Source organism: Phocaeicola sp. HCN-6420, assembly GCF_037890145.1.
Classification (GTDB): Bacteria; Bacteroidota; Bacteroidia; order Bacteroidales; family Bacteroidaceae; genus Phocaeicola.
The window spans coordinates 1-57,671 of record NZ_JBBKBJ010000008.1; the positions used below are offsets into that span (position 1 = coordinate 1).

47 protein-coding genes, 3 tRNA genes and 1 pseudogene (1 of these 51 running past the window's edge) are annotated in these 57,671 nt (G+C 42.9%); 23 read left to right on the forward strand and 28 right to left on the reverse strand.

Annotated elements, in window-relative coordinates:
- Positions 1 to 32: 32 nt before the first annotated feature.
- The 3 genes from WKT12_RS06485 to WKT12_RS06495 all read right to left on the reverse strand — a co-directional run bounded on the left by WKT12_RS06485 (position 33) and on the right by WKT12_RS06495 (position 2,488).
- Positions 33 to 230, reverse strand: a complete 198-nt coding sequence (locus WKT12_RS06485; RefSeq protein ID WP_340319194.1) for a hypothetical protein — start codon at positions 228 to 230, stop codon at positions 33 to 35.
- Positions 231 to 248: 18 nt separating this feature from the next.
- Complete coding sequence (locus WKT12_RS06490; RefSeq protein WP_340319195.1) at positions 249 to 1,106, reverse strand: AbaSI family restriction endonuclease; 858 nt, start codon at positions 1,104 to 1,106, stop codon at positions 249 to 251.
- Positions 1,107 to 1,555: 449 nt separating this feature from the next.
- Positions 1,556 to 2,488: an IS1595 family transposase gene (locus tag WKT12_RS06495; protein WP_340319196.1), complete on the reverse strand. Its 933-nt coding sequence runs from the start codon at positions 2,486 to 2,488 to the stop codon at positions 1,556 to 1,558.
- A 168-nt stretch (positions 2,489 to 2,656) separates the two neighbouring features.
- On the opposite strand from WKT12_RS06495, the gene WKT12_RS06500 reads away from it, so the two are divergent.
- Together WKT12_RS06500 and WKT12_RS06505 are read left to right on the forward strand one after the other, a co-directional pair.
- The gene (locus tag WKT12_RS06500) at positions 2,657 to 3,349 is read left to right on the forward strand and encodes a hypothetical protein (RefSeq protein WP_340319197.1); all 693 of its coding nucleotides are present in this window, start codon (positions 2,657 to 2,659) and stop codon (positions 3,347 to 3,349) included.
- Between the two features lie 59 nt (positions 3,350 to 3,408).
- On the forward strand, positions 3,409 to 3,753 hold the full coding sequence (locus tag WKT12_RS06505) for a hypothetical protein (RefSeq protein WP_340319198.1): 345 nt from the start codon (positions 3,409 to 3,411) through the stop codon (positions 3,751 to 3,753).
- Positions 3,754 to 4,020: 267 nt separating this feature from the next.
- Here WKT12_RS06505 and WKT12_RS06510 read toward each other — a convergent pair.
- Positions 4,021 to 4,092, reverse strand: a tRNA-Arg gene (locus WKT12_RS06510).
- Between the two features lie 231 nt (positions 4,093 to 4,323).
- On the opposite strand from WKT12_RS06510, the gene asnA reads away from it, so the two are divergent.
- Both asnA and WKT12_RS06520 read left to right on the forward strand, forming a co-directional pair.
- Positions 4,324 to 5,364 carry an aspartate--ammonia ligase gene (asnA, locus tag WKT12_RS06515; protein WP_021971057.1) on the forward strand — a complete coding sequence of 347 codons (1,041 nt, stop codon included), beginning with the start codon at positions 4,324 to 4,326 and terminating at the stop codon, positions 5,362 to 5,364.
- Positions 5,365 to 5,946: 582 nt separating this feature from the next.
- Positions 5,947 to 6,609, forward strand: coding sequence for a uracil-DNA glycosylase (locus WKT12_RS06520; protein ID WP_340319199.1), 663 nt, complete (start codon positions 5,947 to 5,949; stop codon positions 6,607 to 6,609).
- 78 nt (positions 6,610 to 6,687) lie between these two features.
- On the opposite strand, the gene WKT12_RS06525 is transcribed toward WKT12_RS06520, so the two are convergent.
- Positions 6,688 to 9,456, reverse strand: a complete 2,769-nt coding sequence (locus WKT12_RS06525) for a putative LPS assembly protein LptD (protein ID WP_445323123.1) — start codon at positions 9,454 to 9,456, stop codon at positions 6,688 to 6,690.
- An 89-nt stretch (positions 9,457 to 9,545) separates the two neighbouring features.
- The gene (locus WKT12_RS06530) at positions 9,546 to 10,082 is read right to left on the reverse strand and encodes an HD domain-containing protein (RefSeq protein WP_021971053.1); all 537 of its coding nucleotides are present in this window, start codon (positions 10,080 to 10,082) and stop codon (positions 9,546 to 9,548) included.
- A 63-nt stretch (positions 10,083 to 10,145) separates the two neighbouring features.
- On the opposite strand from WKT12_RS06530, the gene WKT12_RS06535 reads away from it, so the two are divergent.
- Positions 10,146 to 11,327: an exo-beta-N-acetylmuramidase NamZ family protein gene (locus WKT12_RS06535; protein ID WP_340319200.1), complete on the forward strand. Its 1,182-nt coding sequence runs from the start codon at positions 10,146 to 10,148 to the stop codon at positions 11,325 to 11,327.
- 70 nt (positions 11,328 to 11,397) lie between these two features.
- Here WKT12_RS06535 and WKT12_RS06540 read toward each other — a convergent pair whose 3' ends face one another.
- Positions 11,398 to 13,143 carry a phospho-sugar mutase gene (locus WKT12_RS06540; RefSeq protein ID WP_021971051.1) on the reverse strand — a complete coding sequence of 582 codons (1,746 nt, stop codon included), beginning with the start codon at positions 13,141 to 13,143 and terminating at the stop codon, positions 11,398 to 11,400.
- A gap of 443 nt (positions 13,144 to 13,586) precedes the next feature.
- On the opposite strand from WKT12_RS06540, the gene WKT12_RS06545 reads away from it, so the two are divergent.
- Positions 13,587 to 14,228: a DNA-binding response regulator gene (locus WKT12_RS06545; protein ID WP_021971050.1), complete on the forward strand. Its 642-nt coding sequence runs from the start codon at positions 13,587 to 13,589 to the stop codon at positions 14,226 to 14,228.
- Entirely contained in the window at positions 14,225 to 16,291 is a 2,067-nt protein-coding gene (locus tag WKT12_RS06550) for a tetratricopeptide repeat-containing sensor histidine kinase (protein WP_340319201.1), read from the forward strand. Before WKT12_RS06545 ends, WKT12_RS06550 begins: the two co-directional genes overlap by 4 nt.
- A 383-nt stretch (positions 16,292 to 16,674) precedes the next feature.
- Here the strand turns inward: WKT12_RS06550 and WKT12_RS06555 are convergent, their stop codons facing one another.
- Positions 16,675 to 18,312 carry a C69 family dipeptidase gene (locus WKT12_RS06555; RefSeq protein WP_021971048.1) on the reverse strand — a complete coding sequence of 546 codons (1,638 nt, stop codon included), beginning with the start codon at positions 18,310 to 18,312 and terminating at the stop codon, positions 16,675 to 16,677.
- A 6-nt stretch (positions 18,313 to 18,318) separates the two neighbouring features.
- Positions 18,319 to 19,980: a M23 family metallopeptidase gene (locus tag WKT12_RS06560; protein ID WP_340319202.1), complete on the reverse strand. Its 1,662-nt coding sequence runs from the start codon at positions 19,978 to 19,980 to the stop codon at positions 18,319 to 18,321.
- Between the two features lie 726 nt (positions 19,981 to 20,706).
- On the opposite strand from WKT12_RS06560, the gene WKT12_RS06565 reads away from it, so the two are divergent.
- The 3 genes from WKT12_RS06565 to WKT12_RS06575 all read left to right on the forward strand — a co-directional run bounded on the left by WKT12_RS06565 (position 20,707) and on the right by WKT12_RS06575 (position 23,038).
- On the forward strand, positions 20,707 to 20,985 hold the full coding sequence (locus WKT12_RS06565; RefSeq protein ID WP_021971046.1) for a LysO family transporter: 279 nt from the start codon (positions 20,707 to 20,709) through the stop codon (positions 20,983 to 20,985).
- Entirely contained in the window at positions 20,982 to 21,608 is a 627-nt protein-coding gene (locus WKT12_RS06570; protein ID WP_021971045.1) for a lysine exporter LysO family protein, read from the forward strand. The genes WKT12_RS06565 and WKT12_RS06570 overlap by 4 nt, the downstream gene beginning before the upstream one ends.
- 353 nt (positions 21,609 to 21,961) lie before the next feature.
- Positions 21,962 to 23,038 (forward strand): YeiH family protein, encoded by a 1,077-nt coding sequence (locus tag WKT12_RS06575; RefSeq protein WP_021971044.1) that lies wholly within the window; start codon positions 21,962 to 21,964, stop codon positions 23,036 to 23,038.
- Positions 23,039 to 23,134: 96 nt separating this feature from the next.
- Here the strand turns inward: WKT12_RS06575 and WKT12_RS06580 are convergent, their stop codons facing one another.
- Positions 23,135 to 24,073 (reverse strand): LysR family transcriptional regulator, encoded by a 939-nt coding sequence (locus tag WKT12_RS06580; RefSeq protein WP_021971043.1) that lies wholly within the window; start codon positions 24,071 to 24,073, stop codon positions 23,135 to 23,137.
- Positions 24,074 to 24,655: a DUF6621 family protein gene (locus tag WKT12_RS06585; RefSeq protein ID WP_021971042.1), complete on the reverse strand. Its 582-nt coding sequence runs from the start codon at positions 24,653 to 24,655 to the stop codon at positions 24,074 to 24,076.
- Between the two features lie 196 nt (positions 24,656 to 24,851).
- Here WKT12_RS06585 and clpB point away from each other — a divergent pair, with 196 nt between their 5' ends.
- On the forward strand, positions 24,852 to 27,440 hold the full coding sequence (gene clpB / locus WKT12_RS06590; RefSeq protein WP_340319203.1) for an ATP-dependent chaperone ClpB: 2,589 nt from the start codon (positions 24,852 to 24,854) through the stop codon (positions 27,438 to 27,440).
- Between the two features lie 120 nt (positions 27,441 to 27,560).
- The gene (mltG, locus tag WKT12_RS06595; protein WP_340319204.1) at positions 27,561 to 28,586 is read left to right on the forward strand and encodes an endolytic transglycosylase MltG; all 1,026 of its coding nucleotides are present in this window, start codon (positions 27,561 to 27,563) and stop codon (positions 28,584 to 28,586) included.
- A gap of 26 nt (positions 28,587 to 28,612) precedes the next feature.
- Here the strand turns inward: mltG and WKT12_RS06600 are convergent, their stop codons facing one another.
- Together WKT12_RS06600 and WKT12_RS06605 are read right to left on the reverse strand one after the other, a co-directional pair.
- Positions 28,613 to 29,302 (reverse strand): potassium channel family protein, encoded by a 690-nt coding sequence (locus WKT12_RS06600; protein WP_021971039.1) that lies wholly within the window; start codon positions 29,300 to 29,302, stop codon positions 28,613 to 28,615.
- Between the two features lie 7 nt (positions 29,303 to 29,309).
- Positions 29,310 to 31,142, reverse strand: coding sequence for a TrkH family potassium uptake protein (locus WKT12_RS06605; protein WP_340319205.1), 1,833 nt, complete (start codon positions 31,140 to 31,142; stop codon positions 29,310 to 29,312).
- Between the two features lie 247 nt (positions 31,143 to 31,389).
- Between WKT12_RS06605 and WKT12_RS06610 the strand changes: the two genes are divergently transcribed.
- The 6 genes from WKT12_RS06610 to WKT12_RS06635 all read left to right on the forward strand — a co-directional run bounded on the left by WKT12_RS06610 (position 31,390) and on the right by WKT12_RS06635 (position 36,795).
- On the forward strand, positions 31,390 to 32,760 hold the full coding sequence (locus WKT12_RS06610) for a TrpB-like pyridoxal phosphate-dependent enzyme (RefSeq protein WP_021971037.1): 1,371 nt from the start codon (positions 31,390 to 31,392) through the stop codon (positions 32,758 to 32,760).
- A gap of 21 nt (positions 32,761 to 32,781) precedes the next feature.
- Positions 32,782 to 34,146, forward strand: a complete 1,365-nt coding sequence (locus WKT12_RS06615; RefSeq protein WP_021971036.1) for an alanine/glycine:cation symporter family protein — start codon at positions 32,782 to 32,784, stop codon at positions 34,144 to 34,146.
- Positions 34,147 to 34,321: 175 nt separating this feature from the next.
- Positions 34,322 to 34,396 (forward strand) — tRNA-Glu (locus WKT12_RS06620).
- A 35-nt stretch (positions 34,397 to 34,431) separates the two neighbouring features.
- Positions 34,432 to 34,506: transfer RNA gene (locus WKT12_RS06625), tRNA-Glu, on the forward strand.
- 110 nt (positions 34,507 to 34,616) lie between these two features.
- Positions 34,617 to 36,044 carry a RapZ C-terminal domain-containing protein gene (locus WKT12_RS06630; protein ID WP_340319206.1) on the forward strand — a complete coding sequence of 476 codons (1,428 nt, stop codon included), beginning with the start codon at positions 34,617 to 34,619 and terminating at the stop codon, positions 36,042 to 36,044.
- A gap of 4 nt (positions 36,045 to 36,048) precedes the next feature.
- On the forward strand, positions 36,049 to 36,795 hold the full coding sequence (locus tag WKT12_RS06635; RefSeq protein ID WP_340319207.1) for a nucleotidyltransferase family protein: 747 nt from the start codon (positions 36,049 to 36,051) through the stop codon (positions 36,793 to 36,795).
- A gap of 323 nt (positions 36,796 to 37,118) precedes the next feature.
- On the opposite strand, the gene WKT12_RS06640 is transcribed toward WKT12_RS06635, so the two are convergent.
- The 10 genes from WKT12_RS06640 to WKT12_RS06685 form a co-directional block, all read right to left on the reverse strand.
- A complete protein-coding gene (locus tag WKT12_RS06640) occupies positions 37,119 to 38,000 on the reverse strand; it encodes a helix-turn-helix domain-containing protein (RefSeq protein WP_340319208.1) in 882 nt (293 codons plus the stop codon).
- 171 nt (positions 38,001 to 38,171) lie between these two features.
- Positions 38,172 to 39,842 carry an MFS transporter gene (locus WKT12_RS06645; RefSeq protein ID WP_340319209.1) on the reverse strand — a complete coding sequence of 557 codons (1,671 nt, stop codon included), beginning with the start codon at positions 39,840 to 39,842 and terminating at the stop codon, positions 38,172 to 38,174.
- 42 nt (positions 39,843 to 39,884) lie between these two features.
- Entirely contained in the window at positions 39,885 to 40,961 is a 1,077-nt protein-coding gene (locus WKT12_RS06650) for an HlyD family secretion protein (protein WP_021971031.1), read from the reverse strand.
- 25 nt (positions 40,962 to 40,986) lie between these two features.
- Positions 40,987 to 42,324, reverse strand: coding sequence for a TolC family protein (locus WKT12_RS06655; RefSeq protein ID WP_021971030.1), 1,338 nt, complete (start codon positions 42,322 to 42,324; stop codon positions 40,987 to 40,989).
- Positions 42,325 to 42,559: 235 nt separating this feature from the next.
- Positions 42,560 to 43,402 carry a hypothetical protein gene (locus tag WKT12_RS06660; protein ID WP_340319210.1) on the reverse strand — a complete coding sequence of 281 codons (843 nt, stop codon included), beginning with the start codon at positions 43,400 to 43,402 and terminating at the stop codon, positions 42,560 to 42,562.
- Between the two features lie 475 nt (positions 43,403 to 43,877).
- A complete protein-coding gene (gene metH / locus WKT12_RS06665) occupies positions 43,878 to 46,622 on the reverse strand; it encodes a methionine synthase (protein WP_340319211.1) in 2,745 nt (914 codons plus the stop codon).
- A gap of 68 nt (positions 46,623 to 46,690) precedes the next feature.
- A complete protein-coding gene (gene smpB, locus WKT12_RS06670; protein WP_021971027.1) occupies positions 46,691 to 47,149 on the reverse strand; it encodes an SsrA-binding protein in 459 nt (152 codons plus the stop codon).
- Entirely contained in the window at positions 47,149 to 47,718 is a 570-nt protein-coding gene (locus WKT12_RS06675) for a Yip1 family protein (protein ID WP_021971026.1), read from the reverse strand. Before WKT12_RS06675 ends, smpB begins: the two co-directional genes overlap by 1 nt.
- Positions 47,719 to 47,910: 192 nt before the next feature.
- Positions 47,911 to 48,765 (reverse strand): hypothetical protein, encoded by an 855-nt coding sequence (locus tag WKT12_RS06680; protein ID WP_340319212.1) that lies wholly within the window; start codon positions 48,763 to 48,765, stop codon positions 47,911 to 47,913.
- A gap of 210 nt (positions 48,766 to 48,975) precedes the next feature.
- Positions 48,976 to 49,488 carry a DMP19 family protein gene (locus WKT12_RS06685; RefSeq protein WP_021971024.1) on the reverse strand — a complete coding sequence of 171 codons (513 nt, stop codon included), beginning with the start codon at positions 49,486 to 49,488 and terminating at the stop codon, positions 48,976 to 48,978.
- A 280-nt stretch (positions 49,489 to 49,768) separates the two neighbouring features.
- On the opposite strand from WKT12_RS06685, the gene WKT12_RS06690 reads away from it, so the two are divergent.
- Both WKT12_RS06690 and WKT12_RS06695 read left to right on the forward strand, forming a co-directional pair.
- Positions 49,769 to 50,470, forward strand: a complete 702-nt coding sequence (locus tag WKT12_RS06690; protein ID WP_021971023.1) for an iron-sulfur cluster assembly scaffold protein — start codon at positions 49,769 to 49,771, stop codon at positions 50,468 to 50,470.
- 17 nt (positions 50,471 to 50,487) lie between these two features.
- Positions 50,488 to 51,498, forward strand: a complete 1,011-nt coding sequence (locus tag WKT12_RS06695) for a GGGtGRT protein (protein ID WP_021971022.1) — start codon at positions 50,488 to 50,490, stop codon at positions 51,496 to 51,498.
- A 323-nt stretch (positions 51,499 to 51,821) separates the two neighbouring features.
- Here the strand turns inward: WKT12_RS06695 and WKT12_RS06700 are convergent, their stop codons facing one another.
- Together WKT12_RS06700 and WKT12_RS06705 are read right to left on the reverse strand one after the other, a co-directional pair.
- On the reverse strand, positions 51,822 to 52,634 hold the full coding sequence (locus WKT12_RS06700; RefSeq protein WP_021971176.1) for a M48 family metallopeptidase: 813 nt from the start codon (positions 52,632 to 52,634) through the stop codon (positions 51,822 to 51,824).
- Between the two features lie 6 nt (positions 52,635 to 52,640).
- Positions 52,641 to 53,093, reverse strand: coding sequence for a DUF3592 domain-containing protein (locus tag WKT12_RS06705; protein WP_021971177.1), 453 nt, complete (start codon positions 53,091 to 53,093; stop codon positions 52,641 to 52,643).
- A 313-nt stretch (positions 53,094 to 53,406) separates the two neighbouring features.
- Between WKT12_RS06705 and queD the strand changes: the two genes are divergently transcribed.
- On the forward strand, positions 53,407 to 53,739 hold the full coding sequence (gene queD / locus WKT12_RS06710) for a 6-carboxytetrahydropterin synthase QueD (protein WP_021971178.1): 333 nt from the start codon (positions 53,407 to 53,409) through the stop codon (positions 53,737 to 53,739).
- On the forward strand, positions 53,726 to 54,271 hold the full coding sequence (locus tag WKT12_RS06715; RefSeq protein ID WP_340319213.1) for a 7-carboxy-7-deazaguanine synthase QueE: 546 nt from the start codon (positions 53,726 to 53,728) through the stop codon (positions 54,269 to 54,271). Before queD ends, WKT12_RS06715 begins: the two co-directional genes overlap by 14 nt.
- Before the next feature lie 270 nt (positions 54,272 to 54,541).
- Here WKT12_RS06715 and WKT12_RS06720 read toward each other — a convergent pair.
- The 3 genes and pseudogenes from WKT12_RS06720 to WKT12_RS06730 all read right to left on the reverse strand — a co-directional run.
- A pseudogene (locus tag WKT12_RS06720) lies at positions 54,542 to 55,217 on the reverse strand (glycoside hydrolase family 3 protein); the annotation flags it as partial.
- Between the two features lie 250 nt (positions 55,218 to 55,467).
- Positions 55,468 to 56,358: a hypothetical protein gene (locus WKT12_RS06725; RefSeq protein ID WP_340319214.1), complete on the reverse strand. Its 891-nt coding sequence runs from the start codon at positions 56,356 to 56,358 to the stop codon at positions 55,468 to 55,470.
- A complete protein-coding gene (locus tag WKT12_RS06730) occupies positions 56,294 to 57,556 on the reverse strand; it encodes an MFS transporter (RefSeq protein ID WP_340319215.1) in 1,263 nt (420 codons plus the stop codon). The genes WKT12_RS06725 and WKT12_RS06730 overlap by 65 nt, the downstream gene beginning before the upstream one ends.
- Before the next feature lie 112 nt (positions 57,557 to 57,668).
- Here WKT12_RS06730 and WKT12_RS06735 point away from each other — a divergent pair, with 112 nt between their 5' ends.
- Positions 57,669 to 57,671, forward strand: the 5' end (the start) of a protein-coding gene (locus WKT12_RS06735; RefSeq protein WP_021971183.1) for a LysR substrate-binding domain-containing protein. 882 nt of this gene lie beyond the right edge of the window; 3 of the gene's 885 nt are visible here — the first part of the coding sequence; the start codon lies at positions 57,669 to 57,671; its stop codon lies beyond the right edge, outside the window.

Genomic DNA, 57,671 nt, shown 5'->3' on the forward strand with positions numbered 1-57,671 from the left:
TTCTTTTTTGATGAATACTCCCTCTTATTATACTATTTAAGTTTCTCTATTGTAAAGTATGAAGTGGATACTGAGACACCTTTAATTTCAATGCCTAATTGAGTCTTAAAAGCCTCCATAATAGTTTTAATTTGTGGTGAATTAGTGTTCTTCTCAACAACTTGTACACTCATTCCTTTGGCAATCTTTCCACCAATACTTTGTTTGGCTGTCACTTTAAATGCATACATAATACTAATAATTTTAGATTAAACATTAAGTTGATAAGTATTTGAGATGCGTTCCCAAACACATTTATTTCCTTTTATTGATTTTTCTTTATTGAGTTTGAATACACCTACAAAGCGATAGAAACAAAATCCTAAATCATCCTTATATCGTAAAAATGTAATTCTTGTTTCTTCGGGAGCAGAAAGCCATTGATTTAGATGTGCCTCACGTTTTTCATTTACTTTGGGATATTCATAAATGAACATTCCATCCTCTGAAAGTTCGTTATGCCAAAGATGATGTTCTGTATTTGGCCACCAAACTATTTCATTTTTCTTGTTTGGTATAGCTACACCTGATGCACGTAAGAAACCTCGATGCTTTGCAACAGTTCCAAAAATGGCAGCAACATCCTCTGTAGTACGCAAGCATTCATTATTCTCGACTTTCAAATAACCTTTGTTTCGATGATATTCCACTGAAAGAGTACTTACGTCATCCCATGCTTGAAATTTCTCACCAAGTTGTTGTATCGTTAATTTTATAGCCCATACTATAATGGAAATTTGACAGTGAATTTCTTGAATATCATTATCACAATCAACAACTAATAATTGTGCATGAGTAGTATTGATTATTTCTTCATTACGAATCTTATCAACCTCAACATTGTTTTTGTGAAACGGCTCGTTTATTTCAATTAAGATATTGAGTTGAGGAAGATACAAGTCTGCAAGTGCATACTTGTCATGTGTTCTTCTGATGTATTGCTGAACGACAAATTTAACACGGTCGTCGTTTAATTGATGCCATATTCTACTTATGACATAAGACTCTGTCTTTTTCTTGCTTATCTTAGCAAACAGACGTTCCATATATTCCAATTTATAATCCATATTTAAAGCTTTTAAGTTTGTACTTCTGGTTTTGAAAAAAGAAAAGGACACAGCCTAAACTTTTCACTCATTCTCTTAGCTGGGTTCTGGTAAAACCTCGAAGTTCAAATAAGGAAAAGCAGTCTGCGCCCTTGTTCAGGGTACAAACCGACCTTTCGACTTATTACTTGGAACTTCACGAAATTTACCAGATTTAGCTAAGCCAAATAACTTGTCTACAAGTTGCTTGCAATATGTCTTTTATTTCTTATGTCTGTTTTTTGACCTCCTTTTAAATTTGTTTGTGTACAAATGTAATGAAAAAGAGTGAGACAGACAAAAGAATTGTGTGACATATCACAGACTGCCATAAACAATAATGAATGATGTCCTCTTTAAATATGTTATAAACATAAAAAAGTCCAACCACAAAGAAATGTGATTGGACTTTATATTTTAGGGAGGCTATATTAACCTATTGGTCGCCATTCAGGTTTTTCCAAAAGTTCTCCATAGTATAGACGTTCTGTACTTTGTTGTAAGAACGCATTGAATCTGTTGCTGTCGCTCTCTTTGCGAGTGTTGTATCTAAATACGAACTCTTTGCAATATTTGGGCAAATGCTTTGGACTTACCAAATAATAGATACCTATGATACCACGTTTAAGTTGGCTCCAAAACCCTTCAATAGAATTGGTATGAAATCCATCTTTATTTACATATATTCCTAAGCTGTGTTCAACAACCTCGTGTATGTATTCATTTTTGACTTTGTTGTAGCCACTCCAACTATCAGAAATAACAGTGAAACCTTTTCTGACAAGTTCATCAATAACACCAAGCAAAACTTTAGAACTTGCATTTTTGATAACTTTTGTATAAACCAAGCCATCAGAAAGTAGTCCCATTACAGGTGTTTTCTGTTTAGTACTTCGACCTTGTCCACCTCTGTTACGTTTTGTCTTTCCACCAATATATGTTTCATCAACTTGTGTCATATCATTGAAGTTTGCATCATCATCCTTTACATTGTAACGAATACGATGCAGCATGAACCATGCAGTTTTCTGTGTCACATTAATATCACGTGCCAATTGACAACTACTGATACCTCTTTTATGTGACAAGAACAAATAAATAGCATAGAACCATTTTTTCAATGGAAGGTTGGAGCCTTCAAACATAGTTCCTTGTCTCACGGTAAATCGGCAACGGCAATCCTTACATTTATAAAGACCTTCAAACTTTCCATCCTTAGTCAATTTATAATGATGTTCAGATATTGAACCGCAATGAGGACAAATAGGCTTTCCATTCCACCGCATATTCTCCAGATATACTCTGCAATCCTCCTCGGTATGCAGAGTATCAATCATGTGAAGTAATGAGTGGAATGTTATCATATAATTCTATATTTAGTATTTTAATTTCAATAGAATTATACTCGCAACATTACGGAAATTGCATTTCAAATGTTAAAAAATCATTCATTGATGAATTTTCTTGTTTTTCTGAAATTGGATGGATAGTCCTTCTGTATAATTTATCAAACAATTTTAAAATGAGATATTATGTCAGAACAATTAATCACAGTAGGTGAAGCTACACAAAGGTTAGGTGTAACTTCAGATTTACCAGCTAATAAATGCTTAACTAAAGGTGAGTTTGATGAACTTTCATCAAAAATACCTGAATTAGCACCTAATGGTGTTTATATAATGCATAAAGATAGATTTATTGTAACTAAAGATAACTGGACATATTCAAATGAAGAAGCGTCTGGTGTAGCTGTAAAAACGGATAATTGTAGTTTTGTTATAGCAAAAACGGAAATAAATTCAATTGGATGGGATGGTATTGGTATATTAATTAATGGTTGCACCACTACAACTTATACGGACATTGCTATAACTGATTATAATGGTAAACAAAATACTGATGCTATTAATAAACAAATGGGTATTGGTGGTAATCCAGCTGCTACATATTGTAGTACGTTTGAATTTACTCATGGCACAAAAGGGTACCTTCCTGCATTGGGTGAATTAATAGAAGCAAACAAAAATATAACAGAAATAAATGAATGCATGTCATTAATTGGTGGAAAATTATTATATGATAGTTCATCAAACTATTACACAAAATGGAGTTCTACCCAATCAAATAATAACAATGCGTGGTCATTTAACTTTAAAAACAAAAGTTCATCCAGTGAATATAAAGGAACAGCCTATACTGCAAGGCCGTTCTCTGCTTTCAAATAACCAAGTTAATTAGATTTTAATTTCTAAATACATATTTTATACAATAAAATGTATGGAATATGGAACACCGTGTACTTACAGAATCTATAGAACTTCACCCCATAGGCTCATGCTTTTCAGATAATGTAGGAAATTCAGAACTCCGAGAAATTATTCGTGAATATTTCGGTAAGAATGAAATTTCTTATACTGCTGATTATTCAAATGAGATATGGGGTGAAGTTATGCAGTTTCTTGAGAGAAATTGCAAATTTATTAAAGACATAGAATTGTCATCAGGACTTGTGTCTATTTATGAAACTGATGTAGTAAATGAATTTCTTGTGAGATTTGAATTAGAAAACGGAGGAAAGAATTTTGTGTTCTGGAAAAAAGAAAGTACCAACAGTTTTGTTACTGAGTAAAGAGTTGTGCTACTGAAAAGAGCAAAACTTTAATTATACAAAACCGTTGGTACAATAAAGTATATAGTTGCGAATCATAAATTACCTTGAAATACATTTTACAAATGCAACATCTGAATCTTTCAATATAAAAATAAAGATCCTCTTCTAATTTTTACACAGATTCTAAGGCCTTTCCTTTTGTTCAGGCTTGTAAAATCTATGCTTAACCAAAATCCCTCAGGTTTTTACGTTGATCCGCTCTTACCCATATTGTCCTGATATAAGTACACCCATGGGGAGTCGAACCCCAATCGATGGAACCGGAATCCATTATTCTATCCATTGAACTATGGGTGCAAGTATTTCTCAAAACCGCGACAAAAATACAATTATTCTGCATCTTGTCCTAATAATCGAAGAGAAAAATAATAAGAAAGATGATATTTTTTCGATTTTCCAAATATCATTTTATCAACAAAAACAAAGAAACAAAACACACAATGATAATATTTTCATAAATCGCATTGCATTTTTACAAAATATAATTATCTTTGCCTACGTATTTAAATATAGAAAATTTTATAAGACATGAGTTACCTGATAAAACCAAACAACTATCGACCTTTGCTTGATATGAAGCAGACAGAGCTGGGAATAAAACAAATTAAAGATTTTTTCCAGCAAAATCTGTCCTCTGAATTGCGTCTGCGCCGCGTTACGGCACCGCTTTTTGTGCTCACAGGCATGGGTATGAACGATGACCTGAACGGAATAGAACGCCCGGTCACCTTTCCGATAAAGGACTTGGGAGAGCAACAGGCTGAAGTGGTACATTCGCTTGCCAAATGGAAACGCGTAACACTTGCCGACTATAATATAGAACCGGGATATGGCATTTATACGGATATGAACGCAATCCGTGCCGACGAAGAGCTGGGAAACCTGCATTCACTCTATGTAGACCAATGGGACTGGGAACGTGTCATCACGCCCGAACAGCGGACTGTGGATTTTCTGAAAAGCATCGTTACACGCATTTATTCGGCTATGCGCCGCACAGAATATATGATTTGTGAGGTCTATCCGCAAATCACCTCTTTCCTGCCCCACGATGTACATTTCATCCATTCGCAGGATTTGCTCGACATGTACCCCGACAAGACTCCCAAGGAACGGGAAGACTTGATTACCGAACGATATGGAGCTGTATTCATCATCGGTATAGGAGGCAAGTTGAGCAACGGACAGCCGCACGACAAACGTGCTCCCGATTATGATGACTACACGACAATCGATCCGAAGACCGGACTTCCGGGACTGAATGGCGACCTGCTGGTATGGAACAGCGTATTGGGACGCGCCATCGAACTCTCATCGATGGGAATCCGTGTAGACAAACCAGCACTGCTCAAACAGCTGGAACTGGCCGGAAAGGAAGAACGGACCAAACTTTATTTCCACAAAAGACTGCTGGAAGGTTCACTTCCACTCAGTATCGGAGGGGGTATCGGACAGTCACGACTCTGCATGCTGTACCTGAAGAAAGCACACATCGGCGAAATCCAAGCCAGCATCTGGCCGGAAGAGATGCGCAAAGAATGTGCCGAACTGGGCATGCAACTCATTTAAACACATAGGCAATACGCAAACTGATTTTTTCTCCAAGGCTGTCTCAGAGTCCATATATGAGGCAGCCTTATCTTGTTCTATAGCGCCCGCTTCACCAATCCGGCAGGATTTCCCCATCTCTAAAAGATAAACCGAGGAAGGTTATCGTCACATTCCATTATCTCTTTTCTTTTTTTGTACAAATCATTTTATTTTTTGTACAAAAAATAAAAAAACGTCGAGAGAAATTTATGTAATGAAGCCAATATTTTTCTTCCAACATCACCAATCCTTCATCTAAAGAACTTTTTTACCTTTCCTTGCCCTTCATGCCCTTCACCCCAGAAAGCGAGCATATAAAAGACTCCTGCCTCATCATATGGCCCAACAAGAACCGCTCCAATCTGCACTTCTGATGCCTATAATCTCCCTCCTTTCAGAGGACATTGTTTCCAACAACATTACCTCAGCAATCCAATTTCATGCAACACAAAGATATGGATAATGAAAAAGTTCTTTTCGCTGCAATAATAATTTACGCCTTTTTACTAAATTTGTCTGACATATATCATACATAAGTTATTCATTTAGAGAAAATACAGCATGAACGTACAGATAGAAGAATCGTGGAAGCAAGTACTGGCTCCAGAGTTTGACAAAGATTATTTCATACGCCTGACGGACTTTGTACGCCGGGAATATCAGACAACCACCGTATATCCTCCGGGAAAACTGATATTCAATGCATTCAACCTCTGCCCTTACAACAAGGTAAAGGTGGTTATCATCGGACAAGATCCGTATCACGGACCGGGACAGGCACACGGACTTTGCTTTTCCGTAAACGACGGCATCCCGTTTCCTCCGTCGTTACAAAATATATTCAAGGAAATACACGACGACCTGGGTACTCCTATGCCATCTACAGGCAACCTTACCCGCTGGGCAGAACAAGGTGTGCTGCTGCTGAACGCCACACTCACTGTCCGTGCTCATCAGGCAGGCTCACACCAGCGGCAAGGCTGGGAAGAGTTTACCGATGCAGCTATCCGTGCCTTGGCCGAAAACCGCGAGCATCTGGTATTTATCTTGTGGGGATCGTATGCGCAAAAGAAGGGAGCCTTTATCGACCGCAACAAGCATCTGGTGCTTACTTCCGTTCATCCTTCGCCACTCTCGGCATACAATGGCTTCTTCGGCAACAAACATTTCAGCCGAACCAATGAATACTTGATTCAACATGGTGAAACGCCTATCCAGTGGTAGGCCTTACGTACCAATATGCAAAGAGCCGCCGGATTATTTCCGGCGGCTCTTTGCATATTATCTATCAATCAATGTACATCAATACCATGTAACCTGACTACCCGTATTACTACGCTGATCCCATTTCAAAGCGTCGGTCAGCATAGCCGAATTGGCACGAATGGAGAAGTTATACGAAGTATACGGACCAAATACCAGACCGCAACTCATATTGAAACAGTGCAAGTCACGGGTGATGTTCACCGTGGTCATTGACATTTCTTTCGAAGTAAAGTCGTAACCACTCGAATAAGTTACGTTCCAGCGGCTACCCATCTTGATATTACCCGAGATATTCAGCGAGTGAGTAAGCGAATACGGATAACGCATGGTCTTGATATTAATCTGCTTCGTTCTGTCTTCACGAATACTATAGCTATAACTCAAGCTCAAACTCCACGGCAACTTGAAGGCAAGATAACCATCCGGATCAAGAGTCGCATTTTCCGTCTTGCGAGTACCCGAATTATTCTTCTGGGTCATTTCGTCGTCGGTTTCTTCTTCATCCTCGTCGTCTGTATCCTTTTTATCCTTATCCTTTTTCTCGTCGTCCTTTTTGCCGAACAACTTTTTAAAGGTATCATTATTCAATGTATACGAGAAAGAACCGCTATATCCCTGGAATCGTCCGAAACGTCCGTACGACCATTCTGTACGGTCACTTTCGACTACATTACCATTTTCGTCGAACTTATAGGCATAAGTTGCAAACGTTGCATTCATGTTGAACGTATAATTCTTGGTCAACTTCAGACGAGCCGTCAGCGAAAGATTACTCCACCGCTTCTGAGCAATATCGTACGACAAGCTTCCGCTCAAGTCATCAATCAGACTGATCTTCTTGTAACCCGTTGTATCCTTATCGGAAGCCATCTTCATTTCCAGATTATTCTTCAGCGAGAAGCTGACATTCTGTGACACACCTTTACCCGGATAGCTGTAAGGAGCACCTTCATAGGGCGAATACTCTGCCATGCGGACCTCACCGTTTTCGTCGGTATAGGTGTACGTTTCGTAATAGCCGTAACGCGACTTACCGAAGTCCGGCGTATATGTATAGCTGACCGACGGAGTTACGACGTGACGAATCACAATCTCCTTGCTCTTCATAAACAAAGGCTTATACATACCATACAGCTTTGTATTCATCGAAACGGCCATATTATAATCGTATACACGATTGAACCCGTTGATAGTATCCTTTACCACTTCGTGCGTTTTTTCATCATAACTCTGCATGACTTTACGCGTATACCAGCGTTCGGTATAGTTGAACGAAGGAGTAATATTGATGTATTTAAACAAGCTGAATGTAGCCTCAACCGGAATAGTATGCTTCATACCTGTCTTCCATTTCGAGAAAGGAGTCTTAAAAAGCAGATTATCCTTTGTATCAACACTGTTTGTCAAAGCACCTGTATACTGGAAAGAAATCTTTTCATACCAGCGTTCGTCGCCGGCTGCTTTCTTGCGCTTGAACGGATAAATACGGCTCAAAGAAATATTCAGGTCAGGCAAAGTCATATTGACAGAAGAGTCCCTCGTATTCTGAGTAATATTAAACGTACTCGAAATATTCAGGCCAATTTCCGGAAAATTTCGAGAATAACTGATACTTGACGCCTTTGTGTTGTTACTATAAGCAGAAGGGTCGTACAATGAACTCAAGCTCGAACGGTCGTAACTACTGGTTGCAAAGTTTACACTGGCCGAGAAAGAACTGTTCGGACTTGCTTTCGAATCCTGACGGTGACTCCACTGTATACGGAAATCTTTAGAAACCGCATAATCGGGCATGTTCTTTTCTCCCGTCTTTGTCACCAGATAACTGGCATTAAAATAGCCACTATACTTATAACGCTTATTATAATTGGAAGCAGCCGACAGTCCCCATGAACCTTTTGTATAGATTTCTCCCAGCACTTTCAAGTCTACCCTATCGTTGATGGCAAAATAATATCCACCATCACGCAGATAAAAACCACGATTCATTTCGTCACCATACGTAGGCATGATGAAACCTGAAGAATAACTGCTGCTGAACGGGAAAAATCCGAATGGAACGGCTATCGGAAGAGGGACATCTTCTACTACAAGCTGGGCAGGCCCGAATACAACATCCTTCTTTGGACGTACCTTGGCCATAGACAATTTCAAATAAAAGTGCGGGTGTTCCTTGTTGTCGCAGGTAGTATATTTACCCTGAGTCATGTAAATTTCATCATCTGCTCCCTTTTTGGCATTCTCACTGGTTACGTATCCTTCACCCTGCTGCGTTACAATGTTATTGATAAATCCCTTCTTAGTCTTGAAATTATAACGCATTGTCTTCGATTCGTAGGGTGTTTCTCCATCCTTAAAGACAGGAGTTCCCTGCTCTACACCAGTCGTATCAGCAACACCACGGGCATAGACCGTACTGCTGTCCATATTCATGGTTATCAGAGCAGAAGTCAACTCAATGTTTTGATAATTGACTTTACCATCACCATACAGATGAGCAAAACCTCCTTTGGTAAAAACGATGGAATCGGAAGCCTCGTAAATTACAGGTGCATCCAGAGGTTGTTTCTTAGAAGTAGTATCAAGGGCCAGCGAATCTGCACCAACAGAATCTACGGCCAGCGAGTCCATATGCAGTGAATCGCCTTTAAGTGAATCGACCGCCAGCGAATCGGCATGAGCTTCCGTTCTGTTTCCTCTCATTCTCTTTCCTCTGACACGCTGCGTTTCAGCATACAGAGAGAAAAAAAATCCCAAAAAGAACAGAACAAACAATAAATATGTAGCTTTTTTAAATGACGCCATTCATCAATCTTTTACGCAATGCGGTGCAAAAGTAAGCATTCTCTCGCAAATAAACACAAGAGCCACAGATTTTAATGTATTTTTTAAGACTATAAAAAGAGTTTACACCAGTGGTCAAAACGTTTACCGCCTTCTTCACCATAACGGGCAACACTCTTGCGCGCCTTGTCGATACTCTTCTCACGGTCGAGCTTGGTCTTGGAAAAGAACTTGTCGGCAAAACAAATGATTTGTTCCTCCAGACTGACAGGCATCATTTCTCTGTGAGGAACAGGCAAGTCCTGACGTATGATATCCTGCAAGGATAATCCGGCACCGGTGTGACGTTCGCAGACTAATGCATGTTTCGGAAACCCTTCCTGACGAACAAGTTCGGCTCCCAAGTAGCCATGACAGATATAAGGATACTTTCCAAAGCAACAGATACCTTCTGCATCGGTCCGAAATATTCCGATATCGTGAAGCATGGCTGCTTCTTCTATAAACTGCAAGTCTAAATTCAGTTCGGGATGTTTCTTCGCCAGCGCAAGAGCCTTATCGGCTACCGAACGGCTATGTACCAGCAAAATATGCTTCAATTCGTTGTCTTCAGGATAATACTTATCTATTAATGCCAGTGGATTCATGGATTTTTTCTTTTATTATTACCTTTGTATGAAACAAAGGTACGAAAAAATTATTTGTCCCACATGAAATATATTACTTTATTCGTTTGCTGGCTGCTGACAGTCGTGCAGGCATCAGCACAGGTTCGTAACGGCGCCGACAAGATGGAACAGTTGCTTCCTATGCTAAAAGACAAGCAGATATCACTGGTAGTAAACCATACTTCTCTGGTAAATGGTGTGCATCTGCTCGACACATTGTATAACAGTGGCATACACATTGTGCAGGTTTTCGCCCCCGAGCATGGCTTCCGTGGAGATGCTGATGCAGGAGAAACGGTACGAAACGGCAAGGATACACGCACACATGTTCCTATCATCTCTCTGTATGGCACACAAAAAAAGCCTCAGCCAGCACAACTGAGCCAAACTGATATTGTTATCTTCGACATGCAAGACGTCGGAGCGCGATTTTATACTTATATCAGTACGATGTTTTATGTAATGCAAGCGTGTGCCGAAAACCGGAAAGAGCTGATCGTGCTGGATCGTCCTAACCCCTGCGACTATGTAGACGGTCCGGTACTCAACCTGAAATACAAGAGCTTTGTGGGAATGTTTCCAATACCTGTCCTGCACGGATGCACAATAGGCGAGCTGGCACAAATGATTAATGGAGAAGGATGGCTGGGAAAGGGCCTTCAATGCCAGTTGAAAGTCATTACAGTAGAAAACTGGAAACACGGCCAGCCTTATTCACTTCCGGTAAAACCCTCACCCAACCTGCCCAACGACCAGGCCATCGCACTTTATCCGTCCCTCTGTCCTTTCGAAGGAACCTCTGTGAGTGTCGGCAGAGGAACAGAATGGCCTTTTCAGGTAATAGGCAGTCCCTTTACCCGGCAGACGTTCAGTTTCTGCTTCAAGCCACGTTCTTTGAAGGGCTCAGACAAGAATCCGCTGCACAAAAACATAAACTGCTACGGGATAGACCTCCGTACTTCTTCCCAAATACCGCAAGGATTTTCGTTGCAATATGTACTCCAATTCTACAAAGCTTATCAAGCCTGTATGCCTGATGCCGAAAAGTCATTCTTCACCCGTCCTAAATGGTTTGACCTTCTGATGGGAACCGGGCAGGTCCGACAGGATATTCTGCAAGGGAAAACAGAACAGCAAATTCGCTCTGCATGGAAAGATGATCTGGAGAAATACAAAATTATGAGAAAAAGATATCTGCTTTATGCCGATTATCCGGAAGAATAGACAAAAAAATCCGGTGGACTTTTCATTAAAGCCCACCGGATTTTAAATTATGATGCAAAAATTTCTGCTTTTAGATACCCAAAGATTTCTTGACTGCTTCTACCTTTTCTGTTGCTTCAGCATCAGCTCCTGCAAAACATTTCGGGCAACCCATCTCACCTTTAATTTCCATGTAGAATTTAATCTTCGGCTCTGTTCCTGACGGACGTACAGAAACCTTTGTTCCATCAGCTGTAAAGAACTGAAGTACATTCGATGGTTCCGGCATATTCAAATCGGTTACATTACCCTTATTGTCTGTAGCTTTCAGAGTCTTGTAATCTTTAACCAATACAACTTCCGATCCACCCAGTTCTTTCGGAGGACAAGCGCGGAAGTTTTCCATCATAGCCTTAATTTCATCGGCTCCACTCTTACCCGGTTTTACAACGTTCACTGTAACTTCCTTAGAGAATCCGTATTCTACATAGATTTCCATCAAGATATCATACAGTGTTTTGCCTTGGTCTTTTGCCCATGCACAAATTTCAGCAAGCAAAGAACATGCAGAAACTGCATCTTTATCGCGTACAAAATCTTCTGCAAGGAATCCGTAGCTTTCTTCACCACCGCCGATATATTGTTCTTTACCTTCACGCAAACGAATCTCACGAGCAATCCATTTGAATCCAGTATAGCAGTCGTACATCTTGATATGATTCTTATCAGCAACCGATTTTATCAGTTCAGTAGTAACAATTGTCTTTACAACAAATTCGTTACCCTTCATCTTACCCATTGCAATACGGTTCTTGATAATGTAATACAAGAAGATCAAACAAGTCTGATTACCGTTAATCAATACCCATTCACCCTTGTCATTCTTACAAGCCATACCTACACGGTCGGCATCAGGGTCGGAAGCCATGACGATATCCGCATCAATTTCTTTAGCAAGCTTGATAGCCAATGTCAAAGCTTCTGCATTTTCCGGGTTCGGAGAAACGACTGTCGGGAAATCACCACTCTTGACCATCTGTTCAGGAACGCAATGAACATTTTCGAATCCCCACAACTTCAGTGACTGCGGAATCAGCATCATACCAGTTCCGTGGATAGGAGTATAAACAATCTTCAAGTCTTTCTGACGTTTGATTACTTCCGGATCGATGGAAATAGTATGAACCTGACGCAAGTATTCATCATCAATTTCCTTACCGATAATCTGAATCAGCTCCTTATTGCCTTCGAATTTAATATCAGATGCAGAAGCAACCTTGTTTACTTCCTCAATAATACCTTTATCATGCGGGGCAAGAACCTGAGCTCCATCGTCCCAATATGCCTTATAACCGTTATATTCTTTCGGATTGTGAGAAGCTGTAAGAATAATACCGCTCTGGCATCCCAAATGACGAATAGCAAATGACATCTCTGGAGTAGGACGCATGTCTTCGAACAAATAAACCTTAATTCCGTTTGCAGAGAAGATATTCGCAGAAATTTCGGCAAACAGACGACTGTTGTTACGACAGTCATGACCAACAACTACAGAAATATCTTTTTTGCCGGCAAAGCACTTATTCAAATAGTTAGACAATCCCTGAGTAGCCGCACCAACAGTGTAAATATTCATACGGTTTGAACCTACACCCATGATGCCACGCAAACCACCTGTACCGAATTCAAGGTCTTTATAAAAAGCTTCTATCAATTCTGTTTTATCAGGATTTTCCAACATACGCTTTACTTCGGCCTGAGTTTCTGCATCATAAGCCGGAGTTAACCACTTCTGAGCTTTGTCAGAACACAATTTAATCAATTCTTCGTTTTCCATGATTTTATAATCTTTATATAATTATTGATGTTTTCTCATTTATGTATTAGCGAAACAAAAATAAAAGATTCGTTCTAATTATCCTAATTATTTTTTGCAAAAAACAAGCCTTCTCAGCCGAATTATTGTTATTTGTCGTTACACCAAGTAAAAATACAAAATTCTTATACATCCTCTCTTTATCTACTTTCCGAACCATTTACGAACAAAGTATTTTTGCCTTGGCAGAACTTTTATTGATCCAAGAAAAAAAATCCCTGACAAACTTGAAACGATCTATAAATCAAGAAAATTTATAACATTCGGCAACTGTATAATCCATACAAAACAAAAAGGAATATGCTATCAAAAAGAGAAGAATAATTTGCATTAAAAATATAAATTAACCATATTTGTAACAGAGAAAAACAAGAACAAATCTTTTTAACAACAAGTACCTTAGTATGCAAGAACATATTTACATTTTAGATGACCATCCTATTATTGCGGAAGGGTTAGCCAAACTGCTGACTCTCGACAATAAATATAAAATTACAATAGGTAAACATTATTCTGAATTATACAATTATATAGACAATAATCCACTTGATCTCCTAATTGCAGACTACGAATTGCAAGACAAAACCGTATTGGAACTGCTCCCCTATCTGCAAAAGAAAATACCTCAGACTCCTGTATTGATTTATACAATGCACACAGAATTCTGGATCATAAAGCTTCTTATAAAAAAAGAAGTTGCCGGTATTGTTACCAAAAACGACGATACAGATGAAGTGAAAAAGGCCATCGATACTATTTTATCGACAAAAAACAAATATTATTCTCCGACAGCCTTAAACATTACATTGTCGCTTATAGGAGATCACTCCGTAATGGATTCAATTACTTATACTCCGAGTCCACGTGAAAAAGAGATTATCAATATGTTGTCTTGTGGATACACCTCCGAAGAGATCGCACAAAAACTAAATCTCAGCAAGAGTACGATTGATACAATGCGCAAGAATATATTATTAAAAAGCGGTGCGATCAATGTTTCACATCTTATGCGCCTGGCTTTCATTAAAGGATGGATTACAGCATGAGAAGATTTATATTTATCACGTTTTTAATTGCTTTTGCAGGACATATTATTGCGAATGACTTCGACTTCACCAAGCAAATACAACAATATGGAGACGAAGGAGATTTTTACCGAATGGATTCCATATATTCTCTTGCATGCCGGCAAATAAACTATAGCAATGATCCTGTATCTGCATTAGACCTGAATATTACCTATGCAACTTATCTCAACTCCAAAAGAGATTATACCAAAGCATATTCCATTCTTAAAGATGCCAGAGAAGAAGCCATACGCCTGAAAGATAGAAAATATTCTTCCGAAACACGAAAACAAATACAGCAGTCGGAAGGCATAGCGACTTATGAAATAGCCTATGGACTATGGTCAAGCAATAAACTTTACGAAGCCAGGAAGTTTACAGATGAAGCAATTGACCTGTTTGTTCAAATCAAAGATACCGCACGTCTGGCCGAATCGTACAATTTGTCGGGAGTAATACACAAAAACTTATTCATGCTCGACAAGGCAATTCTGATGTACAAAGAAGCGCTGAAAATAACAGAATATCAGAAGGACTACAATCTGTCTGCCATTATTATCAGCAACATAGCCACACTATACAACGAACTGGAAGAAACTCAACAAGCTATCACCTTCTCACGAAAAATATTTTCATATCCACAAACAGATACACTTGCATTCAATAATCAAATCAACAAGATAAGCTACCTGTGCAATCATGCCATTCTGCTGACAAACGGAGAATATTATCACAATGCACTCGACAGTTTGCAACTGGCAACAAAACTTTTGCAAGAGAACATGCCGGCTGGATTGAAACTTTATGTATACACCAACTATGCTAAAGCTCTTTATGATACAGGCGACTCCCGCTCGGCTATCCGTTATTATCAAAAAGCTATAAGCTATAAAAAGCAGACCCAAAATGAATACAACATAGCCAACCTCGATTATCTGTATGGCTACATGCTTTTCCAAGCTACCGATTCTTTGCAACAGGCTCATAACTATCTATCGAAGGCATTAGCCTTTTACAGAAAGAATCCCAGCATAATGCTGACGAAATCACTTCTTGCCCTGGCAGAGATAGAATCGAAAAGAAATCATCCGCAGACGTCCTACCAGTTAGCTCTCGAAGCATACGAAACAGAACAAAAGATACAGCACAAGAGTTTTCATAACCGCTTGGCCGGATTCGAAGCCGAACTGGAAACCAAAGAAAAGGACCTGAAGATTATCAGCCTTAATGCCGAACAGGCAAAAAATAAGGCTGCCTACCAGACACGCACTTATATTATTTCCAGCATACTCGTACTAATTGTACTATTATCCGTCATCATCATTATCAGTCTCCAAAAAAGAAAAGTTGCCCTTAAGCTCAAGCACTCGGAACTGGAAAAAGAATTAAAGAACAAAGAAGCACAAAGCAAACTGCTCATTGGAGAAATGAATAAAAAAATGACCGACCAATATCTGAAAGGACTGGAAGACAGCAACGAACACATCTCGAAAGAACTCCATAACGATGTATGCAATGAATTGCTGGCAATAGAAATGCAATTGAAACAAACAAGCGCCGGCCGTCTGGCAACGCAACTGGGAGAGATACGAGAAAACGTACGCAATATATCACATCAACTATCGGCTCCTAACTTCAGCAACATCAGTCTATACCAGATGTTCAATTTATATATTGAAAAACTGAATACATTAAATACTCTTACAATACACCCTTACATATCGGATGATATAATGAATCTGACTATACCATCCGAAAACATAGTAGAAATATACAGAATCTTACAAGAAATTATCTCCAACATCATCAAACATGCCAATGCAAGAAACATGTACCTCACCGTAGGTTATGACCAAAACGAAGTGGAAATAGTCATCGAAGACGACGGCAAAGGTTTCGATACGTCTTTATCCCCCAATATTCTAACCTCGGGATTGGGCTTAAAGACTATAAAAGAACGCAGCTACAAATTACAAGGAGAATGTAAAATTGAATCTACTTTAGGAAAAGGGACAATCATTCATATGCGTTTTCCCGCCTGAAAGGTACCCATCACATAAAGACATTTTGCATAAAAAAGATAGGATACATCTTCACGATGTATCCTATCCAAACTTGCACAACGCGCTTGTGCCCCATCTCTAAATAAAAAACAATTTTAAATTATAGTATAATATTTTTTTACATTTCACTTTTCCACTTACGCTTACATAGCCTTTTATTTATAGCTTTATTGTAAACTTAAACCTTTCTTTACAAAAGTACGTAATTGAAAGAAACAAAATACCCCCATAAATAATGATTCTACTATCACTATTTATAGGGGAAAATGAACAGCCCTTTCAACGTTTATCAAAAAAGAATATAGCAGGCTTATTCCTTCAACGGCTGTTCTACTTGTATACTTCCTGCTATTTTAGCTTTTTTATTTCACCAAATAACGATCTCCTGTAGCCTTAACTACCTCTTTCAAGAATTCCTGTGGATAACCCGGGCGGTCGAGAGGAGCTGTATTTCCTGTTTCCGGACGAACAATCTTACCGTCTTTTACTCGTTTCACTACACCGTCGTTATAACGGACAATCAGAAACTCACCCAATTTCTTCCAACTGTCTACAGCAGTCTGAGCAGCCATACCCGTATAGTTGGTCAGAAAATCTTTTGCCTTCTGCGGATCTTGCGCATACAGTTTCATGGCTGTACTTTCCACACCTTCCTGAGCATTGGCATACATGTCTTCCAGCGAATTCTGAACCGTACGCATATCGTCTACCATCAGACTGTAGCGAGGACGGATCATGTCAGCCACCCAGTTATAAATCCAGAAAGCAGAGTTCCACGAGAATGTCACACAATCACCTTCACCTTCGGCATAAGAAGCCGGAACCTTGTCGGTATTGCAATATACCGGAGTAAAGACCGTCATGTTTGCATCGTCCAGTCCGAACCAAAGAACGCCGCCGATTGCATCGGGCATAGTAGAACGCATCTGAGCCACAAAGACAAAACCACTCTGCTGAGTTGAAATAGGACGTTCGTTGAAATAAGTCTTTCCATCTACCTCGAAGGTCAACGGCGACAAACGGTAAGGCATCTGAAAAGCTCCTGCACCCATATCGTTGGTAATATCAAGCGGAGTACCTTCATAATGATCACGCATAGCATACTGAATGTCGCGAACAGAAATCTTACGGTCGGGCTTTACATAAAGCGGCATCGGCTCCTTGCTTTCACCTTGTATATACGAAAGATAAGCCTGACCTGTCACCTTGCTGAACATATTATAATAACTCCAGACACGAGCCTCGCAAGCACGCAAGCCACTGAAGTCGAGCGGACAGTAAGCATCTGCAAAACTAAAGTCCTTGTTTACGCCATCAAAGTAACCTTTCTCGCGGGCAAACGAAATCACGTCCGGAGAATACAGACAATTATCCTTGTCGTTCATATCAAACTTATGGATGCGGCTCTGATTTGCGTGCGCCGCGATGCAATCATCCGGAATACGGACAGCCACCCATACGGCACCTTTCACTCCGGGGCCCTTACCAATCATTTCCATAATCCAGGCCTCGTTCGGATCGGCAATGGTAAACGACTCACCACTACTGTAATAACCATACTCTTTTACGAGGTCGGTCATTACCTTGATAGCCTCTTTTGCTGTACGTGAACGCTGCAAAGCCACATAAATCAAGCTTCCGTAATCCATCACTCCGGTTGTATCAACCAGTTCCGGACGACCACCAAAAGTCGTTTCTCCGATAGTTACCTGAAACTCATTCATGTTTCCTATTACATTATACGTCTGCTTGGCCTCCTTTATCTGTCCCAGATACTTACCCGTGTCCCATTCGTAAATATTACGCATAGTACCCGATGCATGTACAGCAGCCGGATAATGACACAAGTACCCGAACATACCGTACGAATCGGCCGAATAGGATACGATTACAGAACCGTCGGCAGAGGCTTTCTTACCGACAATCAAGTTGGTACACGCCCAACCGTTTACACACACAGCCGCCAGAAGGCAGACTGCCAACATTAGTTTTTTCATCATACGTATTTAGAATTTATATTGTTTCCGCGTTTCATTGCCACAATTGTCAGTCACAACCACTTCCAGCTTATGAGGCACACCTTTCTTTATACGCCCCGGATCCTGAATGACAAGAATACCTTTTTTCAGTCCGAAAAGCACAAAATTGCCATCCACATACACCTTATAGCTTTGAATACCCGTCTGACCGTCGCTCACCTTAAAGCGAATGTTCCGGCTTGTCCGCCAGCTTCCCAGCCCCAAAGGAGTCACCTGCGGAGAAACCGTATCGACAGCCACGGCAAACGTGCCCAGCGTTCTGACTTTTGTCTTTACCCATCCGTTCTGATACTTGCCACCTGCAGAAGCCCGCCACTTTCCGGCCTTCTGGACAATGTAATATTTTGTGGTATCGGCTACAGGCAGATGACGTACTCCGATAGACAAATCGCAGAAGCTGTGCAAGGGCGTACGTCCGATATCGAGTACATAATCGAAAGAAATGTCGCTGCTGTCACCACTTACCCTCGTCCGCAGTTCAGCGTCGTCGTATACCATTCCCTTCGGCACCACCAGTTCCATACCCGGCTCCTGAATTACATTCGTCTTGTTCCAGTACAACATCTTGTTTGCCTTGGGTGTGTAGGGAGGAATCTCCTGTTTCTTGCCACGAACCGTAAACTTATATCGGCGCTTATTGCCGAAATTATCCTCCAGCACGTAACAGAAATGATAGTCACGTTCCTCGTCGATTGTTACCAGACCGCGGTCGGGACCCGTTTCCAGCAAGCGCAATTTATTGCCCGGCAGTTTATACGAACGCATGATAAGACGGTTGGTACGCATCAGCTCATCATAGTCGGTAAACCCGTTTATCATGCGGTTTTCATCAGACGACACCTCATCGGTAGTACTGTTGAACACCTTTACAGAATCGACATACAAGGTTACCGAGTGAACTCCATAAAAATTGGACGTTCCGTCCATGTAATCCTTCGCACTGATACCCGTATAAATCTGTCCCCAGGCAGTGAACCGCTGATTCAATGCTCCTACAGCAACCAGCTTTTTCGTAGAAGAGCCATTTACCACTCCCTTGCCTCTGACCGGATAAATCCCCACCAGACTGCCGACAGGAGCCTTGGTATCTTTCAGATACTGCCGGAAAAACGGCATCGGGTCCACATAATCCCCATTATCATTCCGGCGGAGCTCCAGATGCAGGTGAGGTCCTGCCGAAGCACCCTCATTGCCACTCATGGCTATAATATCGCCTGCCTTCACCGGAAGCAGCCCCGGTTCGGGATGCAAGTCGCACACAAAAGTTTCGTGTTCGTACTGATATGCACGTACATACTCCTGTACTTTCGGAGCAAACGATACCACATGACCGTAAACCGAAGTATATCCGTTAGGATGCGTCACAAAGATAGCCTGTCCGTATCCGCCGTGCAATACCATAATGCGCGACACATAACCGTCGGCTACACTGTGAATCGGTTTCCCCGTCACTCCCTGTGTCTTAATATCCAGTCCGTTATGAAAATGATTGGGACGCAGTTCTCCGAAATTTGCGCTCAGCAACAATGGAAAATCGAAAGGAGAACGAAACTCTGCTCCCACATTTTTTTGAGCCTGCACGCCGAGACTCATTCCCAGTGCAAGCGTCAACAATGTATTTCGTATCATGTTAATGTCTGTTTTTTCTCCACAAATATACAGCATTTATTTTTGATACATCCCGATTTTGCTTACCTTTGTGTAAATGGGTATTGCTATCGGGCATCTTTTCGTATACGTTTTCTTATCAAAGCTGGAAAAAGACCGTCACATTTACCACTTTGCTTTTACTCTTTTTATTATGCAAAATTTTCAATAGGACTAAATAAATCGATGACAAGCAACCTGGCACTATGGATGGCAGGCTGCACTCTTTGCGATAATGTGATGACTGGATAATGGATGAAATCGTAACTTGAATGGTTCTGGAATTTATCCTTCTACGACTGAACAACCGGCAACGGAAAGCATCCGGCAGCATCTGTTCTTCCTCTTGGCGGCAATCCTGCCTCACAGAGGGTGCTGTAGTAGATACGTTGCAGGCAGGAACCGGCAGAAAAACAACGTCATTATCTCCTGCTTGCGACGAATCTCAAGTATCCTCCCATCTTTTTTTGCATAAAAATTTGGTAAATATACAAAAGCACATTACCTTTGCCGCATCAAAACATCAATAACCCATGAATGTAAAAGCGACACATACTCCCGTTAAACTCCTGCTGCACGAACCAGTGTGCAACGGTTATCGCGTCGTACACATACATTGGTTCAGCGGATTTCTATGAGGCGTCGCCGCGTCTGGCGGCTTGAAACTTGAATGACTAAATCAGTTTTAACCTCATAATTGCGTAATATATGTTTTCTATTATCGGATTTATGTTGACAGGTATCGCTGTGGGATATCTGTTCAGAAATATTGCCTTTCTGCAAAAGACAGAAAAAACGATCTCACTGACCATTTTCCTGCTACTGTTCCTTTTGGGAATATCGGTCGGCTCGAACGAATTAATCATCAACAATCTGGCTACATTCGGCTGGCAGGCTGCCATTCTGGCTGTTTCGGCTACTTGCGGAAGCATTCTGGCATCGTGGATGGTGCTGAAACTGTTTTTCAAGAAAGGAGGCAAACAATGAAAGGAAGTATTATCGTATTGCTGTTCTTCGTGGCAGGTTGCATACTGGGACTGACCGAATGGCTTCCGTTCGATATGAAGCAGAGCAACCTGACTTTATACATTTTATATGCTCTGATGCTACAGGTGGGACTAAGTATCGGTTCAAGCAAGGAACTGAAACACATTATAGCCGACCTCCGGTTGAAGTATTTGCTCATTCCTCTGGCTACCATTTGCGGCACACTGCTTTTTTCCGCACTTGCCAGTGTACTGCTTTCACGCTGGAGTATATTCGACTGCATGGCGGTGGGCAGCGGATTTGCCTACTATTCGCTCTCGTCTATCCTGATCACGCAGTTCAAGGAACCTTCCCTCGGACTTCAGTTGGCAACGGAACTGGGTACGATTGCTCTGCTGTCTAACATCTTCCGCGAGATGATGGCTTTGCTCGGAACTCCGCTATTGTGCAAGTATTTCGGCAAGCTGGCACCTATTTCCGCTGCCGGAGTCAACTCGATGGATGTGGTTTTGCCCATGATTACCCGTTACTCGGGTAAGGATATGATGCCGGTAGCCATCTTCCACGGCATACTGATAGACATGAGCGTGCCCTTCTTCGTATCATTGTTCTGTAAGCTATAATAAAACATGTGCAGCCAGCCTGCAACATGTCCAGAGATATACACCGAAATCTCCTCAGGTTTCTGATGAAATTTGTACAAATTTTTAGCGTTTTTGTACAAAACATAAAAATCTTTGTACAAACTTTCAGAAGAAGCTCTTATTCTTTTTTTTCATTTTCCTCAGCCTTTTCGCTCCTTCCTGCCCGGCTATTCTTAACCGTAGCAGACAAAAGAGTGAAAAGGCTGAATCATTTTCCTACAAGCTATTACCTTTAGTTATAACAGATAAATATTTTTCAATAGGTTTGTACTATATAATAACTTACCTTTGCAGCGGAAAAAGAAATTAATCACTAAAACAATTATTATACGATGTTCGAAAAAGGAAACAGAGGAAATACCATTCATGGTATCTTGTTGATTGCATTGTTCTCATTTGCGGCATTTTATATTGCCGAAATTCCGTTTGTAAAAAGTCTGTCATTCAGTCCGCTGATTGTAGGTATCATCTTGGGTATGCTATATGCCAACAGCTTGAGAAACCATCTGCCCGAAACATGGGTGCCGGGTATCAAGTTCTGTACCAAGCAAATTCTGCGTGCGGGTATCGTTTTATACGGTTTCCGACTGACTCTTACACAGGTGGCTGCTGTAGGACTACCTGCGGTTATAATAGATACTATCATTGTAGTAGGTACCATTTTCCTGGGAATCTGGCTGGGACGTATCATGAAAATGGATAAAGATACTTCACTGATGACTGCAACAGGTAGTGCTATCTGTGGTGCTGCTGCCGTACTGGGTGCAGAACCTGTAGTGAAATGTGAAGGTCACAAGACTGCCATCGCTGTATCTACGGTAGTCATTTTCGGAACAATCTCCATGTTCCTCTATCCTATCATGTATCGTGCCGGAATATTGGACGGACTGGACAACATGGGTGTAGCCATCTATACGGGAAGTACCCTGCACGAAGTAGCACACGTAGCCGGAGCCGGTAATGCTATGGACCCGACAGATGCTCTGGGAATTGCCGGAACTGCTACCATTACCAAGATGATCCGTGTCATGATGCTTGCTCCGGTCTTGGTTATCATGAGCTTCGCACTGGCAAAACGCAAGAGCAGTGCAAACGGCGAAAAGGCTGAAAAGAGTAAAATTACCATCCCCTGGTTTGCCTTTGGATTTATTGGAATTATCTGTGTGAACTCACTTTTGCAATACGTTCTGGGCGTAGACAGTGTAAAAGATATTCCACTGAACGGAGCAATCGAATATATTGATACTTTCATGCTGACGATGGCCATGACCGCTCTTGGTACAGATACCAGCATCGAAAAGTTCAAACAGGCTGGTGCCAAGCCGTTCTTGCTGGCAGGCTTGCTGTACATCTGGCTGGTAGGCGGCGGTTATCTGCTTACTAAATACCTGGTTCCTGCATTCATGTAAAAATAAATATATCGCAACAAGCCCCGGCATGTTCCTTGTCTGCTTCTGGCAGTCGGGGTACATACCGGGGCTTCTTTTTATTCTAAACTGCTTGCCTCAGTGCGCTATCATCATCTTACCAATGATATCGCCTGCATTCTTACAGTTTTCCAAGTAATTCTGTACAAAACGCATAAAGTTGGTAGACGAGGCTTCTTCCTGTCCCTGTAAATATACGAAACAGAAATGTCGCTTAATTTGCAGCCCGTTTACATCGATTATCTTGAACTCTCCGTCACGCAGTTCACGCAGAATGGCCTGCAGTGATATGATTCCCATCGTGGAACTGTTTCTTAAAAACTGCTTGATGCTTTCGGTACTTCCCAGATGTAACCGGACATTCATCGACGAAAGTTTCAGTCCTTGCTCGGAAAGAGCCATTTCGATGGCATCGAGCGTGCCCGAACCTCTTTCGCGAAGCACCAAAGGAATTTCTCTCAGTTCGTCGAGGGTAAGCGAATCTTTGGCAGCCAGTGGCGACGAAGCACAGACTACCGGAACCAGTTCGTCGTGAAGGAAAGGTTCATATTTCAGGTTGGGCAGGCGGAATACTCCCTCTACCATACCCAAGTCAATATCGTGTTCCTGTAACGCCTGTTCGATGTTGCGCGAATTGGTATCGATAAGCGAAACGGTAATCTTGGGATATTTCTCCGTAAACCCGGCAAGAATGGGCGGAAGCACGTACTGGGCTATCGTAGTACTTGCTCCCAGACGAAGCTGACCGTTGTATTCATTGTGCAGCAAGTGCATGTCATACTCCAGCTTACGGTATTCGGAAAGGATGCGTTCGCAATGCTCCAGCAACACGTAGCCCGACTCGGTCAGCGAAATTTTGTTGCCAAGCCGGTTGAACAAACGGGTCTGATACAAGCTTTCCAGCTCGCGTATGTGCTTGGTTATGGCGGGCTGGCTGACGAACAACTCCTGAGAAGCTTTGGTAAAGCTCAGGTTTTTCGCCACACTGTAGAATACTTTCAGACGGAAATCGGACATTTACAGTTCCTCCGCACGGACTCCCAACGACTGAAGAACGGGAAATCCCAACATTTCGAATGAGTAATCGCCTTCGTAGGCAGGAGGATTCATACCGAAAACAGTAATGCTTTCCTTCCCTTTCACCTTATTTATATAGTCACCTATCCGCTTACCGTATCCTTCTTCATCGGGTACGATAATAAAACGACGGACATCCTTCGACTCGCCAGCCAACTGAAGTGACTCAAGGAACAAGTCTTCACACGTTGCCATGTCGGAAGGCTGGAAAGCGTACAAGGAGAACTCTCCCAGCTGACTCTTGAAGGCTACATTATGAAGTTCCTTACCGAACGAGGAAGGTGTACAGAAGTTCATTTTCTCTTTTCCTGCCTCATAAATAAAAATCACTTGTATTTCATTTTCTCCCGACTGGATTCCTGCATCCAGAGCCAGGCATTCCAGCAAATTGGCCAAATCGGCTTTCGGCAACTCACGGTTGACGATAGGAGCGAAATGAGCGGTCATGTCACAGCCTACTCTATCCAGATAGGTGGCATCTATCAGCATCACAACAGGGGCAAACGGTATCTTCTTTTCCATATATCTAAGTTTATGGCGATAAAGATAATAAAAACTTTCCTGACATTTTGGTATGCCTTCGGACAATATTGCAGTAAAATATGCTAACACCCTGACATTTAGGCATATAATAAACATTTTATGGCGATGGCAAGAAGTTTGTCTGATAGAAAGTGTATTTCAAAAAACATAGAAAAATAAGAAAGGAGAACAATATATGAACTTTAACAACTTTACAATCAAATCGCAAGAGGCTGTGCAGCAAGCGGTGAATCTGGTACAGAGCCGCGGGCAGCAAGCTATCGAGCCGGAGCATTTGCTGGCAGGGGTGCTGAAGGTCGGAGAAAATGTAACCAACTTCATTTTCCAGAAACTCGGTGTCAACGGTCAGCAGATTGAAACCGTACTCGACAAGCAGATAGCTTCTCTGCCGAAGGTTTCAGGCGGCGAACCTTACCTGAGCCGTGACGCAAATGAGGTATTGCAAAAAGCTGTCGAGTTTTCTAAAACGTTGGGTGATGAATATGTTTCGCTGGAAGCTATCATTCTGGCACTGCTTAACGTAAAAAGCACCGTATCTACCATCTTGAAAGATGCGGGTGTTACGGATAAGGAGTTGCGAGCTGCTATCAGTGAGCTGCGTCAGGGACAGAATGTCACTTCGCAATCCAGCGAGGATACCTACCAGTCACTCAGCAAATATGCCATCAACCTGATAGAGGCCGCACGTAACGGCAAGCTGGACCCGGTTATCGGTCGTGACGAAGAAATCCGTCGTGTACTGCAAATCCTGAGCCGTCGTACCAAAAACAACCCGATCCTGATAGGTGAACCGGGTACCGGTAAGACTGCCATCGTAGAAGGACTGGCACAGCGAATCCTGCGTGGAGATGTTCCTGAAAACCTGAAGAACAAGCAATTGTTCTCACTCGATATGGGTGCACTGGTTGCAGGTGCCAAATATAAAGGTGAGTTTGAGGAACGATTGAAATCGGTTATCAACGAAGTAACTAAATCGGACGGAAATATTATTCTGTTCATCGATGAAATTCATACGTTGGTTGGTGCCGGAAAAGGTGAAGGTGCCATGGATGCTGCAAACATCTTGAAACCTGCCTTGGCACGTGGCGAGCTGAGAAGCATCGGTGCCACTACCCTCGACGAATATCAAAAATATTTCGAAAAGGATAAGGCGCTCGAAAGACGATTCCAGACCGTCATGGTAGACGAGCCGGATACGGCAAGTTCTATTTCTATCTTGCGTGGTTTGAAGGAACGTTACGAGAATCACCATCAAGTGAGAATCAAAGACGAAGCCATCATTGCCGCAGTAGAATTGAGTAACCGTTACATCACCGACCGTTTCTTGCCGGATAAGGCCATCGACTTGATGGATGAAGCCGCAGCCAAGCTTCGTATGGAGCGTGACTCACTGCCGGAAGAACTGGATGAAATTGAACGCCGGTTGAAACAGCTCGAAATTGAACGTGAGGCTATCAAACGTGAAAAGGATGAAGCTAAGCTTGCTCAATTGAACAAAGAAATAGCAGAGTTGAAGGAACAGGAAACTTCGTACAAGGCTAAATGGGAGAGCGAAAAACAACTGGTGAACAAGATTCAGCAGAACAAGAAGGAAATAGAACAACTGAAGTTCGAAGCCGACAAAGCAGAACGTGAAGGCGACTATGGTAAAGTAGCCGAAATCCGTTATGGCAAGTTGCAGAGCTTGGAAAACGAAATAAAGAGTATTCAGGAAGACTTGAAGAAAAAGCAAGGCGACAATGCCATGATCAAGGAGGAGGTTACTGCCGAAGATATTGCTGATGTAGTATCACGCTGGACGGGAATACCGGTAAGCAAGATGCTGCAAAGCGAACGTGACAAGTTGCTCCACCTGGAAGACGAGCTGCATAAGCGTGTCATCGGACAGGATGAAGCAATTGAAGCGGTAGCCGACGCTGTACGTCGTAGCCGTGCGGGACTGCAAGATCCGAAACGTCCGATTGGTTCATTCATCTTCTTAGGTACTACAGGTGTTGGTAAAACCGAATTGGCTAAAGCACTGGCAGAGTACTTGTTCGATGATGAATCGCTGATGACGCGTATCGATATGAGTGAATACCAAGAGAAACATACCGTTTCTCGTCTGATTGGTGCCCCTCCGGGATACGTTGGTTACGATGAAGGTGGTCAGTTGACAGAAGCTGTCCGTCGTAAACCGTACTCAGTTGTCTTGTTCGATGAAATCGAGAAGGCGCATCCGGATGTATTCAACATCTTGTTGCAGGTATTGGACGATGGACGTCTGACTGATAATAAGGGACGTACGGTAAACTTCAAGAACACAATTATCATTATGACCTCCAATTTGGGAAGCTCATACATACAGAGTCAGTTCGAAAAGATTAATGATCAGAACCACGACCAGGTTGTAGCAGAAACAAAGACAGAGGTAATGAATATGTTGAAGAAGACTATCCGTCCGGAATTCCTGAACCGTATAGACGAAATCATCATGTTCCAGCCGTTGAACAAGGATCAGATTGAGCAGATCGTACGTCTGCAGATCAACGGTATCAAGAAGATGCTGGAAGACAATGGCGTAACACTCCAGATGAGCGATCAGGCAATCGACTTTATCGCTACTGCCGGATATGATCCGGAGTTCGGTGCCCGTCCGGTAAAACGTGCCATCCAGCGTTACTTGCTGAACGATTTGTCGAAGAAACTTCTGTCGCAGGAAGTCGACCGCAGCAAACCAATTATTGTGGAGCGAAGCAGTGATGGATTGATATTCCGCAACTGATGAACTAAATAAATCATAAGAATCTCTCTTAGGGGATAGCATGAATATTTCATGCTATCCCTTTTCTTTTTGTCCGTATGGAAGAAATAAGCTATCTTTGCCGCACTCAAATAACTAAGAATGAAAAATAAGAAAGCTATTTATATCGTCGGCAGCATTGTCTTACTGGTGCTCATTGGCAGCATTGCCTGCGCGTTCTTACTATTTAGCACCCCACTGAAAATAGAAAAGGCAACTTATCTCTATATAGATAATGACGACAATATCGACTCTGTATATACGAAACTGAAAAAAGATTGTCAAGCATCCAGCCTTGCCGGGTTGCATCTGATGACTGCATGCAGCAATTATGCCGACAATATTCATGCAGGAGCCTATAAACTGGAGCCGTCGGAAAAAACATGGCACATTTTTCATCGACTGAAAAGTGGCCATCAAACTCCCGTAAGACTGACGATACCCAGTGTACGTACCATCGGAGCACTGGCAAAATCCGTATCTCGCCGGCTGATGACCGACTCGGCTTCCATTGCCAAACTACTGACCGACAGTGCCTATTGCGCAGGTTTAGGATACAATCAATACACGATTCCTTCGCTTTTTATCCCCAACACTTACGAAGTGTACTGGACTATCAGTGCTGAAGATTTCATCAAACGGATGAAAAAGGAACACGATCTTTTCTGGAACAAGGAAAGGATAGAAAAGGCAAAGAGTATCGGATTTACTCCCGAAGAGGTAGCTACACTGGCTTCCATCGTAGAAGAGGAAACAGCCAACAAGGCAGAAAAGCCGATGGTAGCGGGTCTTTACATCAACCGTCTGCATACAGGTATGCCCTTACAGGCCGACCCGACGGTCAAGTTCGGCTTGCAGGAGTTTGGATTAAAGCGCATCCTGCACAAGCATCTGGAAGTAGACAGTCCTTACAATACCTACAAGCATGAAGGATTGCCTCCCGGTCCGATACGTATTCCTTCCATCGACGGACTGGAAAGCGTATTGAACTATGTGCAGCACGACTATCTTTACATGTGTGCCAAGGAGGATTTTTCGGGAACACATAATTTTGCAAAGAACTGGAACGAGCATCTTGCCAATGCCCGCCGCTATCAGCAGGCATTAAACAAGCGAAACATCCGCTGAGAAATGTAGTGCAGCAGCAACGGTTCTCAGCGAATCGATTTCCAGAATTTCATAAAATTGGCATAGAGTCCGTAGCAAACCAGCGCATCTTCAGCTTGAATGACATAATCTTCAGGGAATTCATTGGCAACTTCCCGTTCCAAGATGGAAATGCCCAGACAGTTCTGTGCCTTCTTTCCACGTATCAATGAAATGATTTTCAAGTCGAACTCCTTTTCCAACTGCAACTCATTGATGCCATATCCTACCAGTTTGTCAGGAACATTGAATTTAAACACATAGTGCTCCTCATCTATCTGGAAAGGTTCCACGGCAGCATTCAGTTCCAGCAACTGCACCAGCATACGGGCAGCATCCTGTTCTGGCGTAAGAATACGGTCGAGCGAAAATGCCTCAAGCACCGTTTTATGCACATCGTCGAGCGCCCGGGCGTAAATATGCTTAACTTTATTCTTTTTCAGCAAGGAAACTACCCGCACGGAAGCCCCCAGATCTTCGCCGATGGCCACAATGACCACATCAACACTCTTTAATGGCAATACAGACAAAGCCATCTCATCGGTAGCATCGAGCACAAAAGCTGTAGCAATCTTATCCTTCAGCCGGTCTACGTGATGCTCTTTCACGTCTACCCCTATCACTTCGTGTCCCAATACGGTAAGTTCCTCGGCAAGCATACCACCGTAGTTTCCCAGTCCTATTACGATATATTTCATAGCAATCTCAGTTTATTATAATATTATCACTCGGATATTTGTAATTACGCTTCTTCACTTGTTTAACCAGTCCCAGCAACAAGGTAAATGCTCCCACACGACCGATGAACATCAGCAGGATGATAACCGACTTTCCTGCGGTACCCAGCACAGGAGTCAAGTCCAGACTTGAACCAACCGTACTCAAAGCCGATACACATTCAAAGGTAAGTGCCATGACCGATGCCTCTGGTTCAAGCAGACTCATTATAAAAATAGCAGTAAACAATATAATAAGATACAGCATAAGTACGGCATTCGAACGCCGGATAGAGTCATCCGAGAGTTCACGATGGAAGATGGTTACCCGGTTCGATCCTCGTATAACTGCCCACAGATTCAAGAGAATTACAGCAAAAACATTAATCTTCACACCACCGGCGGTAGACTGTGTACCTCCTCCTATTATCATCAGAGCAATCATCAGCAGCAACGTCTGGGTAGACAAGGTCGTCAGTCCCACACTTGTAAAGCCAGCTGTACGCGGACACGTAGCATTGAAGAAGGCATGTACCCATTTATCAGTTACACTCATCCCCGCAAAAGCATGATTCCATTCGTAAAGTGCGATGGCCAATGTGCCAAAGACCAACAAAATAGCCGTCATAATCAACACGATACGCGTATTCAGATTATACAGATGTACTTGTTTCGGAAAACGGGAAGAGCGTCTCAGACATATCCATTTCAGATAACGCAGATAGTAGAACAGCGTTTCTTTCAGATTGACCAATATCGGAAAACCGATTCCTCCCAAAATAATCAGAAAAGATACGGTCATGAAAAGCAGATTGTGCTGCTGCATGACGGCAGGATTGCCTAAGTTGCCCGGCAAGGTAGAGAATCCGGCATTACAAAATGCCGAAACCGAATGGAAAGCCGCAAAATAAAGTTCCTCCTGCAATGTCATTCCCAGTGTATCGTGAATGGAGAACCAGATGACTACCATACCGATTCCCTCGATAGCCAAAGTAAAACCTAATATATATAATAAGGTGGACAAAAGAGAATTCAACGAATTGGAACTGATCATATCACCAACTACCAGTTGATTGTACAGCGAAGTGTTCCCCATGAAGAACATGGCAAAAAAACTTGTCAGCGTCATAACTCCCAACCCTCCTATCTGAATCAGCAGAATAATGATAATCTGCCCTTCCAATGTAAAGGTAGACGGTACGTCTACCGAAACCAATCCGGTAACACATGTGGCACTGGTTGCCGTAAACAGCGCATCTATCCACGAAATGCCGTGATAAGTGGCTCTGGGCAGCATCAGCAATCCGGCACCGATAAAGATGATGACCAAAAAGCTGGATGCCAGAATGAGTGAGGGATTGGTACGCCTGCCCAGCAAACGCACCAGACTGCTGGATAATTGCAGCAAAGAATACAGCAGCAAAATGCCCATCCGGTAATAATGACTATGAAAAAATGTCCAAATCCAGAACACGCCTTCATCACCGGTATCAGGCTGTTTAAAGACAACAGGCAATAACGTCAGGTAAAGCAACACGTTAATAATCCAAGCCCATAACGTATTCTTCCTTTCTTCCTCATCGCGTCGAAAAACAATCTGTATCGTTGCCGAAAGTAAAAAGACGATCCATACCGTCTGATATATCATTCGGATACCTTTCGCCTCATCCAAAGAAATCATAAACCCATGCTCGTATACCAGAGTGGCCAGAAACAAAACGGCACAAAAATACGTAATCCACATCAGCCAATTCATGCCCTGATAGATACGAGGCAGGATTAATTTCTTCCGATAAAGTAAAAGTCTTTCCCAAGAATCCATATTCAATAGTTTTTATGTCAAAGACAGTTTATACACAAAAGTATCTATAATTATCGGTATTCCTACCAAAAGCATAACATTATTCCTGACTTATTAAAAACAATGTATAGACAAACAATAATCACACAAACGTCATGCACACTTTTTCGCGATAAAAATATCAAAATAACAAATAAAAAGCAAAAATGATTGCAATATTACATTGTTTTATCTATTTTTGGAAAATCAATCAAAAAAGGAAACAATTATGAGCAATAAACAGAAAAGATTCATTTTACCGGAAGATGAAATTCCAAGATACTGGTACAATATTCAGGCAGACATGAAGAACAAACCCATGCCGCCGCTGAATCCAGCTACTCACGAACCGCTTAAACCAGAAGACTTGTACCCGATTTTTGCCAAAGAACTGTGCCATCAGGAACTCAACCAGACGGATACATGGATTGAAATTCCTGAAGAAGTACGCGAAATGTACAAGTATTACCGAAGCACACCACTGGTCCGTGCCTATGGTCTGGAAAAAGCCTTGGGCACTCCGGCACACATTTATTTCAAGAACGAAAGCGTCAGCCCCATTGGTTCGCATAAACTGAACTCGGCACTGGCGCAGGCTTACTACTGCAAGAAGGAGGGAGTAACCAACATTACGACAGAAACCGGAGCCGGACAATGGGGAGCTGCTCTCGCATATGCGGCAAAGGTCTTCGGACTGGAGGCAGCCGTTTATCAGGTTAAAATCAGCTACGAACAAAAGCCTTACCGACGCAGCATCATGCAAACGTTCGGAGCACAGGTAACTCCTTCGCCTTCCATGTCTACACGCGCCGGGAAAAATATATTGACCAAGTATCCGAATCATCAGGGCTCACTGGGTACTGCCATTTCTGAGGCAATCGAACTGGCTCGTACTACCCCGAACTGTAAATACACACTGGGCTCTGTACTGAGTCACGTAACACTTCATCAGACCATTATCGGACTGGAAGCCGAAAAACAGATGAAAATGACAGGAGAATATCCTGATATCATCATCGGATGCTTCGGTGGAGGTTCAAACTTCGGAGGAATCAGTTTCCCGTTCATGCGCCATACTATTCTGGAAGGCAAAAAGACCCGTTATATAGCTGCTGAACCCGCTTCTTGTCCGAAACTGACAAGAGGAAAGTTTGAATACGACTTTGGTGATGAAGCCGGATATACTCCTCTCCTTCCGATGTTCACTTTAGGACACAATTTTACGCCAGCCAACATCCATGCCGGCGGATTGCGCTATCACGGGGCAGGAGTCATCGTTTCACAACTGATGAAAGACCATCTGATGGAGGCTGTCGACATACAGCAATTGGATACATTCAAGGCAGGATGTCTGTTCGCGCGTGCCGAAGGCATCATCCCGGCTCCTGAATCCTGTCACGCCATTGCGGCGACGATACAGGAAGCCAACAAATGCAAGGAAACGGGAGAAGAAAAGGTCATCCTCTTCAACCTGTCCGGACACGGCCTGATAGACATGAGTGCATACGACCAATACCTATCGGGCAACCTGACCAACTACACACTGACAGATCAGGAAATAGAAAAAAGTCTGGATGAGGTAGAGACAATGCAACCCTAACGATAACGACTTACTACGTACATGGAATTATTTGAACAGATAACAGCATCGGTCAGCTCCTTTCTCTGGGGATGGCCGATGATCATATTACTGCTGGGAACACATATCTTTCTGACAATACGTTTAAAGTTTCCACAACGCAAAATATTTACAGCTATACGACTTTCCTTTAAAAAAGACCCCGATTCTGAGGGTGACGTCAGTCAGTTCGGTGCACTTGCCACTTCACTGGCAGCAACTATCGGAACGGGAAACATCATCGGTGTAGCCACTGCCGTAGCATTCGGAGGTCCCGGTGCCGTATTCTGGTGCTGGCTGACCGGAGTTTTCGGCATTGCCACCAAATATGCCGAAGGGCTGCTCGCCATCAAGTATCGTGTAAAAACTGCCAGCGGAGAAATGCTCGGTGGTCCGATGTATGCACTGGAGCGAGGACTCAAGCAAAAATGGCTGGGGATTTTATTCTGTATCTTTACAGCCATGGCAGCATTCGGTATCGGAAGCACGGTACAAGCCAATTCCATAGCTCTACTGATGCAGGAAACTTATGGAGTAAGCGCACATCTTACCGGAATAGTGGTTGCACTGGGTATCGCACTGGTTATCTTTTTCGGAGTAAAAGGCATTGCCCGCGTATGCATGACACTGGTACCTCTCATGGCCATTCTCTACATAGGAGGATGTATTTACATCCTGATCTTAAACCACGCCTATCTGGGAGAAGCATTCAAGCTCATTATCAGTTCAGCATTTACACCCCATGCGGCAGGTGGAGGATTTTTAGGAACAAGCGTTATGCTTGCGGCACGTTACGGTATTGCCCGCGGACTTTTCTCCAACGAGTCCGGACTTGGTTCGGCTCCCATCGTGGCAGCGGCAGCACAAACCCGTAACCCCGTACGTCAGGCACTGGTTTCTTCTACCGGAACATTCTGGGACACCGTCATCATTTGTGCACTCACAGGACTGGTACTGGTTACCAGCGTACTCGCATTCCCCGACATCGATTACACGCAAGGCGGTGCACTGACCAAAGCAGCCTTCGGTAAAATTCCCTATGTAGGCACCAGCATTCTGGCAATCGGAATCCTGACCTTTGCCTTTTCTACGATTTTAGGCTGGGGATATTATTCGGGAAAAGCCATCGAATACTTAGGAGGGAAAAAACTCCTGCGGGTATACCGTGTAATATGGATCTCCTCCATTTACTTTGGCTCCACCATGAACCTACAAGCAGTATGGAACATTGCCGACAGCGTAAACGCACTGATGGCAGTACCAAACCTGATTTCACTCATCTTCTTATCGGGAGTTGCCGTAAAAGAAACACAGAAATATCTTTGGGAAAACAGACTGGAAGATACAGCCGACCCGGAAGACCTGTAATTCCTAAAACGTCACCTGCACAAAGCAGTTTTCCACTTTTCCCCCTCATGCGAAGAGGAAAAATGAAAAAAATATGCCTTTTTCTGCATTTTTTCTCACAAAACACTTGCAGATTCAAAAATAATGCGTACCTTTGCACCCGTGATTGAGAAACACCTCAACACAAACAAAGGATGGCCCGTTCGTCTATCGGTTAGGACGCAAGATTTTCATTCTTGAAAGGGGGGTTCGATTCCCCCACGGGCTACCAAAACAATAACATACGGTTAATCCGATGTAAAGGATGGCCCGTTCGTCTATCGGTTAGGACGCAAGATTTTCATTCTTGAAAGGGGGGTTCGATTCCCCCACGGGCTACCAAGGTCTGAGCAGTTTCTGTTCAGACCTTTTTCTTTTTATCCACTTCTTTCTTTCGGCTTTTTATATCTATCTTTGTCCCTGTATTGTTTATTTACGTAACAACAGATAACATGAATACCGAATTACTTGCACAACTTTATCAATCATATACGGGAGAAGCTCCGGCAAGCATCGAACCACTGCCGGGAGCTGGCTCAAACCGCCAGTACTTCCGCCTGAAAGGAAAAGAAAGCCTCATCGGGGTATATGGCACTTCTGTGGAAGAGAATCGTGCGTTTATCTACATGGCAGGACATTTCTCACAGAAAGGTCTGCCCGTTCCCCGTGTGCTTGCCCAGGCAGCCGACCAGTCGGCTTACTTGCAAGACGACTTGGGAGATACTTCCTTGTTCCAGTTTATCCAGAAAGGCCGCGAAAGCGGCTGCTTCAGTCCCGAAGAAAAAGTGATGCTGAAACAGACCATCCGTCTCCTTCCATCGATACAGTTCGAGGGAAGCCAGGACATGGATTTCAGCTATTGCTACCCACTGGCGGAATTCAACCGCCGCAGCATTTTGTGGGACCTGAATTATTTCAAGTATTGTTTCCTCAAGACCACCGGACTGGAGTTTCAGGAAAATCTGCTGGAAGACGACTTCGAACACCTGGCAGACGCACTGCTACAGATACAGCCGCAGGTATTCATGTACCGCGACTTCCAGAGCCGGAATGTCATGCTACGCGAAGGGAAACCGTACTTCATCGATTTTCAGGGAGGACGCAAGGGACCTTTCTATTACGATGTAGCCTCGTTCCTGTGGCAGGCTAAGGCAAATTATCCCGATTCGCTGCGGCAGGAGCTGATAGACGAGTATCTTGATGCGCTTCAGCCTTACCACGCCATCGGGAAAGAGCAGTTCCTCGCCACCCTCCGCCACTTTGTATTGTTCCGCACCTTGCAGGTTTTAGGTGCCTACGGCTTTCGCGGATACTTTGAAAAGAAGGCACATTTCATACAAAGCGTGCCCTATGCCATCGAGAATCTCCAACAACTACTGGAAACTGATTTTCCCGAATATCCTTATCTGTGCCTTGTGCTACGCAAGCTGACCGAACTTCCTCAGTTTGCCAGCGTACGCAACAGACGGAAACTCACCGTACGCGTAATGAGTTTTTCGTATAAGAAAGGGATTCCTGAAGACCCTTCGGGAAACGGAGGCGGATATGTGTTCGACTGCCGCGCCGTGCATAATCCGGGGAAATACGAACAGTACAAGCAACTGACCGGACGCGACAAGCCGGTTATCGACTTCTTGGAACAGGACGGCGAGATTCTTCGTTTTCTGGAACACGTGGACGCACTCGTCGATGCTCATGTACAGCGCTTTCTGGAAAGAGGATTCACCAATCTTTCCATCTGTTTTGGCTGTACCGGAGGACAGCACCGCTCCGTATATTCAGCAGAACATGTGGCACATCACCTGAACGAGAAATTCGGTGTACGCATCCAACTGATACACCGTGAACAACATATTGAACAAACTTTAGAAGCCCGATAAGCCTATGAAAGCTATGATATTTGCAGCGGGACTGGGAACTCGCCTGAAACCGCTGACCGACCATCAACCGAAAGCACTGGTGCCCGTTGCCGGACGACCGATGCTGGAGCATGTCATCCTGAAACTGAAAAAGGCGGGATTCAACGAACTGGTCATCAATATACATCATTTCGGAGAACAGATCATCGACTTTCTGAAAGCCAACCAGAACTTCGGACTGACCATTCACATCAGCGACGAACGCGACCTGCTGCTCGATACGGGAGGAGGCATCAAAAAGGCAGAACCGTTCTTTCAGGGCAACGAACCGTTCTTGGTACACAACGTCGATATTCTCTCCGATACCGACCTGAAAGCTCTGTACGAATACCATCTGCACAGCGGAAACGATGCGACACTGCTGGCAAGCAAGCGCGTCACCGCCCGCTACCTGCTGTTCGACAGACAGGCACGCCTGCGAGGATGGATCAATAAAGATACCGGACAGACCAAACCCGAAGGCTTTGTATACGATGCTACCCTGTATCAGGAATACGCGTTCAGCGGCATACATGTGATTTCACCTTTCCTTTTCCGATACATGGACGAACGCTGGAAAGGCAAATTTCCGATCATGGACTTCTACTTGCAGACCTGCGGAGAAGCCCGTATCGGCGGATGCCTGACCGAACAGATTCACCTGATCGACATCGGAAAGCCGGAAACGCTGGAAAAAGCTGCCAGCTTTCTTGCCGCACTGAATCACGAATAAAACGCTCAGTCGGCCACAAACGACAGGCAAGTTGCCCGTACCTCTCCGCACACACCGGAAAAGACACGGGCAACTTGCCTTTATTTTTTGTACAAAAACAAAAATGATTTGTACAAAAAATAAAAAAACGTCGAGACGTTTTCCCGAACTTCCGCCCACGTTTCATTCGGTTTCCGCCCACGTTTTACCAAACTCATGGCGACGTTTGCAATACCCTCCTTTGGGCATATCCAGACACAGTCCTAACGCATTTTACCAGCCTCCATGACACGATCTGTACCCTACATATAAAGAGTTTCGGAACACCAACCGGAAAGTCACCTTTATTCCTCATCCGAAAGCCGGTAGTACGAAGGAGCAAGTCCCGTCTGTTTCTTGAAAAACGTACCGAAAAACGAAGCATTCGGAAAATTCAGTTCATCGGAAATCTCCTGCACGCTCTTGTTCGTATTCTTCAGCCAGAAGATACTCTTCCGGATAATCGCCCTGAAAACCAGTTCCTGCACCGTATATCCACAGACCGATTTCGACAACGCCGAAAGATATTTGGGCGAAAGACACAACTTGTCGGCATAAAACGCCACTCCCCTCTCCTGCATGTAATATTTTTCTATCAGTCGGATGAGCTTGATAAACGTATCAATCTTATGCCCCGCCACATTTTTCTCTTCCATCATCCGCCGGCTGTAAATGGAACACAGGCGGTAAGTCAGTGCCAGCAACAGCAATTTGCACTCATGGTTATCGAACGGATTCTGTGCTCCCCTCCGATGCCTTCCCAGCAACGAAATGTAACGTGCCAGATCCTCTTCCTCTCCGGAAGTCCACACATAACAAGGTTCGGGAGTCAGTGTGGTATACAAGTACATGGCTACGACCGAGCTGCCCAATATCTCACGGATAGGGTCTACCCGGTAAAACAGCATGCTCACACACAAATCCTCCGACGCTTCTCCTACACAGAAATCATTTCCTTCGGACAAAAACACCGTTTCGCCCGCCTGCGCCGTAAAATGCTGCTTGTCCACATCGAAGCCAAAGCTCCCCTTCCGGCAGACAATCAGTCCCACATAATTCATCCGGAAAGGCTTTTGCAACACCGAAGGAAAAGAAGTAATCTCCCCTTCCAGACAACAAATATCCTTGCCACCGGTCAAATCCCGTTCGAAACGCTTTAAAAGTTCCTCCTGCTCCCTTACTTCCATTGCCGTAAAAATGATTCGTTAAACCTTACCGCTAAGGTAAACCTTTTCTTTTCACCGGAGAAACGGGAGAATAAAAAATACATCACGGAGAGCAAAATGTTTCACTGGTGTTTTTCCACCGAAAGACAGATTAAGAAATGAAATATGCCCCCACGTGATGTATAAAGCAAATTAATGAACGAGTGTATAAGTTTTTTCCGGTTGTAAATCCAACTTTCTTTTTCTCCACGGCATCACTACCATAAGCACGGCACAAGCCATGCAGCCGTAGAAAGTCCAGCCCGCCATCTCCTTCACGGCAGAAAGTGTAGCCTGCACCTGCACACGCCCTTTAGCCGAAAGAGCCGCCATGTGCTGCGCTTCCTTTTCACTTTTTCCCTGATACATCATCCCCTGAACCGTCTGGTTGTACGAAGCGGCAACCTCCGGATTCAGCGCATCCATATCGTGAGCAAAGCGGGTCACGTAATGTTGCTGACGCTGCTGCATCACATTGGTATAGATAGCCGTTCCCGCTCCGGGGCCCAGCACCATACGTACAGTCAGCATGATGCAAATCCAAGTCGAAAGATATTTATAAGGCATCCGCTGGTTGGCATACACAGCCGTCAGCGAATAAAGCAGCATCATTCCGGTAGCACGGATAATAACAGGATATTTCATCCGCTCATACAAGCCGTCGGGTTGCACCTCGAAATACATGAACAGAGCAGAAAGTCCGATCAGTACAAAGCCCAGCGAGAAAAGATATTTCAGGTGAACCCCCTTCGTACCCAGAGCAATGGCAATGATACAACCGATAAAATAACCGGCAATGCTCCAGTTGTTCAGCGACGCATTCTGCCAGTTGTCTATCTTCATGCCCACTCCTGTAAACACATTTACAAACATGGCGCTGGAATTGAAAATCATCAGCAGCAGGAAAAGCAGGATGCCGATACGAATGGAACGCAACTTGAAGATATCCATCAGGAAATAAGGTGAATTGTGCTGACGCTCCATGTAAACAAATAGTACGGCAAACACCACAGCCACAGCAGTAGCCCAGCAGATGGACGGAGAATCGTACCAGTCGAGTACCTTTCCATAAACCAGTACATAGACCACAGCCGAACACATGATGCAGAACATCACGACACTGCCGAACTTGCGGAAGCTGACAGGAAAACGCTTTCCGCCATAATTATGGTAAGGCATCGTAATGAATACCACCAAAATAGAAAGCAACAGCGATCCCATCATGAAATAATACACGTACTGCCATTCGTATTCGTAAGCCAGCCATGCGGTAAGCGATGTACCAATCTGTCCCAGTATCATAAAAAACAAGTAAATGGTAGGCATGCTGGTTCCCTTCTCGCGGTCGAGCTTATCCCATCCTTCACCATCTACAGGCTCATTGCCCGGAGTAATGTTGCGGGTGGCTTCCATCTTAAACGCATACTTAATGAGCGTAAACAGATTGACCATCATCAGTACCATGCGCAGAAATCCCATGACAACACTGCATACAGCCAGCAGATAAATGCTGTCGGTCTTGGCACACACGTAGCTCAGCAGGTACAGCAGCGAGAATCCTACGATACACATCATCTTTTCGCGGCGGATGCAAACCAGCTCGTAAAAGAATGGAGAAAAGGCTGCCATACCTACGGAAGTAAGGAAACTGACAAACTGAATATGTTCCGACTGAATGCCCAGCCCGCTCAGCATTTCCCCGCTGTTTGCCGTATAGACTCCGCTTGCCGTAAGAATAGGGATAAACAGCAGCAACAGAATAAGAATGCCCAAGGGCTTGGGAACCCAGTTATAAAACGGATAATTTTTCGGACATGAAGGCATAACCCAATTTTTTTAGAAACTGAAAAATAACTTGACTAACTCTTACTGCTTAGCGCTCACCACCACCATCATTCCGGCAGCCAGACGTTCGTTGTCCTCCTTAGAAAGATTGGTAAAATCGATACGTACCGGTATGCGCTGCTGAATCTTGACAAAGTTTCCTGCAGAATTATCAGTAGGTACCAGCGAGTATTTCGAACCGGTTGCTCCGGAGATAGCCGTAATCTTTCCGGTAAACTCCTTATCACTGATAGCATCGACCGTGATACGCACTTCCTGTCCTAAAGCAAGATTCTCCACCTGAGTTTCCTTGTAATTGGCAATAATCCATTTCTGTGTATCGGGAAGAATATACGTAATGCTCTGTCCGGCACTGATATACTGTCCTTCCTCCAGCGCACGACGCCCCAGTTTTCCGTCGCACGGAGCCACCACTACCGTATACGACAGGTTAAGCCGTGCCATTTCGAGAGCCGCCGTAGCCCGCTGAATGGCAGCTTCGGTACTTTCCCGGCGGTTGGATACTTCCTTGATGCCCGACATGGCAGCACGCTGCTGGCGTTTCGTTGCCTCCAGTTTCTTACGTGTGGCCTCGTATTCCGTTTCAATCTGCTCCAACTGGATGGGAGTTGCCGCATTCCGTTTCAGCAAGTTCTCATAGCGCTGGCGGTCTTTCTCCAGCTTGGCCAGACGAATCTCGATTTCGGCAATGGAAGCCTCATAGACAGAAGCGGAATTCTGTGTCGTCTGCAAGGTAGCATCTACTACCGTAGCACCTGCCATCGCATCCTTCAAGGCAGCTTCAGCTTCCATCACCCGGATGCGGTATTCACGGTCGTCGAGTACCAGCAAGGTATCTCCCTTCTTGACCGACTGATGTTCGGTAAAATAAATTTTCTTGATATAGCCCGAAGCACGCAGGTTGACCGGTGAAATATATTGCTCCACCTGTGCGTCATTGCTGGTTTCGGTATGTTTATAGTCGAGGAAAAGAAAGGCAACTTCTATCAACCCTCCTATCAGGATGACTATTCCCAGCAAGCTGGCAATGATTCGGTTACGACGTTGTTTTTTCAGTTTCAGAGCTTTTTCTTGAAGTGTATTATTATTGGTTTTCATAATGCTGACAATTTTAAAAGATTGATTAATGAACAGAATTTCCGTTGAACAGTGTTTCCAACTGTCCGGTAAGTTTGAGCAGAGTCAGGTTGGTGACCTGATAGTTATAATGTGCGTTGATGTAATTGTTCTGGGCTTCGCTCATCCGCATCTCGTCTTGCAGGACTTCCGTCATGGAGGCAATACCCTCGCGATAACGGTCGGTTGTCACCTGATACACATCCTCTGCCAGCAGATAGTTGTCTTTCTGTTTTGTGAAATTACGCTGACTGTTCATCAACTCGTTCGTAGCATTCAGATATTGCGTCTGCATATTCTTGAGTGCATTTTCGTACGACAGACGAGTATTCTCGACTTCAATCTTTGCCTTTCTCATCTTCGCCCGCTTCTCCAGTCCGTCGAAAATAGGAATACGAAGCGTCAATCCGATACCACTCGACTGATACCAGTGATTAGACGGTCCGGAATGGAACCAGTTTTTGGCTTTATCGGTATAAGCGGAATACATCCAGCTTCCGGTCAGACTCAACGAAGGAATATATCCCTGACCGATCATCTTGCGCTGCTGCTCTGCCAGTTTCTGTTTCGACTGCAAGAGTTGCAGCTCGTACTGGTTGTTATCCAGTCCGGTAAGCGACACAGAAGTGATATTTTCCGTATTGACCGGAGTCAAAGCTATTTCCTTGTCGGCAGGATAATCCATTACATACTTCAACAGATTGAGTTGCTGAGTCAGCATAGACTGTGCATTATCGTACTGTACCCGCAGGTTTTCCAGATTGATGTTCACCCGTTTCACATCGACTTCCATCGCCATGCCGTTATCGTAGAAAGCCTGAGTAATATTGCTCAGCTCGTTCAGCCGAGAAATGTTCTCTTTTATCAAGGTAAGTTGCTCGGAAGTGTTCTGGCTCAAGTAATACATCTTGCTGATTTGCAGAATCAAGTCTTCGCGTGCCTTTTCGTACGACAAGCGGTTCAGCTCGTTCATGGTTCGCGTAATATCCATTGCCGTATAAACCGTCTGGTTGTATAAAGGCATCTGCAACTGGATACCCGCCGATGCATTGTACTGCAAGGTTTTGGTAACATTGTACGGATTACCGTAAGCAGAGCCGTCGGTAACCGATACCGGCGGATTGAAATTGTCATTGAATCCGGCAACCGCATTAATCTGCGGCAGCAGCTTGGCACGATTTTCACTCAGCGAATGCTCTCCTTTTCGGACTTCATTGCGGCTGCTTTCCAAAGAAAGATTATTCTCTATGCCCAGCCGCAGACACTCTTCCAGTGTCAGCACTTCCTGTGCCCCTACAGGCATCAGTGCGCAAAGGGAGGTAAAAATAACTACTAATTGCTTCATTTTATTTCATTTCTTAATCTGAAGCAAAGGTACGTTGTCAAGGCTTTACGATATTATTCACATATAGTGAAGGACTGTTCATATTTTCCTTTTCTAATCATTTTCACATCCTATTGCGACACTTTTCACCCAAAAACTGTAAAGCTATTTACTACGCTGAATCGCCATGCCGCCTCATAAGTCGGGAAGCATCGAAATATATTCATTCTTATTTCGAACTCTCGTAATAAAACAATCAGTTTGTAAATTCATTCACATCCAACAAAAAGATATTCTGTTCGTCTCTGTGTACAATTACGGATTTATCCATCCATCGGTCGATTTTTCGTTCTTCATCTATGTATCTCACTTGGAGTGTAACTACATTCGCATAATCTTTGCACAGCCATGTAGGATATGGGATTCTGTGTAGTAGGGCAAAAGGAAGGATATACTCTTGTTTCTCCGGTGTAAGGGAGAACTCTTTATCCATCCTTAGCACTGCTATTTCAAATCTGCCTTGGGAAAGATTATAGGCAAAGAAGCGGATGCTGCCACTGTATAGATAAGAGCTAAATTTATAATCTGAGGCAGTGTTAGATCCCACCACGTCTACGTAAATGTTGTATGGATAACTTTGGGATAGTTGAATATCTTCCTGGAATCCGTTACGCGCAATAGTAGTATCACAGTAGATAAAAGTGTTACTGAGTGGACAGCTTTGCTCTTTACCGTTATCATATATTGTAAACAAGTCTCCATAGTTTCCTCGTTTGTCATGTGTACATAGTGTTTTCCCATTAGGTACTACTGTCAGCCTAAACCAATATTGCTGATTTGCATCCCGCTGTACCACCGCCTTGCTCAAGTCGTCAAATAATCCATAGGCGTATGTACGAAAATTGTCCAGCCGTACAGATATCCCGTAGAGTGTGTTTCTGTCTGTCAGTACATCTTCTCCATAATCTCTTATCAACTCTCCGCTGGCAAGGGTAAATGAGGTCTCTACAAGGTTTGGCCTACTACGTGGGTTGTCGTCGTCCCTGCATGCTACAAGCATGAAAGGTACGAATAATAAAATAAGTACTTTCAGTTTCATAATTTAATAGTATTAGATTTGGCCGTAATGTAGATAAAGATTTTAAGATAGAAAAATCGGATGCTCGGTTCTACGCGAAAAGAATTTTCTTATATCAGCTTTAAAATGAATAATTGTCTATCAAAATATCACTAAAAAAACTGAAATGCTTACATATAACCGATTTTTCTTATTGGTTACTGACTGATATTTTGCTGGCATAAAGAACATTAACAAACCCTAAAGACTGAAAAGACAAACAAAAAGCATGAGGCTGTATCAAAATGAAAAGCTAAGATAGGCTTACTTATAATCTATAAGTTACAACATAAAAATCTCCTACTTTAGTCTTTGTTTTCTTCAATTACAAGACTAAAAGTAGGAGATTTTTTACTTCTAAACTTCAATCTATAAGATTTTTTCTTTTGCAATTCTATTTTGAAACGGATTCATGCCCATCTTCAAAGAATAAACCACCCAAGTTTCGAATGACAATCTACTCCCACAAGTTTAATTTATTTTTCTGTGCCTCCTTGAGCGAAACCGTCTTGACCTGTTTCGTCTTATTCTTCTCACGAAGTTCGCGATATTCATTTTCCAGTTCCTCGGCCAAAGCACTCCGCAAGTCGAGATTCATCAGGCGTGCCGCTACCGGCGCATTGAGAGAAGCGTCTTTCATGTAAACCACCGGAGCATGATAAACCGGAGCAATCTTCAGAGCAGTATGAAGCTTGGAAGTTGTAGCACCGCCAATCATCACCGGAATGTCGAGTCCGGCACGTTCCATCTCCCTCACGACATGCACCATTTCTTCCAGCGACGGAGTAATGAGTCCGCTCAAACCGACAATATCTACCTTCTCACGGATAGCCGTTTCGATAATCTTCTCCGCAGGGACCATCACACCCAAGTCGATAATCTCGTAATTGTTGCACGCCATGACGACCCCCACAATGTTTTTACCGATATCGTGTACATCGCCCTTCACCGTAGCCAGCAATACTTTACCGGCACTGCGTGCTCCTTCCTTCTTTTCTGCCTCGATATAAGGCTGCAAGATGGCTACTGCTTTCTTCATGGTACGCGCCGTCTTGACTACCTGCGGCAAGAACATCTTGCCGGAGCCAAACAAATCGCCAACATGATTCATGCCCGCCATGAGCGGACCTTCGATGATGCTGACTGCATCCGGATACTTTGCAAGCGCCTCATGCAAGTCTTCATCCAAGTAATCACCCAGTCCCTTGACCAATGCATACTGCAAACGCTCTTCTACCGTGGTACCCTCACGCCATGCAAGATGAGAAACAGCCGCCTGCTGTTCGCCTGCATTCTCTTTTTCCGCCTTCAGTTTTTCGGCCGTTTCAATCAGACGCTCGGCAGCATCCGGACGACGGTTCAATACCACATCTTCTATACGCTCCAGAATATCCGAAGGAATATCGGTATACAGCACCGAAGTTCCCGGATTGACAATACCCATATCCATGCCTTGCTGAATGGCATGAAAAAGGAATACCGCGTGCATCGCCTCACGGATATAGTTGTTGCCGCGGAACGAAAACGAAAGATTGCTGACTCCTCCGCTGACGTGTGCTCCCGGAAGGTTCTGACGAATCCAGCCCGTCGCCTTGATAAAATCGACGGCATAATTATTGTGTTCCTCGATTCCCGTAGCTACCGCCAGCACATTCGGGTCGAAAATAATATCCTGTCGACGGAAACCTACCTTCTCTGTCAGAATACGGTAAGCCCGTTCGCAAACTTCAATCTTACGTTCGAACGTATCGGCCTGCCCTTTCTCGTCGAACGCCATCACGATGACTGCTGCACCGTACTGCTTGACGGTACGGGCATGCTCAATGAAAAGTTCTTCGCCCTCTTTCAACGAAATGGAATTGACGACACACTTGCCCTGCACACACTTCAATCCCGCTACAATAACCTCCCATTTGGACGAGTCGATCATTATAGGCACACGAGCAATATCCGGCTCCGATGCGACCAGGTTAAGGAACGTAGTCATTTCCTCGGCAGCATCCAGCAAACCGTCGTCCATGTTGACATCGAGAATCAGCGCACCGTCTTCCACCTGCTTGCGGGCAATCGACAAAGCCTCATCGTATTTCTTTTCGTTGATCAGGCGAAGGAACTTGCGAGAACCAGCCACATTGCAACGTTCACCCACGTTCACAAAATTAATTTCGGGAGTCACCTCCAGCAGTTCCAGTCCCGAAAGCCAGAGATATTTCGGTTCCGGCGCAGGCACATGAGGCTTGGCATTCTTGATGAGTTCCTGATACTTAGCTATATAGGCCTCTGTAGTACCGCAGCATCCTCCAATGATGTTGACCAGTCCCTCATCGATGTATTCCTTGACTTCGGCAGCCATCTCCTCGGGTGTCTGATCATATTTTCCCAAGCTGTTGGGAAGTCCGGCATTGGGGTAGGCACTTATATAATAAGGAGCACGGCGAGCCAGTTGTTCCAGGAAAGGCTTCAACTGCTTAGCCCCGAAAGAACAGTTCAATCCGATGGAGAAAATGTCGGCATGCTGCACCGAAGCCAGAAACGCGTCAAGCGTCTGTCCCGACAAGGTACGTCCTGCCACATCCGAAACCGTCACAGAAAGCATCAGCGGAACCTTTCTTCCCAATTTCTGCATCGAGGTTTCTGCCGCCAGAATAGCAGCTTTCGCATTCAGCGTATCGAAAATGGTTTCTATCAGGATGGCATCTACTCCCCCTTCGAGCAAGGCTTCCATCTGTTCGCGGTAAGCATCGGCAAGTTCATCGAACGTAAGCGCACGAAAAGCCGGATTGTTTACGTCGGGACTCATGGAGCAGGTCTTATTAGTAGGACCTACTGAACCAGCCACGAAGCGTGGCTTTCCGGGAGTTTTTGCGGTAAACTCATCGGCTACCTTACGAGCCAGACGGGCTGCCGCCAGATTTATTTCACGGCAATACGACTGCATGTGATAATCCGCCATCGAAACAGAAGTCGCATTGAATGTATTTGTTTCAATGATATCTGCTCCCGCCTCCAGATACTTCCGGTGTATTTCCTCGATTACATCCGGACGCGTCAGGCACAGCATGTCGTTGTTTCCCTTCAACTGTCCGGGTATATCCTTGAAACGCTCCCCCCGGAAATCGGCCTCCGAGAGATTGTATTGTTGTATCATGGTTCCCATCGCTCCGTCGAGCACGAGAATACGTTCGTTTATTAGTTGTTGCATTTTGAAAAGCCCTATTTAATTATAAAAAAGCCGTGTAAGCCCGTGTAGTCCGTGCAGTTCCCCCTTGTTTATCGCTTGAACATGCGATCCATCATACGTTTGTCTTCCTTTTCCTTCAAGGTCTGGCGCTTATCGTATTGTTTCTTACCCTTTGCCAGAGCGATAACCACCTTTGCCAGTCCTTTTTCATTGATATACATACGAGTAGGCACAATGGTAAAGCCCGGCTCGGCAGAAGTCCGTTCCAGCTTACGCAGCTCCTTCTTGGTAAGCAGCAGCTTGCGGTCGCGACGGGCCGCATGATTATTATAAGAGCCATAAAAATATTCGGCAATGTGCATGTTCTTCACCCACAACTCTCCGCGGGAAAAGAAACAAAACGTATCGACCAGACTTGCCTTTCCCTGACGAATGGACTTGATTTCGGTTCCGGTCAGCACAATTCCGGCGGTATATGTATCGATAAACTCATAATCGAATGAGGCACGTTTGTTCTTGATATTGATATTACCGGCGTTTGTTTTCATCAGTTCAAAATTACAGATAACTTATTAAATATAAATTCGATAAGGGCAGGACACACCAAGATGATGACAGTTGCCACAATGGTAAAAGCTGTCTGGCTGTATTCCGGTATCTTGAGCCACCTGCGTACTCCTTCGAACACAATTACAATGGTATATATTTGCAATATCCAATGCAGCACGACTATAGAGAACAGTCCGCTGACGATATTCAAAACAAAGGTAACGACCATGGAATAGGCCACAAAGACCAGCATACGGTCGTAAGAATCTTTTCTTCCGAGCCATTTCCGGTTCAGTTTATCGAGCAAATAAGCCGACAGGAAAAATCCTCCGAACAAGGCAACAGCTACGGCACAACAGCGAGTCAAGGCTATTTGAAACATAATGGACGAAAAGTCCTTTCCAATAAATGTTCCAATAAACTCCGACAACCCGCACAAACCAATCAGGGGATAAACAAAAGCAGGCATAACCGAACGCCCTACCCCTCGCTCTGCTATTTCATTCCACGCTTTACCGGGAGTGGAAAGCAAAGTAACTATTTGCTGAAATAATGATTTATAATCCAATGTTATTCTTCTTTTTTGTAATCAATCCGACAATCGGAATTGCAAATGTACAAAAAAGAAATAAAAAAAGATACGAATTATACAGAAACACTGACATACATTAACATACAACAGCTATTCCGCATAATCCGTACCTTACGGGAGCATACTTCATCAAAGTATGCTTTTCTCTATCTTTTTTTCTCTCTTAAATTATTCGTCGCTACCTGAGCCGGTTGTGTTGCCAGCCAGCTTATCAAAATTTTCGACTACTGTCTTATAATCGATTTCGTATGATTTGCTTTCAACATCGTCTTCTTCATAGTCAGCATTATACTGATTCTGTTCGAATTCAATCACAATCTTATCCGGATTCTGTCCGTTATTGGCAAACTGATATTGGCTTAAAGCTGAATTCAAATTAAAATGTCTGAATTCGTATGCACGACTTGTTCTCTTTTTGTTTTCCTCTTCATCAAAATCCTGTATCGTATGACGAAGATGCAATGTCATAGTAGAGTTTGTGAAATCGGTCGTTGCATCATAATACAAGGTAAAATGGTGAAGAGCCGTTTCTTTCTGCAAGTCATCATTATTAGAAGCCGGCTTATAATAGTAATAAATTGGGATGAATACATCTCTCTTCTGATAGAAAACAGGCTGTATACGATATTGTGAACTGGTACTCATATCATATACACTATAGACAGGAGCATTCGCGTTTTCTGCCACAGGAGCATTTGCAACGACCTGTTCATCGGTCAGAATAGAATAACGGGCCAGATTAACATTCACAGCCTTCAGTGTATAATCTACAGTTGTAGGATCATATGTATAAGTAATATATGCATACTTGCCGCTGGTAAAATTTGTAATAATGTCTTTATCAGAAGGAACATACTCAAACCCTAATTCATCTACCAAACTATTAATTCCCAAATATCCTGATACTTTTACAAATGTAGCACCCGATGCCGTATTAGTATAATCCCCTCCATTCAAGCAAGAGCTGAAACCTACCATTGCAGCTAAAGCCGATGCCATTGCGAAAAACTTCATTGTCTTCATATTTTTTCCTTTATGTTTTTATAGATTATTAAATTTCTTCATCTTAAATGAAAAAAGCGTAAAAACACTGCTTTGCCTTTTTTCTTTTTAACGTTTATTTATACAATTCGTAAAGATCGATCGGCTCTCCGGCTTCAAAACTCTCTATCTTCCACGAATTCACATAACAGCTATTCGTACTTAAACGATTTTCCTTCACAAATAAAACAATTATTGCTCTACCTCGGCAAACTGATCCAAATGTTCGTCCACGTATTCTGCGATCTGAGCCGTAACCTTCTCTTCCATATCCATATAGGCTTCTTCCAGATCATCGAATTCCTCATACTGCTCATACATGGCCATAAACTCGTCGTCGGAACACTCTTTTTCCAAGTCTTTCCGATGTGCATCGTAAATCTTCTTGGCATCGTAAATCAGTTTCGAAAACTCTTTAGCTCCAAACAGACGCATAGCCTTGGCAAAAGGATTATCGAAAATGTACGGTCCGTAACCATTCTGAATCAACTGTACGAAACCTCCTTCGAGCACTTCCTCCCGAAAGAAATGATACCCCAGCAGTGTGTGCTGATAGCCATTGAGCAACGGCATGGTTTCTGCATTGATAACTCCACCGGTCACCTCCAAGTATTTGTCGACAAACACTTTCAGAAACTCATCCATTCCGGCTTCTGCACCACGACGCAAAGCATCGTCTTTTACTTTAATCTTACACTCGTCCATATACCTGATTGTTATTACTTATATATAGGTATATCCTTCTGTTGGAATACCAGCCGCAAAGATACAGGTTTCTCTCGGAAGATAAAAAACATTTTGATATGCCGACATTACAAAACACGAGTTTCAGCGAAAAATATCATTAAAATGCAACAAAAAGTTCGGTTTCATTGATTGCATAACTAAATAAAACGACTAACTTTGCGTACGAATTAAAGAAGAAATTCCGTAATAAGTGGTTTACGAAATACTTATTTTTTATTACTCATAAAACGTAAATAATATGATTTATTCACATGAAGTTGAACACATGTGTTGTGTTGCTAAAGGACCTAACCACGGTCCGGCCCCAATTCCTGAAGAAGGAAAATGGATTCAAGCAAAAGAAATCAAAGACATTTCAGGTTTAACTCATGGTGTGGGATGGTGTGCTCCACAGCAGGGTGCTTGTAAATTGACTTTGAACGTCAAAGAAGGTGTTATCGAAGAATGTTTGGTAGAAACAATCGGTTGCTCTGGTATGACTCACTCAGCAGCTATGGCTTCTGAAATTCTGCCGGGTAAAACAATTCTGGAAGCACTGAATACAGACTTGGTTTGCGATGCCATCAACACCGCAATGCGTGAATTGTTCTTGCAGATTGTATACGGTCGTACTCAGTCAGCTTTCTCTGAAGGCGGTTTGATGATCGGCGCAGGTTTGGAAGACTTGGGTAAAGGACTTCGCAGCCAGACAGGTACTTTGTATGGAACAAAAGCAAAAGGTACTCGTTACTTGGAACTGACAGAAGGTTACATTACTCGTATGGCTTTGGACAAAGACAACCAGGTAATCGGTTACGAATTTGTTCACATGGGTAAATTCATGGAACAGATCAAGAAGGGTACAGATGCTAATGAAGCATTGAAAGCTGTTACCGGTACTTACGGACGCTTCAAACCCGAACAAGGCGCAGTTAAATATATTGACCCACGTAAAGAATAATAAGGAGGATACAGATTATGATTAGACCAGTACAGTTTGAAAGTCAGGACCGTCGTATCAAGCAGATTTTGGCTGCTTTGAATGAAAACGGTATCAAAGACATTGAAGAAGCTAATGCAATCTGTGACGCAGCCGGCCTTGATCCGTATCTGACTTGTCAGGAAACTCAGGGTATCTGCTTCGAGAATGCAAAATGGGCATACGTAGTAGGTTGCGCAATCGCTCTGAAAAAAGGTTGTAAAAACGCTGCCGACGCTGCAGAAGCTATCGGTATCGGTTTGCAGGCTTTCTGTATTCCGGGCTCAGTAGCTGATGACCGTAAAGTAGGTTTGGGTCACGGTAACCTGGCAGCTCGTCTGTTGCGCGAAGAAACTCAGTGCTTCGCATTCTTGGCAGGCCACGAATCATTCGCTGCCGCAGAAGGTGCTATCAAGATTGCTGAAATGGCAAACAAAGTACGTAAGAACCCGTTGCGTTGTATCTTGAACGGTCTGGGTAAAGACGCTGCTATGATTATTTCTCGTATTAACGGATTTACTTACGTTCAGACTAAGTTCGACTACTTCACAGGTGAATTGAACATCGTAAAAGAAACTCCGTATTCAGACGGTCCTCGTGCTAAAGTAAAATGCTACGGTGCAGACGATGTACGTGAAGGTGTTGCTATCATGTGGCATGAAAATGTAGATGTATCTATCACAGGTAACTCTACTAACCCGACTCGTTTCCAGCATCCGGTTGCAGGTACTTACAAGAAAGAACGTGTTCTTGCAGGTAAACCTTACTTCTCAGTAGCTTCAGGTGGTGGTACAGGTCGTACACTTCACCCGGATAACATGGCTGCAGGTCCTGCTTCTTACGGTATGACAGATACTATGGGCCGTATGCACTCAGACGCACAGTTCGCTGGTTCTTCATCAGTTCCTGCTCACGTAGAAATGATGGGATTCCTGGGTATCGGTAACAACCCGATGGTAGGATGTACAGTAGCTTGCGCTGTGAACGTAGCTTTGGCTTTGAATAAGTAATTTATACTTGATTCAATATAATATAAACTCCTGTAATCTAAATGATTGCAGGAGTTTTTTGTTTGTAGTAGATTATAGTTGATGAACACTTTAATAGCCTCATCTTATGATGTTCCGTCTTACTAATCAAGAAGAAAGAACAAGGCTATAATAAAGCTGAAATCTGTTTTCTCCAAGTCTATTGCAGTGAAGCATAAAACAGGTCTACTACCGCTTAGTTTAGCTTAAAAGAAGTGATTTTTGCAGCCCATTTGCAGCCCAATTTGCCATTTTCAAAAATGGGCTGCAAAAACTGGTATAACCAACTAAAGATAGATATTTATTTACTTCGATACACTTGATGCTGGCTTTTCAATTCCCTCACTGGTTGCACGTTCTTCCATACGCTTAATTCTCAAGTCCAAATCCGGATGAGTAGAAAACAACTGATTTAATTTACTGGATGATTGAGCCCCACTCTGTTCTTCCAGTTCTTTCAATTTCTGAAATGAAAGTGCCATGGCCCAAGGATTCTTACCAGCCTTTTTCAAAAACTCATAACCATAATCATCAGCTCCACACTCTTGTTTCTGAGAATATCTGGCATTCACCAAAGCCTCTGTCAAATCTCCCAATTGAGAATCAGTCAGCGTAGCAGCCTTACCTCCTTGAGAAGAAACGCCATCTTTCAAAGCCGAAGTAAGTAATGCTGTACGAAAACCTTTTTTAGAATCACGATGTGCCACATGACCAATTTCATGTCCAATAACTCCCAACAATTCTTCATCACTCATAATATCCATCAACGATGAAAATACACGTACACTCCCGTCTGCACAAGCAAAAGCATTTACATCTGTCACATAATAAACCTTAAAATTCAATGGAATACCATCAGCTTCCCCCAAGCCTTCAGTCAGTTTCTTCAAACGAATCGCATATGCATTGTCATCCGCACAAACCTGATTATGTGCATCCATCCAATCAATGTATTCTTTTACATATTCACTCATTTGATCATCGGTTAAAGTAACAGCCTGCGCTACTTTAGTTGCTCCACTAATTGCTTTTTTAAGATTAAACTGAGCCATTGCCGGAGCAGTCAATACGACGCATGCCAGCAAAACAATTACCTTTAAAAATTTTCTGTTCTTCATAAATATTTAATTATTAAAATTGCTTTTCTTTGTTTTGTCAGCTGTACCAGATATTCTCCAGATAATGATACCACTATATATACATATCAAGCCTAAAACAACTAAACTTCCCCAAAGCATGCACTCTGATTTAGGCAAACGAATTTCATGCGGACGATCTGGACGATACCAAATCGTCAATTTATCTCCGACACTTCTAAATGGCCAATGACTGATTTTGGAAACAGACATCTCTCCATATCTGGTTGTAGGATATACAACCTGCATACGGCTCTCATATCTCATTTTCCTATAACGATAAATCCTTTTAGTCTGAAAATTTCGAACCACTCCTACGGTACGTTCATAGTTTTGAGATGCTGTATACAACGAATACAGTCCTACTGTGCCTCCTCCGAATAAAAAGATTCCTACTACCAGCACTAACAACGCAATAATTTGGTTACGCATCGTATTCATAAATAAAGCCTAGTTTATACAAAGATAGCAAATTATATATATCACTTTCATTAGCAAAAAGAAAAATTTACCATTTTGATATTTTCAGATATTCTGACCGTATAATAAAAGCCGCAGACTTGTCGAACTACCGTCTGGAACGTAGGGATATCCAATTATATATATTGAAAATACAATGGAAATTATTAAGAAAATTACGAATGCGTAAATCAGTTATAATAAAATATCCTTAGATATCCTTATCTTTGCACTATAACTGCCGAGGTGACATCAAGCAGAAGCAAATTTGTATTAATCTAACAACGTATCAACTATGTACACAGTAATTAAAAGGATGGAGATTTCAGCCTCACACTCGCTAAAACTATCTTATCAAAGCAAATGCGAAAAGCTTCACGGTCACAATTGGATTATAACCGTATTTTGCCGTTCCAAAGAACTTGACGAAAACGGTATGGTAGTAGATTTTACTCATATCAAGCAAGCAGTAGAAAAGCAACTAGACCATAACAACTTGAATGATATACTACCTTTTAATCCTACGGCGGAAAATATTGCCTATTGGGTATGCAACCAAATTCCTAATTGTTTCAGAGTAGAAGTAAAAGAATCAGAAGGTAATACGGCTATCTATGAGAAAGATTAATGAAATTTTCTACAGCCTACAAGGTGAAGGGTTTTATACGGGAACTCCGGCTGTTTTTATCCGATTCTCAGGGTGCAACCTAAAGTGTAGCTTCTGCGATACACAACATGAAGAATTCCATACAATGACAGATGATGAAATCGTAAAAGAAGTATGTACATACCCGTGTCGGATGGTAATTCTTACAGGGGGAGAACCTGGACTATGGATTGACAGCAAACTAATCAAAGCACTACATGCTGCCGGAAAATACATTGCAATAGAGACCAATGGAACTTGTGTCTTGCCGGAAGATATTGATTGGGTTACATGTTCACCCAAAGAAGGAGCAACATTGAAAATACGTCACATAGACGAAGTAAAAGTAGTATATGTAGGTCAAGATGTATCTCCTTACCTCAAGCTACCTGCTAAACATTACTTTCTGCAACCCTGTTCCGGACAAAATACCAATAACGTAATTGCTTACATCAAGGAACACCCACAATGGCGGCTAAGCCTTCAGATACACAAGCTGATTAATATTCCATAATGCAACTTGAACTTGATATGAATGCAGTAGTCTTTAGAGGTCTATTGGAATGCAAGTACTCTAAATATTTTATAGCGCACTCATTTTCAAAAAATTTACAATTAACACGACCCTTATAAAAGGAAATAAATCCCGACTCAAGATACAATTCACCTTCAAGTCGGGATTTATCGAATCCTTTTTATCTAAACTCACAATATGACATTCTCCTCAATACATCATTTATACTCCAGAAGTAACATGCCAATCTTATAAATGACAAATAAAGAAATACGGGAAATTTGCGTCAGACGGTGCATCTCCGTATTTTACGGCAAAAGTCATCGGCAGATGTCCTGAAGGATTTATCTTACCTGTCAGTACATCGGCTACACTGTTTCCGACTTCCTGACCGGGCTGGAAAGCACAGATTACAGCATCGACCGTATTCTTCCACGAAGCGGTTTCTACCGGACTACAAATATTCAGAATAACAATTACCTTTTTGCCGGCAGCATGATAAGCCTCAGCCACCTGCTTGATAAGGGATGACTCATCTTCTTTCAAATAGAATTCTCCTACCCGTCCTGTCGGAAGCCTCACCACTGGTACGCCCCAAGGTAAGAATAGCCACATCATTACTCTTGACCTGAGCAGCCAGCTCGTCAGCAGTAGGGACAAATTCTTCTGCACGCTTCAGCGGAGTAAGAGAGAAAGGAGATCTGCCTTTCGGATAAAGACGTTTCTGCTCATCAGCCAGATGTTTCTTGTATTTCTTTATCAGGTTCGCATCAATAGTATATCCGGCATTACGCATACCTTCCACCAATGATACACAATAATATCCAACACCCGTACTTCCAAATCCCATACCGGCAGGAACCATATCGTACGATGTCGTTCCATACAAAGCTACATTCTTGATATTGGCAGCCAAAGGTAAAGCAGTTTGATTATCCAATAAGACGAAAGAATACAGCATGCCAATTCTACTATGTAAAAGTACCACAAACTATCGGCAAATATTATCTCATTTGTACAAAAAACTAATACACACGTTCAAAACAATTGGTCTATTTGTTCAAATATTATCCTATATATTCAAAATAAGGTGTACAAATAATCCTTATTACAATTTATTTCAGACTTTTATAAAAATAGCCTCTCGCCTTTCCATAAACTAAGGATGAAAACGAGAGGCATAATAAAAATGGGGCTTACTCTGCTACAATAACAACACGACTAGCTGGTAAGTCGGGAATATAAATCTTTCCTTCAGAAACAGTAATATCAGCTGGACCTGACAAATCTTTTTCTAAAGATATCTCAAATGGAGATAAGTTACCAGTATGCAAATCTACACGGCTAAGTCCTGCCGGAGTCCAGTTCGTAACATAAAGTGAGTTACCATCGGAAGAGAAAGCTATCCCATCGTACTGACCAGAAACCGTAGTCAATTTTTGAGGTTGAGGCTTACTCAAATCGCCTATACGATAAATAACATGCTTTTCTCCAGTATTACCATCAGCCGGATAAGATGCAACATACATCACTCCGTCACCAATCACCAAGCCATTAGGACCAGGTATAGTAACCCATTCTTGAGCTTCTCCCGGACTGGCAGCATCGGTTATATCAATCTTAAAAATCTTATCTGTATTTGTAACCGAAACATACAAGGTATTACCATCTGCCGCCAAGTCATTTACAAACAGATTGCCTTCCGGTAGTTGAATCGTTTTAGGAACTTCATCTTTCTGGACTAAGTTGTAAACCACTATTTTATTGACATCACAAATGTACAAATAGTTATCACGTATAAACATTCCCTTCGGAGCATTCAGATTGCCATCTGCAGGAATCAAAGTGGTCATTCTGCCATCCTTATAGCAAAGAATATATCCTTTACCTTCTGTATTAAGCGGATTCAATTGTTCCGTTCCAAAATTGGCAATCAGAATTCCACCGTTATAAGGATAGGTACTTTCACAGTAACGGACGCCTTCACTCACGACCTCAACCTGTGTACCATTGTCCACCAAACTAATTGCTGGAACGAACACCATCATCGCCATACCGATGATGGCTGTAAACTTTACTTTTTTCATGTAGTCTATATTTTAAAATGAATAATGACGAAACAATAAGTGCGCCAAACAACAAGCCTAATAAGACTTCCATTAACGAAAACCAACCATTATTGACCAATACAATGCCTGTTAATGAACCAATCAGGCTCGAACCGACATAATAGAATAACCAGTAAATGCTGGTCGCACTGCTCTTTAAGTGTTGGGCATTCATAGAAACGATTCTACTTGCCAATGTATGTGTGCTAAAGAAAGCAAAAGTCAACACACCCAATCCCACAACAATAGCCCAAAGCTTCATTACCAATAGAAGAGACATGCCTACCCCCATCAACAACAAAGCACCTTGCAAAAGAATTTCCGGTCCCAATCTGTCGGATAAAACTCCAGCTATAACCGATCCGATAATTCCAGCCACATACATCATAAAAATCATGGCAACCAGATGATGCGGTAAACCGAATATCGGCGATTCAAGTAAAAAAGAAAGATAATTATAGACACTCACAAATATCCCCATCGAGAGTGCAGCGATAACATACATACTGATAAAGGTCGTTTGCGTAAGAAATGAACGCATTTGATGAATCTTTTCCTTGAATGAAACAACTGAAGCTGAAAAATTTCTGCCAGCCGGTATTTTCCAGCAAAAGATAGCCCCCAATACAAGGCTTACTCCTCCTATAAACAATGTAGCAAGTTGCCACCCGCCATATCCGGAAAGCAAAGTCGCTGTTACACGTCCCGACATTCCACCTAATGTATTGCCACTTAGATAAAGACTGATTGCCAACCCGATTTTAGAGGAATCTATCTCTTCCGACAAATAAGCCAATGCTACAGCCGAAACACCTGCCAAAACAATACCTTTCACAAAATTAAAGAGCAACAGAAATAAATAACTGTCAATGAAAGCAGAAGCGATTGTCAATACAGATGAGAGAATCAACGATACGCCCATCAACTTCTCACGCGATATGCCATCAGCCTTAAATGCCAGAAAAAGTAATCCAACAGCCATTCCCACCGTTGAAGCTGACACGGCAAGACTGCTTTCAGCTGGCGTTATATCAAAAGAATGACACAACTCCGACAACATTGGCTGGAAAAGATATAACTGTGCAAAAACAGACAATCCAGACAAAAACATACAGTTGCGTATTATACGAAACCGCACCATAGACTCACGCTTATTATTGACTTCCTTACTACCCATCAGTTACTTTTATTTCAGGTTTGTAGAAGCAAAAATAGGTTGTCGAGAATTATAATCTTATATTTGTAAAACTCTTTTTTTCGATAGTTATTATTGATAAAACCGATTTGAAATG

Excerpts from the sequence above, each read along its gene's own strand:
- WKT12_RS06485 (WP_340319194.1), bottom strand. The coding sequence starts at position 230 with ATGTATGCATTTAAAGTGACAGCCAAACAAAGTATTGGTGGAAAGATT.
- WKT12_RS06490 (WP_340319195.1), bottom strand. The coding sequence starts at position 1,106 with ATGGATTATAAATTGGAATATATGGAACGTCTGTTTGCTAAGATAAGC.
- WKT12_RS06495 (WP_340319196.1), bottom strand. The coding sequence starts at position 2,488 with ATGATAACATTCCACTCATTACTTCACATGATTGATACTCTGCATACC.
- WKT12_RS06500 (WP_340319197.1), top strand. The coding sequence starts at position 2,657 with ATGTCAGAACAATTAATCACAGTAGGTGAAGCTACACAAAGGTTAGGT.
- WKT12_RS06505 (WP_340319198.1), top strand. The coding sequence starts at position 3,409 with ATGGAACACCGTGTACTTACAGAATCTATAGAACTTCACCCCATAGGC.
- asnA (WP_021971057.1), top strand. The coding sequence starts at position 4,324 with ATGAGTTACCTGATAAAACCAAACAACTATCGACCTTTGCTTGATATG.
- WKT12_RS06520 (WP_340319199.1), top strand. The coding sequence starts at position 5,947 with ATGAACGTACAGATAGAAGAATCGTGGAAGCAAGTACTGGCTCCAGAG.
- WKT12_RS06525 (WP_445323123.1), bottom strand. The coding sequence starts at position 9,456 with ATGGCGTCATTTAAAAAAGCTACATATTTATTGTTTGTTCTGTTCTTT.
- WKT12_RS06530 (WP_021971053.1), bottom strand. The coding sequence starts at position 10,082 with ATGAATCCACTGGCATTAATAGATAAGTATTATCCTGAAGACAACGAA.
- WKT12_RS06535 (WP_340319200.1), top strand. The coding sequence starts at position 10,146 with ATGAAATATATTACTTTATTCGTTTGCTGGCTGCTGACAGTCGTGCAG.
- WKT12_RS06540 (WP_021971051.1), bottom strand. The coding sequence starts at position 13,143 with ATGGAAAACGAAGAATTGATTAAATTGTGTTCTGACAAAGCTCAGAAG.
- WKT12_RS06545 (WP_021971050.1), top strand. The coding sequence starts at position 13,587 with ATGCAAGAACATATTTACATTTTAGATGACCATCCTATTATTGCGGAA.
- WKT12_RS06550 (WP_340319201.1), top strand. The coding sequence starts at position 14,225 with ATGAGAAGATTTATATTTATCACGTTTTTAATTGCTTTTGCAGGACAT.
- WKT12_RS06555 (WP_021971048.1), bottom strand. The coding sequence starts at position 18,312 with ATGATGAAAAAACTAATGTTGGCAGTCTGCCTTCTGGCGGCTGTGTGT.
- WKT12_RS06560 (WP_340319202.1), bottom strand. The coding sequence starts at position 19,980 with ATGATACGAAATACATTGTTGACGCTTGCACTGGGAATGAGTCTCGGC.
- WKT12_RS06565 (WP_021971046.1), top strand. The coding sequence starts at position 20,707 with ATGTTTTCTATTATCGGATTTATGTTGACAGGTATCGCTGTGGGATAT.
- WKT12_RS06570 (WP_021971045.1), top strand. The coding sequence starts at position 20,982 with ATGAAAGGAAGTATTATCGTATTGCTGTTCTTCGTGGCAGGTTGCATA.
- WKT12_RS06575 (WP_021971044.1), top strand. The coding sequence starts at position 21,962 with ATGTTCGAAAAAGGAAACAGAGGAAATACCATTCATGGTATCTTGTTG.
- WKT12_RS06580 (WP_021971043.1), bottom strand. The coding sequence starts at position 24,073 with ATGTCCGATTTCCGTCTGAAAGTATTCTACAGTGTGGCGAAAAACCTG.
- WKT12_RS06585 (WP_021971042.1), bottom strand. The coding sequence starts at position 24,655 with ATGGAAAAGAAGATACCGTTTGCCCCTGTTGTGATGCTGATAGATGCC.
- clpB (WP_340319203.1), top strand. The coding sequence starts at position 24,852 with ATGAACTTTAACAACTTTACAATCAAATCGCAAGAGGCTGTGCAGCAA.
- mltG (WP_340319204.1), top strand. The coding sequence starts at position 27,561 with ATGAAAAATAAGAAAGCTATTTATATCGTCGGCAGCATTGTCTTACTG.
- WKT12_RS06600 (WP_021971039.1), bottom strand. The coding sequence starts at position 29,302 with ATGAAATATATCGTAATAGGACTGGGAAACTACGGTGGTATGCTTGCC.
- WKT12_RS06605 (WP_340319205.1), bottom strand. The coding sequence starts at position 31,142 with ATGGATTCTTGGGAAAGACTTTTACTTTATCGGAAGAAATTAATCCTG.
- WKT12_RS06610 (WP_021971037.1), top strand. The coding sequence starts at position 31,390 with ATGAGCAATAAACAGAAAAGATTCATTTTACCGGAAGATGAAATTCCA.
- WKT12_RS06615 (WP_021971036.1), top strand. The coding sequence starts at position 32,782 with ATGGAATTATTTGAACAGATAACAGCATCGGTCAGCTCCTTTCTCTGG.
- WKT12_RS06630 (WP_340319206.1), top strand. The coding sequence starts at position 34,617 with ATGAATACCGAATTACTTGCACAACTTTATCAATCATATACGGGAGAA.
- WKT12_RS06635 (WP_340319207.1), top strand. The coding sequence starts at position 36,049 with ATGAAAGCTATGATATTTGCAGCGGGACTGGGAACTCGCCTGAAACCG.
- WKT12_RS06640 (WP_340319208.1), bottom strand. The coding sequence starts at position 38,000 with ATGGAAGTAAGGGAGCAGGAGGAACTTTTAAAGCGTTTCGAACGGGAT.
- WKT12_RS06645 (WP_340319209.1), bottom strand. The coding sequence starts at position 39,842 with ATGCCTTCATGTCCGAAAAATTATCCGTTTTATAACTGGGTTCCCAAG.
- WKT12_RS06650 (WP_021971031.1), bottom strand. The coding sequence starts at position 40,961 with ATGAAAACCAATAATAATACACTTCAAGAAAAAGCTCTGAAACTGAAA.
- WKT12_RS06655 (WP_021971030.1), bottom strand. The coding sequence starts at position 42,324 with ATGAAGCAATTAGTAGTTATTTTTACCTCCCTTTGCGCACTGATGCCT.
- WKT12_RS06660 (WP_340319210.1), bottom strand. The coding sequence starts at position 43,402 with ATGAAACTGAAAGTACTTATTTTATTATTCGTACCTTTCATGCTTGTA.
- metH (WP_340319211.1), bottom strand. The coding sequence starts at position 46,622 with ATGCAACAACTAATAAACGAACGTATTCTCGTGCTCGACGGAGCGATG.
- smpB (WP_021971027.1), bottom strand. The coding sequence starts at position 47,149 with ATGAAAACAAACGCCGGTAATATCAATATCAAGAACAAACGTGCCTCA.
- WKT12_RS06680 (WP_340319212.1), bottom strand. The coding sequence starts at position 48,765 with ATGAAGACAATGAAGTTTTTCGCAATGGCATCGGCTTTAGCTGCAATG.
- WKT12_RS06685 (WP_021971024.1), bottom strand. The coding sequence starts at position 49,488 with ATGGACGAGTGTAAGATTAAAGTAAAAGACGATGCTTTGCGTCGTGGT.
- WKT12_RS06690 (WP_021971023.1), top strand. The coding sequence starts at position 49,769 with ATGATTTATTCACATGAAGTTGAACACATGTGTTGTGTTGCTAAAGGA.
- WKT12_RS06695 (WP_021971022.1), top strand. The coding sequence starts at position 50,488 with ATGATTAGACCAGTACAGTTTGAAAGTCAGGACCGTCGTATCAAGCAG.
- WKT12_RS06700 (WP_021971176.1), bottom strand. The coding sequence starts at position 52,634 with ATGAAGAACAGAAAATTTTTAAAGGTAATTGTTTTGCTGGCATGCGTC.
- WKT12_RS06705 (WP_021971177.1), bottom strand. The coding sequence starts at position 53,093 with ATGAATACGATGCGTAACCAAATTATTGCGTTGTTAGTGCTGGTAGTA.
- queD (WP_021971178.1), top strand. The coding sequence starts at position 53,407 with ATGTACACAGTAATTAAAAGGATGGAGATTTCAGCCTCACACTCGCTA.
- WKT12_RS06715 (WP_340319213.1), top strand. The coding sequence starts at position 53,726 with ATGAGAAAGATTAATGAAATTTTCTACAGCCTACAAGGTGAAGGGTTT.
- WKT12_RS06725 (WP_340319214.1), bottom strand. The coding sequence starts at position 56,358 with ATGAAAAAAGTAAAGTTTACAGCCATCATCGGTATGGCGATGATGGTG.
- WKT12_RS06730 (WP_340319215.1), bottom strand. The coding sequence starts at position 57,556 with ATGGGTAGTAAGGAAGTCAATAATAAGCGTGAGTCTATGGTGCGGTTT.